Source organism: Mangrovibacterium lignilyticum (genome assembly GCF_010882175.1).
Taxonomy (GTDB): Bacteria; Bacteroidota; Bacteroidia; order Bacteroidales; family Prolixibacteraceae; genus Mangrovibacterium; species Mangrovibacterium lignilyticum.
Genome location: NZ_WKLH01000003.1, coordinates 230687 through 288357, shown reverse-complemented (window position 1 = coordinate 288357; position 57671 = coordinate 230687). Strand labels below are relative to the sequence as shown.

42 protein-coding genes and 1 tRNA gene (2 of these 43 running past the window's edge) are annotated in these 57671 nt (G+C 43.6%); 9 read left to right on the top strand and 34 right to left on the bottom strand.

From position 1 onward, the window contains the following. From GJV22_RS15485 to GJV22_RS15460, 6 genes are all read right to left on the bottom strand, one after another. On the bottom strand, positions 1-274 hold the beginning of the coding sequence (locus GJV22_RS15485) for a M16 family metallopeptidase (protein WP_163715775.1). It extends 2591 nt beyond the left edge of the window; 274 of the gene's 2865 nt are visible here — the first part of the coding sequence; its start codon is at positions 272-274; its stop codon lies beyond the left edge, outside the window. A 256-nt stretch (positions 275-530) separates the two neighbouring features. Further along, positions 531-1613: a TlpA family protein disulfide reductase gene (locus GJV22_RS15480; protein ID WP_163715772.1), complete on the bottom strand. Its 1083-nt coding sequence runs from the start codon at positions 1611-1613 to the stop codon at positions 531-533. A gap of 264 nt (positions 1614-1877) precedes the next feature. Beyond that, positions 1878-3260, bottom strand: coding sequence for a RagB/SusD family nutrient uptake outer membrane protein (locus GJV22_RS15475; RefSeq protein ID WP_163715770.1), 1383 nt, complete (start codon positions 3258-3260; stop codon positions 1878-1880). Positions 3261-3297: 37 nt separating this feature from the next. Then, positions 3298-6651: a TonB-dependent receptor gene (locus GJV22_RS15470; protein WP_163715767.1), complete on the bottom strand. Its 3354-nt coding sequence runs from the start codon at positions 6649-6651 to the stop codon at positions 3298-3300. 209 nt (positions 6652-6860) lie between these two features. Continuing rightward, positions 6861-8072, bottom strand: coding sequence for a FecR family protein (locus tag GJV22_RS15465; protein WP_163715764.1), 1212 nt, complete (start codon positions 8070-8072; stop codon positions 6861-6863). A gap of 174 nt (positions 8073-8246) precedes the next feature. Next, positions 8247-8840 (bottom strand): RNA polymerase sigma-70 factor, encoded by a 594-nt coding sequence (locus tag GJV22_RS15460; protein ID WP_163715763.1) that lies wholly within the window; start codon positions 8838-8840, stop codon positions 8247-8249. Between the two features lie 549 nt (positions 8841-9389). Here GJV22_RS15460 and GJV22_RS22435 point away from each other — a divergent pair. After that, positions 9390-9554, top strand: coding sequence for a transposase (locus GJV22_RS22435; protein WP_394367553.1), 165 nt, complete (start codon positions 9390-9392; stop codon positions 9552-9554). Positions 9555-9701: 147 nt separating this feature from the next. Here GJV22_RS22435 and GJV22_RS15450 read toward each other — a convergent pair. The 4 genes from GJV22_RS15450 to ileS form a co-directional block, all read right to left on the bottom strand. Then, positions 9702-9775 (bottom strand) — tRNA-Ile (locus GJV22_RS15450). Positions 9776-9884: 109 nt separating this feature from the next. Beyond that, positions 9885-10550 (bottom strand): lipoprotein signal peptidase, encoded by a 666-nt coding sequence (locus tag GJV22_RS15445; RefSeq protein ID WP_163716976.1) that lies wholly within the window; start codon positions 10548-10550, stop codon positions 9885-9887. 72 nt (positions 10551-10622) lie between these two features. Further along, positions 10623-11000 carry a TraR/DksA family transcriptional regulator gene (locus GJV22_RS15440; RefSeq protein WP_163715757.1) on the bottom strand — a complete coding sequence of 126 codons (378 nt, stop codon included), beginning with the start codon at positions 10998-11000 and terminating at the stop codon, positions 10623-10625. A 110-nt stretch (positions 11001-11110) separates the two neighbouring features. Next, positions 11111-14563, bottom strand: a complete 3453-nt coding sequence (gene ileS / locus GJV22_RS15435) for an isoleucine--tRNA ligase (RefSeq protein WP_163715754.1) — start codon at positions 14561-14563, stop codon at positions 11111-11113. Positions 14564-15116: 553 nt separating this feature from the next. Here ileS and GJV22_RS15430 point away from each other — a divergent pair. Then, positions 15117-15812 (top strand): ComF family protein, encoded by a 696-nt coding sequence (locus tag GJV22_RS15430; RefSeq protein WP_163715751.1) that lies wholly within the window; start codon positions 15117-15119, stop codon positions 15810-15812. A 181-nt stretch (positions 15813-15993) separates the two neighbouring features. Here the strand turns inward: GJV22_RS15430 and GJV22_RS15425 are convergent, their stop codons facing one another. From GJV22_RS15425 to GJV22_RS15400, 6 genes are all read right to left on the bottom strand, one after another. Continuing rightward, entirely contained in the window at positions 15994-16677 is a 684-nt protein-coding gene (locus GJV22_RS15425; protein WP_163715748.1) for an SIR2 family NAD-dependent protein deacylase, read from the bottom strand. Between the two features lie 87 nt (positions 16678-16764). Continuing rightward, positions 16765-17025, bottom strand: a complete 261-nt coding sequence (locus tag GJV22_RS15420) for a putative signal transducing protein (RefSeq protein ID WP_163715745.1) — start codon at positions 17023-17025, stop codon at positions 16765-16767. Positions 17026-17268: 243 nt separating this feature from the next. After that, the gene (locus tag GJV22_RS15415; RefSeq protein WP_163715743.1) at positions 17269-17727 is read right to left on the bottom strand and encodes a GNAT family N-acetyltransferase; all 459 of its coding nucleotides are present in this window, start codon (positions 17725-17727) and stop codon (positions 17269-17271) included. Positions 17728-17814: 87 nt separating this feature from the next. Further along, positions 17815-18186 (bottom strand): hypothetical protein, encoded by a 372-nt coding sequence (locus GJV22_RS15410; protein ID WP_163715740.1) that lies wholly within the window; start codon positions 18184-18186, stop codon positions 17815-17817. Between the two features lie 162 nt (positions 18187-18348). Beyond that, a complete protein-coding gene (locus GJV22_RS15405; protein WP_163715737.1) occupies positions 18349-20370 on the bottom strand; it encodes a DUF3857 and transglutaminase domain-containing protein in 2022 nt (673 codons plus the stop codon). Between the two features lie 4 nt (positions 20371-20374). After that, a complete protein-coding gene (locus tag GJV22_RS15400; RefSeq protein WP_163715734.1) occupies positions 20375-22228 on the bottom strand; it encodes a DUF3857 domain-containing protein in 1854 nt (617 codons plus the stop codon). Between the two features lie 358 nt (positions 22229-22586). Between GJV22_RS15400 and GJV22_RS15395 the strand changes: the two genes are divergently transcribed. Next, complete coding sequence (locus GJV22_RS15395; RefSeq protein WP_163715731.1) at positions 22587-23423, top strand: RNA polymerase sigma factor; 837 nt, start codon at positions 22587-22589, stop codon at positions 23421-23423. Next, a complete protein-coding gene (locus GJV22_RS15390) occupies positions 23323-24063 on the top strand; it encodes a RagB/SusD family nutrient uptake outer membrane protein (RefSeq protein WP_163715728.1) in 741 nt (246 codons plus the stop codon). The genes GJV22_RS15395 and GJV22_RS15390 overlap by 101 nt, the downstream gene beginning before the upstream one ends. Positions 24064-24214: 151 nt before the next feature. On the opposite strand, the gene GJV22_RS15385 is transcribed toward GJV22_RS15390, so the two are convergent. From GJV22_RS15385 to GJV22_RS15355, 7 genes are all read right to left on the bottom strand, one after another. Further along, positions 24215-25423, bottom strand: coding sequence for a cation:proton antiporter (locus GJV22_RS15385; RefSeq protein ID WP_163715725.1), 1209 nt, complete (start codon positions 25421-25423; stop codon positions 24215-24217). Between the two features lie 237 nt (positions 25424-25660). Further along, positions 25661-26674, bottom strand: a complete 1014-nt coding sequence (locus GJV22_RS15380) for a branched-chain amino acid aminotransferase (RefSeq protein WP_163715722.1) — start codon at positions 26672-26674, stop codon at positions 25661-25663. A 192-nt stretch (positions 26675-26866) separates the two neighbouring features. Further along, a complete protein-coding gene (locus GJV22_RS15375) occupies positions 26867-27670 on the bottom strand; it encodes a DUF2797 domain-containing protein (RefSeq protein WP_163716973.1) in 804 nt (267 codons plus the stop codon). Positions 27671-27701: 31 nt separating this feature from the next. Further along, positions 27702-28412, bottom strand: a complete 711-nt coding sequence (locus GJV22_RS15370; protein WP_163715719.1) for an HAD family hydrolase — start codon at positions 28410-28412, stop codon at positions 27702-27704. A gap of 150 nt (positions 28413-28562) precedes the next feature. Beyond that, positions 28563-28907: a hypothetical protein gene (locus GJV22_RS15365; protein WP_163715716.1), complete on the bottom strand. Its 345-nt coding sequence runs from the start codon at positions 28905-28907 to the stop codon at positions 28563-28565. Between the two features lie 13 nt (positions 28908-28920). After that, complete coding sequence (locus GJV22_RS15360) at positions 28921-29553, bottom strand: thioredoxin domain-containing protein (protein ID WP_163715714.1); 633 nt, start codon at positions 29551-29553, stop codon at positions 28921-28923. 7 nt (positions 29554-29560) lie between these two features. Beyond that, entirely contained in the window at positions 29561-32560 is a 3000-nt protein-coding gene (locus GJV22_RS15355; RefSeq protein WP_163715711.1) for an AsmA family protein, read from the bottom strand. A 388-nt stretch (positions 32561-32948) separates the two neighbouring features. On the opposite strand from GJV22_RS15355, the gene GJV22_RS15350 reads away from it, so the two are divergent. Continuing rightward, positions 32949-34199: an Nramp family divalent metal transporter gene (locus tag GJV22_RS15350; protein ID WP_163715709.1), complete on the top strand. Its 1251-nt coding sequence runs from the start codon at positions 32949-32951 to the stop codon at positions 34197-34199. Between the two features lie 479 nt (positions 34200-34678). Then, the gene (locus tag GJV22_RS15345) at positions 34679-35095 is read left to right on the top strand and encodes a hypothetical protein (protein ID WP_163715706.1); all 417 of its coding nucleotides are present in this window, start codon (positions 34679-34681) and stop codon (positions 35093-35095) included. Positions 35096-35154: 59 nt separating this feature from the next. Here GJV22_RS15345 and GJV22_RS15340 read toward each other — a convergent pair whose 3' ends face one another. Next, entirely contained in the window at positions 35155-37653 is a 2499-nt protein-coding gene (locus tag GJV22_RS15340) for a glycoside hydrolase family 2 protein (RefSeq protein WP_205461903.1), read from the bottom strand. Between the two features lie 307 nt (positions 37654-37960). Here GJV22_RS15340 and GJV22_RS15335 point away from each other — a divergent pair, with 307 nt between their 5' ends. Further along, positions 37961-39175, top strand: coding sequence for a multidrug effflux MFS transporter (locus GJV22_RS15335; protein ID WP_163715704.1), 1215 nt, complete (start codon positions 37961-37963; stop codon positions 39173-39175). Positions 39176-39597: 422 nt separating this feature from the next. On the opposite strand, the gene cyoD is transcribed toward GJV22_RS15335, so the two are convergent. The 10 genes from cyoD to GJV22_RS15285 form a co-directional block, all read right to left on the bottom strand. Continuing rightward, positions 39598-39927, bottom strand: a complete 330-nt coding sequence (gene cyoD, locus GJV22_RS15330) for a cytochrome o ubiquinol oxidase subunit IV (RefSeq protein ID WP_163715701.1) — start codon at positions 39925-39927, stop codon at positions 39598-39600. Positions 39928-39960: 33 nt separating this feature from the next. Next, positions 39961-40572: a cytochrome o ubiquinol oxidase subunit III gene (cyoC, locus tag GJV22_RS15325; RefSeq protein WP_163715698.1), complete on the bottom strand. Its 612-nt coding sequence runs from the start codon at positions 40570-40572 to the stop codon at positions 39961-39963. Then, entirely contained in the window at positions 40547-42592 is a 2046-nt protein-coding gene (gene cyoB, locus GJV22_RS15320; RefSeq protein ID WP_163715695.1) for a cytochrome o ubiquinol oxidase subunit I, read from the bottom strand. Before cyoB ends, cyoC begins: the two co-directional genes overlap by 26 nt. A gap of 31 nt (positions 42593-42623) precedes the next feature. Beyond that, the gene (gene cyoA, locus GJV22_RS15315) at positions 42624-43580 is read right to left on the bottom strand and encodes a ubiquinol oxidase subunit II (RefSeq protein ID WP_163715692.1); all 957 of its coding nucleotides are present in this window, start codon (positions 43578-43580) and stop codon (positions 42624-42626) included. An 880-nt stretch (positions 43581-44460) separates the two neighbouring features. After that, positions 44461-46650: an endo-1,4-beta-xylanase gene (locus GJV22_RS15310; protein ID WP_163715689.1), complete on the bottom strand. Its 2190-nt coding sequence runs from the start codon at positions 46648-46650 to the stop codon at positions 44461-44463. A gap of 19 nt (positions 46651-46669) precedes the next feature. Beyond that, a complete protein-coding gene (locus tag GJV22_RS15305; protein WP_163715686.1) occupies positions 46670-48055 on the bottom strand; it encodes a glycan-binding surface protein in 1386 nt (461 codons plus the stop codon). A 41-nt stretch (positions 48056-48096) separates the two neighbouring features. Then, a complete protein-coding gene (locus GJV22_RS15300; protein ID WP_163715683.1) occupies positions 48097-49725 on the bottom strand; it encodes a RagB/SusD family nutrient uptake outer membrane protein in 1629 nt (542 codons plus the stop codon). A 19-nt stretch (positions 49726-49744) separates the two neighbouring features. Beyond that, positions 49745-53152 (bottom strand): TonB-dependent receptor, encoded by a 3408-nt coding sequence (locus GJV22_RS15295; RefSeq protein ID WP_163715679.1) that lies wholly within the window; start codon positions 53150-53152, stop codon positions 49745-49747. Positions 53153-53295: 143 nt separating this feature from the next. Then, the gene (locus GJV22_RS15290; RefSeq protein ID WP_163715676.1) at positions 53296-54462 is read right to left on the bottom strand and encodes a FecR family protein; all 1167 of its coding nucleotides are present in this window, start codon (positions 54460-54462) and stop codon (positions 53296-53298) included. 52 nt (positions 54463-54514) lie between these two features. Then, positions 54515-55069, bottom strand: a complete 555-nt coding sequence (locus tag GJV22_RS15285) for an RNA polymerase sigma-70 factor (RefSeq protein ID WP_163715673.1) — start codon at positions 55067-55069, stop codon at positions 54515-54517. A gap of 250 nt (positions 55070-55319) precedes the next feature. Between GJV22_RS15285 and asnS the strand changes: the two genes are divergently transcribed. Further along, complete coding sequence (asnS, locus tag GJV22_RS15280) at positions 55320-56756, top strand: asparagine--tRNA ligase (protein WP_163715670.1); 1437 nt, start codon at positions 55320-55322, stop codon at positions 56754-56756. 191 nt (positions 56757-56947) lie between these two features. Next, positions 56948-57671: the beginning of a DUF5723 family protein gene (locus GJV22_RS15275; protein ID WP_163715667.1), read on the top strand. 743 nt of this gene lie beyond the right edge of the window; only the first 724 of its 1467 coding nucleotides appear in the window; the start codon lies at positions 56948-56950; its stop codon lies beyond the right edge, outside the window.

Below are 57671 nucleotides of genomic sequence, written 5' to 3'. Positions count from 1 at the left end.
GAGCCAGGCCTTGCTGATCGTCATTCTCCTGAATCGAGCCAACTTTAATAACCAAGCGTAGCTCCACTTTCTTTTCCGGCTTCGAATTGGGTTTGATATAATAAATCAGGCCATTAGCCAGCTTGCCCATGGTCACGGTTGAATCAGGCGGCATCGTCTGGTTGAGATCTAATGTTTGTGCATGCACAATTGCAATGCTCGCTAATATCATGGCAGCTACCATGCGAGCTTTGTTGAAAAAGTTTCTGAACATTTCCTTTGTTTGTTTAATCATTAATTTTTGAATTTTTATTACAAAAACTCATCGTTATCCGTACTTAGGAATTACCCTAAAGGTCTTTGGACAAGGAAGCGTTTCTGCTCAAGCCGGCAACGTCCTGGCATGGTCAGACGAAAAAACGTCCGTGACCTGAACGAACCGATAAATATTATTTTGAGACGATTTCGATATGCTTTATATGTTCATTGATTAAAATGCAGCTTTAAGTCTTATCCTAATTTTCAGAATTTGGCGACTTGCTATCAGCATTTTACTTTGTCAATCGAAGATATTTATCCTTATATGCATCCGATTTTTCACTATCCCCCATTTTGGCGTATGAAACTGCATACAGTCGAAGAACATCAGGATTATCCGCTCCAAGTTTTCGGGCTGCCTCACTTGCACATTTTAGGGCAAGCTCGTAATCAGGCTTGTAAAGGCTATCAGCCGTAATAACATAACATATATAATTTCCCATGTAGATTTGATCCTTGGAACTCAGTTGCTTCAGGCGCTCTTCGCCATATGCTCTCCCTGCCATGGAATCTACCCGGCAAAGCAACTCGTATTTTTTATTTTCCAAGTCGTTTTGATCTGAAGGAAATAACGGAAGCATTTGATTGATACTCGCCAAAGCAGACTTATAATCATGTGCTTTTTTCGCATCCATCATTTCGTGATTGAGCGAGTCATAAAGCGCAACTTTCTGTTTTCTTAACTCTTCTATTCGGACGCTGTTTTCTTCGTCATAGGTTTTGTTTACCACAGCATCCAGCACATCGTCAACATAATCCGGGTGCCCCTGCCATGCAAGCTTTCCTTGCTGATCGATTACAAATATTTCAGGAATTCCCCGTACACCAGTGGCGTCAAGCCAATTTCGCGACATGCTCTCGTCTTCCGTATCCATTGCAACGGTATAGTCCATCCGATCTCCCGCCCGTTTTACAAATGCTTCTACTCTGCCGAGAATATCACCTTTTCCTTTTTCCCATACATTAAAACTAAGCACCTCCACTTTGCCTTGGTACTTCTGCGCCAAGTGCGAGAGATGCGGCATAGCAGCCTGGCACGCCACACACCAGGTCGCCCAAAATTCGACCAGGTAAACCGTCCCCGGTTTGAAAGAGGAAACCGGATTTCCTTTGATCCATTTACGCACGACTATCGGTGGAGCAGGATCGCCGATTTTCACTGTATTAATTGTAAGAGAATCCACTTTCTCCTCGCCACTAGCAGAACTGATAAACTGCCGTTCAACACCATCTACCAGCAATTTTGTTTCTGCCGGTTTGGTAATCCCCATTACCAAAGTTGGCATTAGTAAAAACAATACCCCAATCTTTTTCATAGCATTTAAATTTTGCCTTATTAACATACAATTCAACACAAAGTCAATATCGTTTATTGACCTCCGCATTACCAGTAATCGTAAGATTTTCAGAACAATTAAATCCCCCAGAGCTATTTCAGAACAAAATCACTCACACACCTATTTAAATAGGTCCCCCCCCGAGTGATACCGGTAAAGTTGTTCCCTTCCACACTAAGCAGTAGAAATTGAAAAGGAACAAACTTTACTGATTTATCACATGTAATATGATCTACCCACCTACTATTTAAGGTTGGGATTGTTGTTTGTTGCAGCTTCAGGAAGTATAAAGTCGATTGCATCAGAAGACCAGGACGGTTTAACTGCCGATAAGACTTCGTCAGCGCGTCCTGTACGTTTCAAATCAAACCAACGATGTCCCATTTCACAAAAGAACTCGTGCCGTCTTTCAGTTGCAATAGCATCCAGGACTTCAGCCTTACTCGTTCCTCCGGAATAGTCTGCCAGTCCTGCCCGGTTTCTAACTTCATTCAAATCTGAAATCGCAGCACCAGTCTCTCCCAATTGTGTGTTGGCTTCAGCTCGTATCAGAAATTGCTCGGCAAGTCTCAGTATAACGGGAAATTCCTGGCTATCGGCTGTAGCATCGTAATAGTATTGCAACGTATACTTGTATGGATAGAAATTCTCTGTTTCCTTATATTGTTTAATCCAGTTTGCCAAACGGAGATCTTGCGCCTCGAAACTATCAAAAAGACTTTCTGTTACTGCAAAACTCGGAGCTGAATACAGTGGCACCAATTGATAAGCATCATCCGCGACACCATAAGTATCTTTACTTGAAGTATTCAACTCAAATATCACATCGTGTGCATAGGCCTTAAATACTTGATTAAGATCCTGCAATGTTTCACCATTTATGGCAGAGCTTGCATAATCAGCCGCATCAGTCCAGTTTTCCCGATATAAGTATACCCGGGCTAACAAAGCTTCAACCGCCTGAAGATTTACCTGAGTTTTATCCTCATCGTACTCCAAAGCATCAGCGGCATCCTGTAAATCTGTCAGAATTTGTTCATAAACGTTATCGGAAGCCGTGCGTGGTGCTAGCGCTGTCACGTCAACTGAGGTCGTTGTAATCAGAGGTACATCTCCAAAAAGGTTAACTAAGTAAAAATGAGAAAATGCGCGTATGAATTTTGCTTCTCCGACCAGCTTCGTCTTCAATGAACTTGTAACAGATTCATTATCCTCCAGGTTTTCAATTATACTATTGGCTTGATAGATGTAACTGTAAAAACTATTCCACATACCAAGTAGAATTGTGTTTTTCGGCTCGCCCGCTAAAGCATTATTATAAAAAGGGGCGTAGCCAACCCCCGAGAAATACCAGCCGTTATTTACACCTTCCAAATCATCGGCATAAAGTGCACAGGCAATATTGAAGCGTCCATTCAACGTATTGTTGGAACCAAAAGCCATGCTGCTATATAGCCCGACCATAGCCTGCTCAGCAGTTTTATCATTCTCAAATACAGAACTCGTTGCAACCATGGATCTCGGAACACCGGTATCAAGAAAACCTTCACAACTGTTCAACAGAGCCAAGAGTCCCATGAAGAATCCAACTTTTGTATATAGAAGATGTGTTTTAATATTTTTCATGATTCGTAATCGTTTCATTATTTCTACAATCTTTTAGTTAAAAACTTAGTTGAGCACCAAGAATTATCATTCTTACAGGAGGTGTTGTAAACGATCCTGTCTGCGGATCAGCACCACTATAGTTGGTTATCGTAAAAAGATTCTGTCCTTGCACGAAAAACTTACCGGATTGTCCGCCTGCTTTGTGAATCAACCATGTCGGTAACCGGTAGGAAAGGCTTACATTTTGTAATCGAATATAAGAAGCGTCTTCCATCACATCATTGGAGTATTGATAGTTCAGGAAGGCAACATAAGCGCCATAGCTACTCCACAGACTGGTAATCAGCAGATTGTTAAAATCTTCTTCATTATCATATAAACCTTTGAACTTTTTGATCGCTTCTTTCGAGAAATTGCTCATGCCTCCCAGGTAGTCTGAACCTCCTGCAACACCCTTCATTTTAACACCCTGACTGAAGGTGAAATAAAAGTCGAGCTGAAGATTCTTGTAACGCAGGGTATTCGAAAAACCACCAATAAAATCGGGCAGGGAATTACCGATTTTCACAAAATCTCCCGGTTGATTATTGGCATAAAGATTCGTTGAATAGTAACCGTCGCCATTCAAATCTTTTACCGCCGGAAGTTTCGTGTCGGGATCAATGCCATCATAGGCAAATCCGTATATAGTACTTACCGATTCGCCAACGATATATTTATTCACGTACGGGCTTTCTTCAATCCCATCATACTTCAGCAGTTTATTCCTGGTTGTACTGATATTCAAATCCGTAGACCAACTAAAATCTTTCGTTCTGACATTCGCCGAATGGAGTGTAAATTCAAACCCTGTATTTTGGATCGTGGCGGGCAGGTTTCGTTGGTAGTAATTAAAACCGGTTTGGCCGCTCACCGGGTATGCCACCAATTGATTATCTGACCGGTTACGAAACCAGGCAACCGATGTGGACAGGCGGTCCTTAAAAAAAGTAGACTCTAAGGCAAATTCCAACTTCTTAGTCCGCTCCCACTGGTAATCCTGATTGACCAGCCGACTCGGGATTAAGCCGGTTAAGTTGTCCGTGCCGTAACCATAGCCGTAGTCAGATACTCCATACAACGAAATATAAGCATAGGCTGCGGCATTATCATTTCCAACCACACCGTAGCTTCCCCTTAACTTCCCGTAACTAAGCCAGGACAAGTTTTTAAATAGTTCTTCTTCTGAAAAGAGCCAGGCGGCACCAACAGCGCCGAAATTACCATATCGGTTATTCTCACCAAACAAAGAAGAGCCATCTCTTCTAAAATTGAGGTTCACAATGTAACGCGAATCGAAAATGTATCTTATCTGTCCAAAGGTCGATTGATAGCGGTACTCGCTACCCGTAGACGATACTCTGTAAGTTCCGGCTGCCGCAAAGTTATCCAACAAGACATCAGAGTCATATTGATCCGCATAGATCACCACAGGAGTTTCGCTTTTGTTTTGCTGCCAGTTACCTCCCAGTAAGAAGTTTAAACTACTTTTCCCAAACGTCAGGCTATAGTTGAGTTGAGGCTCGATCAAAACACTTTCCGAGATATTCTCCGAAAACTGCGTATGCGGATACATTTGGCTGTACCTCCGTTGAGGATCAATAGACCGGCTATATACTTTTTGGTTGGTCTGGTTGTCAATCCGGGAATAACCGATATTGGACTTCAGGAACAATCTGGGGAGAATTTCATACTGCAAACTCCAACTGCCAATCATACTGTTTGTTGAACTTATATAGGATGTATAAGCATAAGTCAATGGATTAACAATATTATAATCAGCAGATGTATAATTAATCCCTCCGTCTTCCTTATACAAGGGATAATTCGGAGGAAGCGTAAATACGTAACCATAATAATCGGCGGAGGGCAACTTATTTTCTATCGAAGAATAGATGATGGACATGTTCGTGGAGAACTTATCATTCGTCGATGTGTGACCAAGATTGACATTAAAAGCAGCTTTCTCTGATCCGAAACGATCCGACAAAACGGTCGTTCTTTTGTCATACGTTCCAGATAACAGGAAATTGGTCCGTTCATTCCCCCCGGAAATCGACGTTGTAACAACGTTGCTTCTGGCCGTATTTCCAAGCAAGATTTTTTGAAAATTGTTATTTGTATTTTGATCCCAGACTAAAAGGTCAGGATCATCACTTGCCGTAGGTGTGTCTCCGTTCGCTTCAAAAGCTTGCTGCCGCAGGGCAAGGTATTCCGGCGTATCCAACACTGAAATCTGTTTGCCGATCTTACTCCATCCTGTTCTGGCGTCAACATTAACCGACGTCTTTCCTTCTCTTCCCTTTTTGGTCGTGATGAGGATTACTCCGTTAGCTCCCCGGGAACCGTATAATGCCGTTGCATCAGCATCTTTTAATATTGTCACATCTTCGATATCCGCCGCATTTATGAAATTCAGGGGACTTTCGCCATCACCGGCCGGATTTACGATTGATTCTTTGTTTTCACCCAGAGTAATCGGATCTCCGTTGAAAGGCACTCCGTTTATCACATACAACGGTGTAGCTGATCCATTCAGCGTATTAACCCCGCGTATATGCACTTTCACGCCTGCTCCGGGTAAGCCCGACTCGGGTTGAATAACCAAACCGGGAACCTTCCCTTGCAGTGCCTCAAGAGGATTACTAACAGTCTGAATATCTATATCTTTCGACGTGATCCGGGTCATACTCCCGGTGTTCTCTTTCTCCTTGACCGTATAGTATCCCCCATTGATGGTTACCTCACCAATCTGGGCAATATCTTCTTTCATTTTGACATGGAAGGCCGTTCTGCCGGATAGGGGCACTTCCTGCTTTTTCATCCCCAGAAACGAGAAAACAAGAATTTTATCTTCTAAAGTCGCTTTTATGCTGAAGCTTCCCTGAGAGTCCGTAATCACTCCACGATAAGTTCCTTTAAACGTTACGGTTACACCAACCAGCGGCTCACCGTCCTCATCAGTCACCAAACCTGTCACTTCAAAATATTTCGAAGGGTCGTCGCCTTTGTCCTCGTCTTCCTTTTCCGCTTTTCGAATCACCACCATCCCGTCTTGAATCTCCCAGGAACAGCCCTTTCCGGCTAAACAGAGCCTGAGTACCTGCTCCAACGGTTCATTTTGCACCTCAATCGTCACGCGGTCATTATCGGTGAAATACGACTCTTTGTAAATAATCGAGAGGCCGGTTTGTCGCGAAAGTTGTTTCAACACAGTTTTGATAGGGGTGTTCTTCACCGAGAGCGTCACCTCCTGGCTTAATTCGCTGGCGAAACCACTCAGCGAAAAAAACACCACCATAAAGACAGTCAATTGCACCACTCGCGAAAATTTGACCGACAGTAAAAGTTTTTTACTTTTGAGAAGCATAATTTTAAAAGGTTTTGGGACATTCATCCATTTAATTCATAAAATATATGATACCCGAAACGCCACCGGGTCTTGCTGCACACAAGGCCCGGTAACTTTTTATCGAAGTACCTGTGTTTATATTTACTCTTATTTCTTTCGCTGGCAGAAAACATGTTTAAGACTAAGATCTGGCAACCACCTGTGGTGCATTTTCCCAATAGCTATATCTAACGCCCTTTTGTTTCCTGTGTTATAGTCAACGTGCCGTCTTCAAGGACTGCGCCTACTCCATTAGCTCTTAGCAAGGTCAATATATTGTCAAGGTCTAGATCTCGACTAATACGTCCGCCAAACTTGACATTGGTCGGCTCACCTTCAAAACGGATATCCACATCATACCATCGTCCAATTTGCCTCATAACTGCTGGCAAAGGTGTATCTTCAAATTCAAAGAAACCGGACTGCCAGGCCATTACGGTCTCCAGTTCTGGATTTTCGACAATGATTCCACCTTCATTCTTTTCAACTATTGCCTGTTCACCTGGAATTAAGACCACAGAGGTCTGACCATCACTATTTACCGATGAATAAGCATCTCCTGTAGATACTTTTACAGACCCTTCCAGCAACGTTGTCTTGATTTCCTGCTCATCATCGTAAGCATTTATATTAAAATGGGTACCAAGCACTTTCACATCAATCCCGTTAACCTTTACCCGGAAGGGCTTTGCCGGATTATGCTTAACCTCAAAATAAGCTTCTCCCTTCAGTTCAACAATTCGCTCCTTCCCGACAAATGCAATCGGATAAGTCAGCTTAGACTCACAATTCAGCCAAACACGGGTTCCGTCCGAAAGTACCAGTTTATATTCTCCTCCCCGGGGCGTAATCAGCGAATTGTAGGCTTCCTGCTCAACTTTTCCGCCCTTGACATCCGGGTATTGCAACCCCATCACGGAGTCATTCGCAATATGAACACCGGCAACAGAATCAACTAGTTCCGATCCGTAACCGGCCAGGGTCAGCACTTTGCCGCTTGTTGTTATCAATTGCGCTTTATTCGAAGTATGCGCCAGCGTGCTGGATTCTACTTCAGTCGGGATTTTTCCAGTCGTCAACTGGTAGGTAAACCATGCTCCTCCGAGCAATAGTAAAGGCAACACAATTGAAGCAGCAACGCGCAGGTTCCGGTACATGATTCTCAATTTCGTCCGTCTTTTCAGATTAACAAGGAACTGCGACGTTGTATCCGGAACAAGAGCCGGATCCAATTCTTCGATCTCTTTTTCGTAATACTCTTCAGCCTTCTCGAAATAGTCCCTGTTCCCGGAGGCAGCATTTAGCCAACTCTGCAACTTCTGCTCTTCACCTTCCGAAATCTCTCCCTTGAGTTTTCGATGAATGATATCCCATTCGATGGTTTGCTTACGCCTTTTCATACTTGCATGCCGTTTTGAATACTTTTTGCTCTAAAGACGGCCATTTTACAAGAAGGTTAACAGGGAAAAGTATTTTTTTTCAAAAGAACATAAAAAAAGGGGGGGGGCGTCCGGAATAAAACCGATAAATACCAAAGAGAAGATTGAAAAAATGGGGCTATTGAATTGCCGACCTTATTTTTTCCAACGCAGGTTAACGGAACGGAAGAAAGAAAACAAAGACAAGCTCTCTCGCAAACCACCCAGGTTTTCTTTCAGGTATTTGCGCGCTCTAAACATCTGAACCTTTACGGCACTGACAGATATATTCAACTCGCTTGCGATATCCTGGTATTTCAGATCCTGGAAAACAGCCAACTGATATACCTGCTTGCATTGCTCCGGCAATTCTTCGATTGTTTTTTTGATCAAGGCTTCGCTTTTAGCATCTAAAACCACATCCGTAGCATCTGAAACAGACTGTGCCTCAAACAACTTCCGTTTATTTTTATCTTCGATTTGAAGGGACCGAAGATGATCGATACAGCGGTTTTTGACCATGAGGAATAGGTAGGATTTCAGCGATCGGTCAATATTCACCTGCGGCATTTCCCAAAGCTTTATAAAAACTTCCTGAATAACATCTTCAGTTTCCTGCGGATCAAACAGGTAAGTCTCGGCAAAACGAAACAGGCTGGCATGATAACAGGCAAACAGCTGCCCAAAGACTAGACTATTCTTATCCTGAAGCCCTTTGATGAATATTTTTTCCTGTTTATCCCGATCCATTTTCCCCTTTCAAACGATGCTGAACCCAAACAGCGTTCGATATTACAAAAAAATGAAGAAAACATGAATCAACAAGTAACGATTCTTGCATAAAAAATAACAATCCAGAACAATTCATTAACACAAAGCTTCGTTTTCTAACCGACTGACATAAAATGAAGTACCCATCCCTCCTGCCTTGCTGCTGAACCGCACTTTAATCGGGACAGAGAGCAGAGTTGATTAACGATTGTCGAGTGATTCTTGCACCCCAACTCAGATTGCCACGTTCCGATGCGCTTCATTCGCAAGGACGGAGCACAATTCAACCCCAGCAAACGCAAAGGGGCTTGATGCTTTGCAAAATACAGTAGAAACTGGCAGCATTAACCCCATTATTTAACTCTTGGTTCATTGGGATGAACGAAACGACAAAAGTATACGCCGGAGGGAGCAAAGCATTGTAAAACAATGGCTTTATTGCACTCCACCCCAGGGAAAGTGCCCCTTCTGATTCTGCGGTGTTCCTCGAAAATCTTTTCGAATGATCCATGAATCCGAATTTAAGACATTCAATACATCGCTGCAAGCGTACACATGAATGCCTCTGAGATCCTGAACTTTTTTGATAACCGAAATACCAACGCTTCGATGGAATCTCTCAATACCAAATCAGAAGACTTCAGGGCGTCACAAAGAGGAGTGAATGATAACACTTTCTCCTATATCGGGTAGCTAAGAGTTGTGCCTATAAATGAAAATCCCACAAGTTTTTGAAGCGATCCCAACTTTTCCGATTGGTCCAAAATATTCTCAGTGCAAATTGAGTGCAAACAAAAAAGAGCTACAAGCAAAATCTGCTGTAACTCTTTGATAATTAAGTGGGCCCACCTGGGCTTGAACCAGGGACTCCCTGATTATGAGTCAGGTGCTCTAACCAACTGAGCTATAGGCCCTAAAAATTGTATCGGGTATGATAGATAATCCCTAATTTTCGGATTGCAAGTTTACGATATTCAGACTAAAAACACAAGCAAAAAATCAAAATTCAAATTGTCTCGTTGATTATGCTTCTCCGCCAACTTCTGAGGCTTCCTCATTGTTACCTTTTTTCTTCTCCTGATCCAGGCGGCTGAAAAGGCGCCAGTAAAAGATAATCACGCTGAAAATACCAACAGTGATGGCTGAATCGGCTACATTAAACACGGGACGGAAGAACAAAAAGTCCTGACCTCCAATACCGGGGATCCATGATGGATATCTACCGGAAAGAAGCGGGAAATAGAACATATCAACGACTTTTCCGTGGAGGAACGACGCATAGCCGCCGCCATCGGGAAAAAGCTGTGCTACCTTTCCATAACTGTCGCTAAAAATCACCCCGTAAAAAGCACTGTCGATTATATTGCCGACGGCACCGGCAAATATTAGTGCAACACAAGCAATAAATCCCATCGGGATATCATCCCGCTTGGCTAATTTCAGCATGTACCACGCAATACCGACTACCGCAATAATGCGAAATAAACTGAGGAAGATCTTCCCGTATTCTCCGGCAAATTCGAAACCGAAAGCCATTCCGTTATTTTCAACAAAATGGATTATAAACCAATTTCCGATGACAGAAAATTCCTGCCCTAGGAACATATTAGTCTTGATCCAGAACTTTAAAACCTGGTCAATTACAAGCACCGAAACGATGATCAGAACCGACTTTTGAAGTTTTGACATGATACTTACATTCATAAAAAAAAGATTGGGAGTTAATTTCTCCCAATCGTATGCTTTTACTGCCTCGCAGAATTACTTCTGACTGTTTTTGGCATCGATACTCAAAGTTGCATGAGGTACAGCTCTCAGTCGTTCTTTCGAGATCAATTTTCCGGTTTCCCGGCAAACGCCATAAGTCTTGTTTTCAATTCGAATTAATGCAGCCTGCAGGTGCTGTATAAATTTCAATTGGCGTTGAGCGAGTTTCCCTGCTTCTTCTTTTGACAATGTAGCAGCTCCTTCTTCCAACACCTTAAAGGTTGGTGAGGTGTCTTGCGTGTCATTGCCGTCGCTGTGTGTAATGGAATTTTTATACAACTCATAATCTTTTTGAGCTTTTGCAAGCTTCCCTAAGATGAGCTCTTTAAATTCCAAAAGTTCAGCATCCGAATATCTTGTCTTTTCAGCCATACCAAAAATTTTTAGTTCGTTAGTTCGTACCAAATGATCTCTCATTCGGTTCCTAAATTATAAAATATATTTGATATCCGACTGCCCTGCAAGCTTGCCAAACAGCCGATTTATCCCTTTTTTTCAACAAAAACACGCGCTTCAACATTCTGATCAATTTCAACCAACTGGCCCATACCATTTTCCATCGAATCAACCAAGGTCAAATCAGCCGACAGTGTTTGACTACTTATGTAATCTTTGTAGTTTGAAACCGCTTGATTATAAAAATCATTTTTTTCAATTTTCAATGAAATACGGTCGGTCACTTCAAAATTACTGTCCTTACGGATGTTTTGGATCTTATTGATAAACTCGCGTGCAATTCCTTCCTGCTTCAGCTCTTCACTGATATTAATGTCCAGTGCAATGGTCAACTCTCCTTCCGAAGAAACCAACCAGCCCGGAATATCTTCCGTTGTAATTTCAACATCAGCCGTCGTCAACTCAACCTCCTGATCATTTACAGTCAACTTAAAGCTGTCGCTTTTTTCAAGGGTTGAAATATCGGCTTGCGAAAATTGAGCAACAGAAGCAGCAATTTGCTTCATGATCTTCCCGTACTTTGGACCGAGGGTCTTAAAGTTCGGTTTGATTTTCTTTTTAATAATACCCGCAGTGTCAGTCAGGTATTCCACCTCTTTCACATTTACTTCGGACAGAATGATTCCTTCTACTGCTTCAAACTGTTCTTTAAAACGGCCGTTCAGCACCGGAACCATAATTTTGGCCAGCGGCTGACGCACTTTCAGTTTCTCCTTGCGGCGTAATCCCAAAATCATCGACGAAGCCCGCTGGGCAATGTCCATCTTCTGTTCCAGATCTTTATCAATCAAGCTTTCGTCTGCTGTTGGGAATTCGGCCAGGTGCACACTTTGATCGGTTTCTTTACCGGTCAACTTATTTAGGTCGGTAAACAACAAATCGGAATAGAAAGGCGCCAATGGGGCTGACAACTTGGCCACCGTTACCAAACAGGTATACAAGGTTTGGTAAGCTGAAATCTTATCAGCATCGTATTCGCCACCCCAGTAACGTTTGCGGCTCAAACGAACGAACCAGTTACTTAGGTTTTCATTCACAAACTCAGAAATGGCGCGTCCGGCGCGTGTTGGCTCATAATTCTCCAGACTCTCACCCACTTCTTTAATCAAGGAGTTTAGTAACGAAATCACCCAACGATCAATCTCCGGACGTCCTTCAACCGGGATCTCCTCTTCCTTGTAACAGAAGCCATCGACATTGGCGTACAGTGCAAAGAAGTTATAGGTATTATATAATGTTCCGAAGAATTTACGACGTACTTCATCCACCCCACCCTCGTCAAACTTCAAGTTATCCCAGGGTTGAGAATTCGTGAGCATGTACCAGCGTAACGGATCGGAACCATATTTCTCGATGGTTTCGAACGGATCGACAGCGTTGCCGAGACGTTTCGACATTTTATTGCCGTTTTTGTCAAGCACCAGACCATTCGAAATGATGTTTCGGAAAGCTACCGAGTCATCAATCATGGTGGCAATAGCGTGCAAGGTGAAGAACCAACCACGGGTTTGGTCAACCCCTTCAGCAATAAAGTCGGCCGGGAATACTCCGCGTCCTTTCTCCGGTTGATATTTAGCTTTGTTCTCGAACGGATAATGGTTTTGCGCGTAAGGCATGGCACCTGAGTCGAACCAAACATCAATCAGATCCGGCTCACGGAACATTTTCTCGCCATTATCAGCCACCAACACAATGTCGTCAACATACGGACGGTGCAGGTCTATTTTATCGTAATTTGAATCTTCAAACTCACCGGGAACAAATCCTTCATAGGGATTTTTAGTCATGAATCCGGCTGCTACGGCTTTTTCGATTTCGCCATACAAATCCTCAACCGAACCAAAACATTTTGTTTGTGTGCCGTCTTCTGTTCGCCAGATTGGTAACGGAGTTCCCCAAAACCGTGAACGGCTAAGGTTCCAGTCAACCAGATTTTCCAACCAGTTACCAAAACGTCCAACACCTGTTGATTGCGGTTTCCAGTTGATGGTATTATTCAGAGCAATCAATTTATCTTTCACAGCCGTTGTGCGCACAAACCAGCTATCGAGCGGATAGTACAACACCGGCTTGTCAGTCCGCCAGCAATGCGGATAACTGTGGACATGCTTTTCTACTTTGAAAGCTTTGCTCTCCTTCTTCAACATCACCGAGATATCCACATCTACCGTGTTGTCGTCATCCGTCAAACCCTCATCGTAGGCATTTTTCACAAAGCGACCACTGAACTCAGCATAGCTTGCTGTGTTAACGTTGCTTGCGACAAAGGCATCATCCATTTTTTCAATTTGGAAGAAACGCCCGGTCTTGTCAACCAATGGCTGATTCTTACCGTCCTTGTCGATCACCAACAAAGGAGCAATACCGCTTTGCTTAGCTACCCGGTCATCATCGGCACCAAACGTAGGCGCAATGTGAACAATACCGGTACCATCTTCAGTGGTTACAAAATCACCTGTGATTACACGGAACGCATCGCCATCCGGTTTCACCCAGCCGATAAGCTGCTCGTAGTTTACACCAGTCAATTCTTCACCGGTGTATTCAGCCAGTACTTCGTAGGGTATTTTCTTGTCACCGGCTTTGTAATCTTCAAAATCCAGCTCTGTATTTTTAGGGTCGAAATGACTGTACAATAAGTCACGTGCCAAAATCACTGTCATTGGTTCGCCGGTGTACGGGTTGAATGACTTCACCTTCACATAGGTGATTTTTGGTCCAACACAAAGCGCCGTGTTTGATGGCAAAGTCCAGGGCGTGGTCGTCCAGGCCATGAAATAAAGCGGACTGTCAACACCATCATACAAAAACTCAGACTTCTCGTCGCGGATAACCGAAAACTGAGCAACAGCTGTAGTGTCTTTTACATCGCGGTAACAACCCGGTTGGTTCAACTCGTGCGAGCTCAATCCTGTTCCGGCCGCCGGAGAGTAGGGCTGAATCGTGTATCCTTTGTACAACAATCCTTTGTCGAACAACTGTTTCAACAACCACCAAACCGACTCAATGTAACGGTTATCGTAAGTGATGTACGGATTATCCATATTCACCCAATATCCCATTTGGCGAGTCAGCTGCTCCCACTCTTTGGTGTATTTCATCACCTCGCGGCGACAAGCAGCATTATATTCCTCAACGGTTATCTTCGAACCAATATCTTCTTTGGTAATGCCGAGCGATTTTTCAACACTCAGCTCAACAGGCAAACCATGGGTGTCCCATCCGGCTTTGCGGTGAACACGAAAACCTTTCATGGTTTTGTAACGGCAAAATGTATCCTTGATAGCACGGGCCATCACGTGGTGAATCCCCGGCATTCCGTTCGCGGAGGGCGGACCTTCATAAAAAACAAAAGTCGGGTTTCCTTCCCGAGTTGAAATACTTTTATGAAATGTATCTTCTTCTTCCCAACTCTTTAGTACATCTTTATTGATTTGGGAAAGATCTAATTGCTTGTATTCGCGGAATTTATCGCTCATCAGAATCCTATTTTGGCCTATTTTTAAAAAGTTTACAAATATATGAATTTTTTAAGTACAGCAGCCTGATTATATGAATGGATGAATGCATTTAACGCTGGGGAAAACTTCACCCAAATCACAAGTATTGCCCAGACTAAAAATCTACCAAACAAATAAAAAAGGTTGCCGGGAAAAGCAACCTTTCGGGAATAATTCGTTACGGGAAAGGGTGAAGGAAAAACGAATAAACCTGCAGACAGGCAGACCTACTCATCTGGGTGTTCAACAAGGTTGATAAATTCCTATGAATAAAAAAACATGCTCAATTGTGATTACTTAAAAACGTTACCAACTTGTTGACGAGATAAATTTAAACACAATACCTGAGGATCGTCTTATCTTTAAATTATGAGACTATCAACCATTTGTTAATTATCCGGGGTCCAATATTAGCTGACTTTTAAGGACAAACAAATGCAAGCGACAGAAAGCTGACCTAATGCGCAGATACCAAGAAACCGCTTGTCCTATGAATTTTTTTCGTAACTTATGGTTAACAAAACCAAGGACGATGTTCCCAATCAAAGAAGGCGTTCAACAATTCATCGAGCTTGTCTTTCCTCGTAGTTGCGTGGTCTGTAAACAAAAACTGATTCAAAGCGAACGGTATATTTGTCTCAGGTGCCTGCTTCACATGCCCAAAACAAACCACTACAAGCTTATCGACAACCCGATGGAACGCCTGTTTTACGGACGTGTACAAATTGAACGGGCTTGTGCCTTTTTCGAGTTCAAAAAAGGAAGTAACTACCAGCAGATCTTGCACGAACTAAAGTACCGCGGACAAAAAGAACTGGGAGAATATTTCGGGAAACAATTTGGTACAAGCCTGCTCAAAGACGAACAAGTCAGCTCGGCGGACTACCTTTGTCCTGTTCCGCTTCACCCTCAAAAAGAACGCAAACGGGGCTATAACCAAAGTTATCACCTGGCACTTGGATTGTCGCAATCGCTGAATATTTCGGTTGAAAGTAGCAACCTGTACCGAAGCCGTTTCACATCGACACAAACCCTAAAGTCACGTTGGGAACGTTGGCAAAATGTCGAAGGAATTTTCGATCTGGCAGATCCCGCAATCTTCGAAAACAAACATGTGATATTGGTTGACGATGTCGTGACAACCGGCGCCACACTTGAAGCCTGTGCTGCAACCATTCAAAGCAAATGCAACGCGAAAATTAGCGTGGTAACTTTAGCGATTGCCTGACCCTTCTACTCTTCGTCCTCTTCATAAATAACTGATCCGCGCGAAACAGATTGAACGGAGAAATACCCTAAGCACCATTGACAAAATCGGAATATCCCGAGGTTATTGCTCATGAGAATAAAAGCCATGGTAAGGTTTTCTGAATCAATGTCAATTTTAGCTTGTTTTCATATTCTCTGTTTTATAGACTGCCAAGCAACTCTTTCAGTCGAAGCATTCCGGCGCCTGCTTTCTCTTCAATAAACGTTACCCCTCGCATCGAAAGCGGCGGACGCTCGGGATCAATGACAAAAACCGGACAATTGGAAGCCGTATAATGCACCAGACCGGCTGCCGGATAAACATTAAGGGAAGTACCGATCACGACAAAAATATCAGCTGTCGAAGCAATCTCAGCCGCCTCATCCATGGCAGGAACTGCTTCACCAAACCATACGATGTGCGGTCTCAACTGACTACCTTTCGGACAGGTATCACCCAGCTTCAATTCCCAGCCATCCAAATCAAAAATTAACTCCGGATCAACAGAGCTCCGGACTTTTTTCAATTCGCCATGTAAATGCAGAACCTTCGAACTTCCAGCTCGTTCGTGCAGGTCGTCCACATTCTGCGTAATTATATGAACATCGAAATCATTCTCCAGATCAGCCAGTAAGCGATGTCCCTGATTGGGTTCACAATCTACTAACTGCCGTCTTCGATCGTTGTAAAAACGATTCACCAATTCCGGATTTCTTTGCCAGGCTTCGGGGGTGGCCACATCCATTACATCGTACTCTTCCCACAATCCGCCCATATCGCGGAAAGTTCGCAAGCCACTCTCCTGGCTCATACCGGCACCTGACAAAACAACGATCTTTTTCATGCTTCCTTTTTGACCAAAGTTAAACAGACAAGGCCGGAAATCCGGCCTTGTTCTTATCTTTTTCAAAAAAAATTTATCTTTAAAAATCTAATTCTCCTGCAAATTCTTTCTGAATTTCTCCACAATATCACGCGCCTCGTCTAAATCTCTGTTAGCAACAATAACCTTTACCGCACCGACACCCCCCGGGTCAGTCCACCAAGGGTTCAAAGTCCCCATAATATCATCTTTAAGAAAGGAGTAAATCTGGGCATCATCTAGCATACTTTTCAACATGGAAGCTTGAAGATTTGTACCAGCAAAGACTTCTACGGGCAAAATTTCCCGATCAGGATGTTTTGGTTTCATAGTTCTTCGGATTAAATTCAGTAATTGCCTTCAATTTATAATAATTCAAACATAAGTTGAATTACTTATGCTCTATAAAATACTGCTTTTGAGCATCTCTCGATGCAACATTCGACTAGCAAAAAAAAGTCAGGATCCGAACAGTTAGTTCATTTTTAAATAACTAAACCATTATAAGAAGCAGATCATAATTGTTTTAAGATGCATGCCGACTACAGCTTTCTCACCCGAAATAACGAAGAACTATATCGAAGAAAATTCTTTTTTGAAACAATGACTGTGCGGAAGACCAACATAGGGACCATAGTTCGGAATTGAAATGTAACCGCTTTTTTGGTACAGCCCAATTGCCTCTCTTTGCAATTCTCCGGTTTCAAGAACTGCTGCTGAGTAGCCTAATTCGGCCGCCCATTTTTCGAGCTCTGCCAAAACCATTTTAGAAATACCTTTCCCCCTGAATTCGCGCAAAACAAACATGCGCTTTAACTCGACAATAGTCGGACTGAAAAATTTGAAACACCCGCAACCGACAGGCTTTTGACCATCAAACGCAACAACGACGTTCGCAATATTATCAACAATATTGTACTGGTTATAGATATCCTGGTCGAATTCGTAGTTTCCCCGCAATTCCCGATCGAGCTCTGGAATCAATTGCCGAAATGCCGGACTGGAACTATCTGTTCGGTCAATGCTAATCATTTGAATGAAAATTTTTCTGTGAAATAATGCATTAGAACCGGGAGTTCATCGAATCTCCCCGGAAAATAACGATGAAATTTGTAGACATCAAGACAGAATCCATTCCAATGCTGCTTCAACCGTACTGAAAGGTTTTGACATATAGCCATTATCTCTCGTTTCAACTAACATCGGAATTACGATATCCCTTGGATTCGTAGAAATGATCGCAATTTTAGTTCCTCCAAAGACTTCAACATGTTCCCAATAAAAATCAGCGATAGCTTCATAACTATCTACCTTCACCTGTAATGAGGCTTCCCGGTAATCCAAAACAAACCCCACCGTTTCTTTTGGTATTAAATTGTTTGCAATAGCATACTCCCACGAAGACCTAATATCTTCCAGCGTAATATTACCCGCGTATAACTTAAATACTGTTTTGCGTGAACTATCCCAATGGTATTTAAATTTATTCATGCCTAAGTTCTGTTTTGCAGTTCGTTAGTTTTCGCTTTACATTGAATCACTCTAAGCAAGATATGGATAAATATGGAATTGCCAATTATAATATTTGCAGCAATCAACCGCCCACCAATCTGTTCGTAGAATGCCTTCAATGAACACATTGCCATGATTTGACTATTGAACATCTTTGGTCTCAGTGGTAGAAGCGGAAGCCTTGGCACCTCCTGGAACAAGCACAATCTTATCCTTGCCTTTTTTCACGATCTCATTAAAATACATTTTCAACCGAGAATAGTCCTTCGCTTCGTAGACCGGCTTTTTAAACCCGTAACTAAAATTGATCGTTAACTGATTTTCCTGCCGCAAAACCTGATAACTCAGGCTGAATAATTCATTGTTTATATTTTTCTCTTCAGGAAGATATTCCGGCTCATAGCCCTCCGGCAGGTTAAAAGTCGTTTTATACAATTTCAATTTCGGGAAAATCATATCAATCGGGTAGCTACGGGATTTCTGTTTCAGCGGATTGTCTGAAATCGTTTGGCCAAGAAACGGATTAAGATAGATTTTACCGTTGATGACCTCCATCTTGCCCAATTGCTTACACTCCACAATGAATGGCTTTTTCTTATTCGTTAAGTTTTCAATTTTTATACTCGATGGGTCAAACTCAAACGACTCCAAACCGAATGCCTTTTCTATTTCGTCATTATCTTCGCCAAATGCTTTTCGGTTTTGCAAGGCATCGTACTCTGTTGATGATTGTTTGAGGTGAGCCACCAGGTTAAAATCGTCGCCCGCTGACAGTGTATATTCATTGCTGGTCATCGAAGGAACATTATTTTCAAGCCCTATCCAACGAATTTTTTCACTATCAATCACCAAACCTCTATCATTTATGCAGCGAACCGGAATTCGGCTATTGAGGCACAAAGGATCTGTTGCATCCGTTAAAAATATTTTCCCGTCAACCCGCACCAAAATCAAAACATAGTTGAAAAAACTGCTGAACGGGTAGTCTGTCTTAATTTTTCCGTGATTGCGCGTACTCGTAATTACCGGGTAAGCCTCAATCCCTACCGCCCGAAGAAAGCCGACAGTCAATAGGTTCAAATCCGCACAATTCCCCAATTTCTCATCTACCACTTTCGATGGAGACTTTGATGCATATTTATCAAAATGCCTGTTCCAACCAAAATTCAACTTCACATAATCTATCACAGCATCCATTCGGACGCTCTCATTCTTTTGCGCCAATTCCTTCACAGGAAGTATTTTAGCGGCCACCTTTTCACTTTTATCAATATACTTCCCAAAATCCGTGTGTTTACCCAACTCCTTGACCAATTCCTCCCATGTGGTCATGATCTTTTGTTGTCCTCCGGTTGCCAGATTTACTTGTGACAGTTGAAAATCGAGTTTGATAATGTAATCATCAACCGAAGTAATAAACTCCTCATCATTAAACGCCGGGACATTCTCCATTCCAAATTTGTAGACAAGATCGCTATAGGTAGCCGTGCCAAAAGCAGATGCCCACGGAAGATTGTGCTTGTTCTTATAATCTTCGTATGAATCGAAAATATCAAACCGACTCGCTCCCTGTAATAAATAAGTGTACGTGTAGAAAGGAATCATTCTGGCAATGTACTCACTGTAGATGACTGGAATTTTCCACTGAAACTCCCAGTCTCTCAGATTGAATTTGTATTGCGATTCAAGCTTGTAGCGATATTCAACAATGGAGCCCGGCTTTACATTGGGCATCGCGAATTTCTTTACTGTCCAATAGTCGTTTATTGCCTCGTTATAAGTGTTCGAAAGATCCAAAGCCGTCCGCGTCAACACCCCGTTTTCAAGATTATAAGTGTATGCTTCCAAATCGTAAATACGCTCGTAGATCCCCTCATACTGGTAAAATGGAATTTCGAATTCGGCCCATTTCACACCAGCTTCATTCAGTACTTTTACTCTTGTTGACCGTTCAAAGATGACGTTAAAACGGTGATCTGACTCCTGAAAGTACGATTTACCGAAATCAAACATGACCACAGCTTCAGCATCTTTATCCTCAGAATAAACATTCATCTCGAGGTCGTCTTTACCAACAATACCAAATTCACGGGAATACGTTTGAGCAAAAGCGGCGTACCCGGCACTGAAAATTAGGAGCAGTAAAAAGATAAAATTTTTCATTCGCTTAGGCTTTTTTAGTCAATATGAGCAACGGGGAGTTTTCAACTGTCTTCACCTCCTTTATAAAGGAATAAAATGCAGGGTATGCCTCCAGTGAATGAGTCCCCGGGTAGATTGTCAGTTGTTTACAAACAACAACCTGATTACCTGACTTATCAAACTGAATTGTGTAAGTACCAAATGTTGTCTCAAGCACCTTCACTTCAGGCAATGCATCTACTTGATAGCCTTCCCCTATAGCATAAGTCACGGTGTCGTATCTACAAACCGGATCATCAATCTGAACAGGAAATTGTCGTTCTTCCGGTTTCTCAAAGTCGGGAACATTGATTGGGATATTACTGACCAGAATTTCGTTCCCGTAGGTTTTATATAAATGATGGTTAACGGTTTCATATTCCACCTCGATCCGGCAGGTATCCCTGCCCAAATTGCGTATGGAATAATCCTGCAACTCAAAACCATCTTCCAATAAATAATTTCGGAAAATACGATCTTGATCTGCCTGGCTGTATGAACTGTCCAACTGCCTGAACTTTTCGAACAAATCTCCTTTATAATTTCCTGAAAAACTGACAGCGGAACTACCCTTCTCCGGAAACCCCACACAAATAGTCCGGCTTTCAGCAACATCGGCAAGTTGCATCGCGGGAGTTTTTTCAAAGTGACTATTCCCCTGCTCAACCACAAATGCATAACGGTTCTGGGTAAAAGTTCCCAGATAATTGAACGGACCATCGCTCGTACAATCCAACCAAAGCGTATCTTTTTCCAAAGGAACCATCAAAATAACATGATTGAATTGTTGCGAAGGGAAAGACTGATCAATCGGACGGCAAGGATTGCCTGCGTAAATTTTCACATAATAGGATTTGATACCAATCACGTCCAAAACCGACTTGAAATAATTGCTCAGCGCCTTGCAGTCGCCATATTTATTTTCGGCTACATAGCTCGCGGGATGAGGTTTCATTCCTCCTGTTTCAATTGAAATATTAACGTACCGTGTGGCATCCTGCATATCATGATAAAGAACTTTCACCTTTTGACGCTCGTCGGTGATTCCATCCGTTAAGCGATGAATATGCTGTTTCTCCCACTCCGGCAACTCATTCAATTGCTTTAGTATATCGACTTGCCAATCTCCGTATTCCACCCAACTCTCAAAAGATCCTCTTTTTTGAAAATTGAATTCTTTCGGAACGACTTTCAGACAAGGTACAATTTGTGAAAGATCAGGGGCAAAATTCTCCGCCTCAGCCAAGACATTATAAGTCGCTTTCCAGATGTATTGCGTCGTTTTTCCTGAAGACTCTATTTCCGGCTCCTCTATATCATGAGCACTATATTTCAGCTTATAATCAATCGGTATATTGACAGTCAGTGTCGCTTCATGCGTTGGAATCTGCATATCGAGAACCGGAATCCAATAATCCAGAAAAAGAAATTCAGTTACTTTCCGTTCGTAGGAATACTCAACAATATAAGGATAACGATTATGCTTTAGCGTAAATTCCGTAACACGGTTGTCATCATAAAAAGAAATATCTGAAATCGCACTGTGTTCTTTGATTTCCGCATTGCTCAGTTTTCGGATTACCTGTCCGGAAATCGTTTCCAGATGTGCTTCAAGCTTACTAATCTTACTAATATCGGAATGTTCAATCCGAATCCTGCCGTATTTTTCACCGGCCCGGTTATTAATTTGAATCCGATATGTAGATGTTTTTATCAACTTGCTACCAAACACCTCCACAACATCGTGTTGACTTATCAACTCAGCGTCAGAGCCTTTAGCATCGAAACGATTTAACATCAGTACACAAAGCACAAACAAAGTTAGTTTTAAGCCAGTCATTCTCGGGTTATTTTTTATCTCCTTTTCCGATCTCTCAAAACATAATTCAAATTCACGAATTGCACACATTCCGGAATCAGTCGAAACATATTTTACACCGTCCATTCCACAAATCCTCATTTCCGGTTCCAAAAAATACAAAACTTTACTTAATTATTATCCTTTTAGCTATAATTTGTACTGATTATAAAAAAGCCGACAAAAAATCAGCTTGATCGGTTTATCAACTCTTGAATTACGCCAGGATGCAAAAGAATTGTAATCAAAACTTCGTCGCTATTTAATGCTTTTGCAGGGACTTTGGAACAGGCGATTTCTACATCTACAACTCAGTAATGTCAATTCACTACTTGCAGTTTTGAGCCCAGAAAAGAAACTTGAACTAATTAACTTGATCCGGCAAAACAACAGCAAGGCGTTAAATCAACTGGTGGATTCGAGCTGGGAAAAATTGTATGCCTACGCCTTCAAACTAACCTCAGACCGGGAACTGTCCCAATCTATCATCCAAACCATTTTCATCGATTTATGGGACAAACGCCAAAAACTGGAAATCGCCATTCAAAGTAATTATATAGACACGCTGATTACCGGTGTGGAAGCGATCATCCCCGATTTAGCAGCTCTGAGTGAGAACTCAACCTACAATGGACGCTTTACCAAGGAAGCCGCCTATGCCATCCTGTCCGAGATGTACATGAACCGTGCAGTCTTCCTGAATCGTTACAACGATTCTTCAGACTTCAATTTTACAGAAGCATCGGTAAACAATAGCAGCAAAACCGATATGGATATGGTTATTGAATATACATCGATGCTGATAAGCTCTCCGAAATTTGAGCTGGCACCACAGTTCTTTGATAACTTTGGGATTGACAACAACGATGGCCCTGAATTGATTTTTGTTGCACCGCAAAATGTTAACGACGGCTCGGTGACCGGTCAAAACGATTTTGTTTACATGCCAATGGAACGTGCGCAACATGAATCGGAATCAGGAATGCGGGGAACAAATGCGACTTGTACGACCCCTGAATATTATGCCACCTGGAGTGAAAACACCGACGATCCCCGCTTCGAACAAAAGTATCAATATGCCGACGGAACCTGGTTTTACAACAACCAAGCACAGGACATTGCCGAGTACCCTCGACGCCGTTCCTGGAACAGATGGTTTGCCGTGGTTCCACTTTAACCGTGGTTTCCAGGTGGGGCAACAATTCGGCCCAACCTACGATACCAGCAACAAATTTGTTCGCGAAACCATCGCCGGCGTAACCTACATCAAAGTGACAGCACTCGAAACCGACAAAAACGATCACATGTTGGAATTCACGCCCGAGCTGGACTTTTCATCCGGAACGATTCTCCCTCAGGATAAAGTTCATCAAGGTGTCCGTATTTTCAAATTTGAGTTCGACCCGATTAACGGGAGCAACGGTACTTCCCGTGTCGATATTCCAATTTTCCGTCTGGGATATATGTACACGCTTCGGGCAGAAGCCTATTTCAGAAGCGGGGAAACAACCAACGCTTTGGCCGATATCAACATCATTCGCACCAGCCGTAACCGGATACAACCCGCCGACGAAGGTGGCAATATCTCCGGTCAAGCAATTTCGCTTAGCGACTTGACAGAAACTAGACTTTACAATGAAATATCGTATGAGAACTACTGGGAGATGAAACGACGTCCACAGATGATCCGATTTGGAACATTTGAGGACGCTTATGCCGGTAAAGCACAATCAGAAGTTTACCGCCGTATTTATCCGATCGCTCAGAATGTGATTGATGTTAGTGGTGACATCTTCATCCAAAATAAGGATTATTAAGCAGGTGGTTGAATCACGGAGACAGAAATTCATTGACTTCAATAATGATTAGGACTAAGAGGCTGCCCCCAAAGCAGTCTCTTTTTTGTAGGCAATAGTCCGTTCAGGAACGACTTTACGCTTGCAAAATCCAGGCAGTTCCAAAGCTTTGTCAAATTTCACCCGCCTTCTTTAAAGACAATCGCGACATAACCGGACCAATGATTTCATGAATCAGCGCAGCTCCGATCACAACGCCAATAATTAGGGACGAAATATCTTTAAAAGCCGGGTCCTTAGCCTGCAGCAGTGCCAGCCCAATTACAATTCCGCCTTGAGGAATCAAACCGCCGGCAGCGTATCGTTTCACTTTCGGATCGGCCTTAAATTGAACAGCCCCCGCAAATATCCCCAGGAACTTACCCGCGGCCCTTGCCAGAATATAAATCAGAATAAGTAGAAAACTACCGGACAAAGCCGATAATTGTAAATGTAGACCAGACAGGGAAAAGAAAACCACAAAAATAAGTTCATCGGTATAGCGCTCTATCAACTGAAATATCTTGTCGGCCAGCGAGTTATAATTGACTACGATGACACCCAATGACATAGTCGCCAACAAAGCTTCGAATCCAAAATAGTCAGATAACCCATAGGTCAAAAGCACCATTCCGAAAGTAATGACGATCAGACTACCGTCAGACTCCTTTCGAAATAATTTCACCAAAAAATTGAAAAGCAGGCCGCCCAAACCTCCCAATAAAACGGCACCTCCAATTCCCTTTCCGAGTCCTGTAACAATCTGAACAAAGGTAGCGGATGACTCTCCCATCAGGTAAGCTGCTCCAGCGGATGCCAGGGTAAAAATAGTAATCCCAATCACATCGTCGAAAGCTGCAATCTCCAACATCGATGAGCTGACTGCACCTTTGGCATCATACTCGTGAATGACTGCCAATGTCGCCGAGGGGTCGGTTGGAGATGCTAAAGACGCAAGCACCAAACTCAGCGCTAAGATTACCGGAAGGGAATAAAGCGTGGACATGAAAAAGTACAGGGTGACAGACATGCAAAGCAATACAAGAAAGAAGGCGAACAATGCTTCATAAAGGGTCAGCAAAAGAATGGTGCGCCCCGTAGCTTTGATTTTCGATAAACTCAACGAACCACCGATCGAAAAGGTAATCACCGACAATGATATGGTAAGCAGAGGATCAGTATGATCAACGAACTCAGGAGACATGATTCCCAACAAATCCGGATTCAACAAGATACCCGCTAAAATATAGCCCGAGATCTTCGGTAATTTGGCCTTTTTAGCCAATTCCCCCAAAATGAAACCAACAAATATTAAAACCCCGACACTTAAGACGATATTCATATTTCGCTATTTTAGGGTAGTAGACCCCAATATTGGAACTTGATTGAAATCAAACATTCAGGTTGTTGACATCGTGTACTTACGAAGGAAGCACGTCTACTGAAACAAATTTACAAGATCTCGCGGTTTCTGATCAAAATTGGCTCGCTTTTTAAACATGGAAAAAAATCGGACCGGAAGGAAATTGATAAAAAAGCCTCATCCGGGAAAGATGAGGCTTCAATATATTGTTTCAAATTATTCGATGATGGTTGTCCACCCATGATGATCAGGCTCATCGCCATACTGAATACCCTGCAGCTTTTGATAAAGCTTGGTACTCCATGGTCCGGGATCGTAACCGTACAAATATTCCTTGTCCATATCTTCGTCGTAAATTCGCTTAATGGGCGAGATAACGGCAGCCGTTCCACAGGCGCCAACTTCCTGGAATGTTTCCAACTCCTCAACCGGCACTTTTCTTCGCTCAACTTTCAATCCCAAATCTTCTGCCAGTTGCATCAGACTCATATTCGTGATCGATGGTAAAATAGAATCGGAAAGTGGTGTGATGTAGGTATCGTCTTTTATAGCGAAAAAGTTTGCCGGACCACACTCGTCAATATATTTCTTTTCGCGGGCATCCAGATACAGAACAGCTGAATAATGACCTTCCTTCGCTTTTTTTCCGGCCACCAAACTGGCAGCATAGTTACCGCCAACTTTGTATTTTCCGGTTCCCTGCGGAGCTGCTCGATCGTATTTGCGCATGATCACCAACTCTGTCGGTTTAAATCCTTCGGGGAAATAAGGTCCAACAGGCATTACAAAAACCATGAACAGGTATTCAGCAGACGGCTTAACCCCTATTTCAGGTCCGGTACCAATGAGCACCGGGCGAACATATAAAGATGCTCCCGATCCGTAAGGAGGAACAAAATTCAAATTCTTTTTTATCGCCAGTTTCACAGCGTCTGTAAACAAGTCGGTTGGCACGTGCGGCATGAGAATACCGTCGCTTGACGACTGCATACGGCGAGCGTTATCTTCCATCCGGAAAACACGCACTTTGCCGTCTTGACCGGTAAAGGCTTTTAATCCTTCAAAGGCTTCTTGTCCGTAGTGCAAACAGGTGGCAGCAATGTGCAAATTCAAAAATTCTGAATCACTAACTTCCAATGGTCCCCATTGACCATCTTTGTACCAACAGCGAATGTTGAAGTTGGTTTTGCGATAACCAAAACCTATATTTTTCCAATCGAGATTTCCCATAGTTAATATAATATTAAACTGCCCATAATCAGCAATCAAATAAACGAAAAAAAAAGCGGACAATAAAAGGCCAAAGTCTTTATTCAGTTGAAATTTTAATGTTCTACAAAACGATTCAAACACAGCAAATTATAAAAATATTACAGGTCGAATCAATTCCTGTTCAGCATAAATTTTCAACTCATTCCCGAATTATGAATCAAAAGAAAGTCTTAAAAAGTATCCGTTGTGCTTCCGAACATTCAGTACACGCCCCTGATCCAGCAGCAGATACTGACCTTTAATCCCCTTTAGCTCGCCTTCAATCACAGCCTCCTTATCAAACGAAACGCTTTTCAGTTTTGTGGGGTATTCAAGCACCGGATAGTGCAAATTGACCACCTCGTCGTTCGTGCATCGATACTGTCGCAACTCGGCCGGAAGTAATTGTAAGAGATTCTCCTTCTCCGCCTGAAGATCAAAGTTTTCAGCGACATTATTCTTCAGCATGTCGCGCCAATTTGTTTTGTCGGTAAAATACTTTTTCAGGAAAACCTCCATCACTCCGGCGATATGTCGGTTTGGCGTTTGCGCCACCCGGATAGCATAAGCTGCCCCCTGATCAATCCATCGGGTTGGAACCTGGTGAATCCGCGTCACTCCAACTTTCAGTTCGCTGGACACAGCCAGGTAGACAATATGGTCAATCAGATCATGTTTCTCAGCCCATTCCATATCGCGGGCAATGCCAAATTGCGATTTTGACAATTCGGGACGCATCACTGTTTCGCTGGCTTCAGGTGCTGTCTGCAAACAATTGTAGCAAAAGCCTTGGCTGAACGACGTTTTGGTTCTCTTCCCACAGGAAATACAATTAATTTGTCCGTCAAATTGCATTCGGATTTGCTTGCCTATTAATGCATTCATGTCGACTTCCTGGTTGCCGATTTTAAAAAAGTAGCGAATTGGCTCGTCCAGTTCCGACCGCATTTTTAAGATATTTCCCTGGTATTCCATTTCTTCAGTTTCAAGTTTCGAGTTCAAAGTTTCAAGTTGTTGCCCGACCGAACAAGTCCAAAACATCATGAATTTCTTTCAGTTCAAAGAAACGGTCGCTTTTAATATCATTCGGGTCCATTTGCTCAAAGATCCAGGTCGTGTAATACGGCACGTGAGCGGCATAACCACCCAATTCAATCACCGGCAACACATCCGACTTCAGCGAATTTCCCACCATCAAAAACTCGTCCACCTGAATATCGAGGTGCTTGAGCAACTCCTGGTAGTTTCCGTGTTTCTTGTGCGTCATTATTTCGATATGGTGAAAATATTTTAGCAATCCGGACTTTTTCAATTTCCGTTCCTGATCAAGTAGATCGCCTTTGGTTGCCACCACTAAACGGTACTTCCCATAAAGCTTATCCAACAAGTCGACAATCCCATCCAGTAAAATCACCTCTTTGTCCAGCATGCTTTTGCCAATGCCTACAATGGCGTCAATCTGCTCGGGTCTAACCTTTTTATCCGAGATGATAAGGGAGGTCTCAATCAGCGACAAAATGAACGCTTTGATACCGTAACCATATATTTCCAGGTTCTGAACTTCGACCCTGAACAATTCGGTCATCAAATTTTCATAGGTCTCATATTCGGCCATCACCCGGCAAAATTCCTTCTCGGCATCCCGAAAGAAATTTTCATTCTCCCACAAGGTATCATCCGCATCAAAGGCAATCACTTTTATGTCTTTCACACTCATATCGAATATTTCCTTCCGCTTATTTAATCGTCAAAAGTACAAAGTTCACAATGAATGAAACAGTTTAGCCCGCGAAAGTTTCATACAAAAAAATCCCGATCAACCACAAAAACGATTCTTCGGGATTTTACAACCGGATCCTGACATTCGCTATTCGCAACCGGCAGCCGCGCGGGCCTGAATCATCAAACGAGATGAAATTTCCGACATCCGGCTCCGCATTTGTACAATACCTTCGTCGTTAATCAGGGCCGAACTTCCAGCATTACAGGTTGTAGAAATAAGGCTTGCTAATTCCTCATAGGTGTATTTTGTACCATCAATCAGGTAATAAACGTCTTCACCATCGCTGCAGGTTGTCGCATCAATGGTAATTGACGAATCGTTTGAGCAAGCTTGTGAAGCGTCCGTGCACTGTTCTTCCGCTTCCGGTTCACCGCATGCTGCGAGCAAAAACAGAACACATGCAGCCAAGGAAATTTGTATTGTTTTCATATAGAAATAGTTATTAATTAAATTCAAACTCATTGATCATGATAGACTCCAGTCGATCGAAGGACCGATATCCGGTATAAATGTTCGTATTCAGAATAAAAGCCGGGGTTCCGGGGATTTCGTTTTCACTAAACTCACGGAGGTTCGATTTCAGATATTCATAGTTGTTGTTGTTCACGATGCACTCCGCAATAAATTGGTTTCGCTGCATAATATCACCAAGTAATTCCTCGAACTCGGGAGTATAAACAACAGCCGGGTTGAAGTTTAGCAACTCATGAAACTTCTCGTACACACCAAAGCGGCTAATGCAACTCGCTGCCTGAAGAGCATTCAGCATTTCCGGACGCTCCCCGAAGTCGAGCCATTTAACTACTAACTTTACTTTTCCCGTATCTAAATATTTCTCTCTCAACTCCGGATAGGTCGTTGCAAAAAACTTACGGCAAAACTTACAGTCGTAGCTCGAATACATGATGATTTCTTGCGGCGCCTTTACATCTCCAAACACAACATCTTCCTCCCGATCTGTAACATTAACTATTTTCCCGCTCGGCTTGCCCGTCTTGTCAGCATTTGTACACGCACCAGCCGCAAACAACAACAGAAAAGCGGTTACCAGGGGCAGAAACGTCTGCTTTGTCAAAATTGGCTTATTCTGTCTCATAAGTCACAAACAACGGATGAAACTTAAACTTCAAAGCACCCTCCTGCATCTTTACTTTGGCGACCATATTCGTTCGGTCCTTCCGATTATCGAACCAGGCTTTTTCCTTGCCGTTCTCCTTCTTCGAAACCAGGTAAATCGACGTCCGCCCTTTCGTAATATCATCGCTCTGGTCCTCTTCAAATCCATCATCCTGCGATTGTTTTCGCAAGTTAGCCTTCGACTTACTCGAAAGCACTTCGCCTAAAAACATCCGAATATGGTAGGCGTAGTCTTCGCCAAAACTATACATTCCTAAAAACATGGCATCGAAAGAACTACTACGAATTTCGGTTTGCGGGATGTACAGCTTATTATTGAACAAGAAAATACTGCTTTTTAGTGTGCTGAAATACAGTTTATCCATATTCTTGAGTCCGACAGCGGGGATTTTTTCAACCTCCATTACCGGCTTTACATTAATCAATGCCCCGTTAGCAATATCCAGATCTCCTTTTAACATCAATGAATTGTAGACGGGTTCAAAGTTTTTATCCAGCACAATCTTTCCATCCATTCGAGTCGAAATCGTCCCTTTAACATTATCTGCGGTGAAATCGTCCATGGTGATGTAATCTTCAAGACCTTTCGCCATCTCCGAAACATTCATTTGCCCAACATTGGTTTTAAAGAAAAGGTCCATCTCACCTTCGGGCTTCATTTCGACTTTAATTGACGACAAGGCCTTGCCCTGATAGGCTTCCATACTTAAACTGTCGAGTACATAGTAGCTGTCTTTCACCAAAAATTTCGTCGCTACATTTTCAAAAACATTGGGTCCGTACTTTAGCTCATTGGCTTCAAATCTCCCGTTCACTTTATAGGTGAAATTCATCGGCGAAGTTTCCTCTGAATCCTGAACATTCGACGAATCCACAGAATCCTTGGGGAGGAAACTTTCAATCCAGGCATAATCAAGACTATCAACGCTAAAGTTGCCGTGCACTAACAATTCTTTGGGTTTATTTTGAATAGCAGCCGAATAAACATTTGCGATAGTCGTTGCCCGTGCTCCGAAATTCAGTCCCTGATACCCACCTTCCAGCTGGTCGATCCAGACAGTATCAGCCTGATATTTCACATCGCCTGATAACTTTTGAACACACATCAGCGAATCTGGCATGTCCAACGAGACATTCCGAAAATTAACTGCAAAATCACCTTGGGTGAATAACACATCCTGAATCTGATCGCTAATAGAATCGAGATTAATTTTGGCCGCCGAATGGAGATTTACTGAAACATTGCCCGACAAACCGGAGACCAACGAGTCGGGTAACATCGAATAAACTTCAGCCAGGTTCAGCTTCAGTTTTCCATTAAGATTGTAATCCGGAGCCATTGGATTTTTCAGTGATCCGTCAAAGCTGGCGGTGCAACTGTCCGTTTCCAATTCCAACTTATTAATTGTAAAATCCAAGCTTTCAGGTCTGATCAATTCTCCGGAAAAGGCTGTATTTAAATCCAACTTTCTCAGACTTAATTTATAAGCAGGAACCTCGGCCGTGAATCCCTCAACCGTCAACTGATTGGGATTGTATTGCAGCTCACCGTTCAATTTTATAACCGACAATAAACTATCGAGTTCGACATTCACCTCCGTAGCATTTAGATGTAATGTTGTATTTGCTGCCACCGAATTGATGAAGTGATCGGTCATTGAATCAGGAAAAATACCCTTGGTTGATATATCTGCCTTTATGCGTCCATTAATTCTCTTCAAAATGCTATCAGGAATGAACGGATTCACATCATTCAAATCAACATCAACACTGGAATTGAGGGCATATGTCAGTTGATCCAAATTTTCAACAGTTCCCTTTAAACTGCCCAGACTGTTCGCAACAAAAAAGCTGAGAGAATCGACTTCCAGTTTCGATGTTCGATTGTTACTTTCCGCTCCGTTAGTCGCTTTAGCCTGCAAAACTATTCGGCTAATTTCAGGATAATCGAGATATTTTATACTCCCGTTTGAAAGATCAACAGTGGCATCAATGTGTGGCAGTGCCGTTGAATCATTCAAATAGCCCGACACGGTTGCATTCACGTTAACGGTTCCGTCAAGCTTGTGAACACCGTAATTTTCGAACCAATTTGCAGGCATATATTCGGCTAGACCAGCTACATCAAGTTGCCCGGCCTGAAGCTTGAGATCAGCCATTAACTTGTCGCTAAAAATAAGATAGCCTTTCACCGCCAAATTGGCCTTATCATCAATCGCGATATCCGTTTGTTGAATGCTGAGCAACTGATCTTTGTAGTCAAGATTAAACTTGAGCGTAGCTTTTCCCATTTTACCCAACTGAATTTCCGGGAAATTACAATCGGTTACATAAGCCTCTCCTTCAACATTCCCGTAATACTGGCTATTGTCAATTAGGCCAGACAAATCAACCTCTTCGAGCACCAATTTTGCTTGCGCGTTCAATTTCTGATCGTCATAGTGACAAGTCACATGATTGAGCTCAAATGTTTTTACATCGAGGTAAATCGAATTTGATGCGGTATCAATTGGCTGGCTCTGCTTCGTGTCCATCAGAAAGTCGTAGTTCGTTTTCCCGAGACTATCAACCTCATAAAAAACATCCGCATCAGCGATTTCAACTTTTCTGACCTCAAAAATCCCTTTTAGCAATGGCTTCGCTTGAACGGACACATAAAGCCTACCCACATAAAGCAAGGTGTCTTTTGCCGAATTCGATTGCCTAAGTGAATCAGGTGAACTGATCAATAGATCCCGGCAGTCCAGCGTAGCCATCGGAAAGTTGCGAATCAGAGAAAAGTCAATCTCTCCAGTCTCTATCGGAATATTTGTTGTTTCACTAACCTGCTCAAGTGCCAGTTTCACGATTTTGTCCTGCATTAATGACGCCACAACCGCCAGTATGACCAACAGCGACAGAACGGAAAGCATCAGATATAGAACAAATTTACCTGCCTTTTTCATAATCGAATAAGGTTTTTAAATGTATTTGTTGTCCACAAAAATAGTCAACCACCATGGTGTTTTCAAACTGAAAAACCGATAACATCAGCGCGCTTTAAATATTTCAGTCCAATGAAAAACACTCCTGATGAAGCCCTGTTTTAGAAAATTTCACGCTTGTTATGCAAAAGTAAAGAATTAATCATAGCCATTTTCTGATTAAATAGCTAAAATCAAGTTATCCCGCCCGCCGTTGCCTCAGGATTGATCCAAACAATAAACAAATCCGAATCTACTACAGAACGGACTTCACATTAAACGACTTGAAAAACAGTCGCTCGTCATTTCCATAGGCTGCAAAGAAAAATTTTACCCATTTTTGCAACAGTCAAAAGAGGAATAGAAACTTATGCAAAAAAACTTCTGGAAAGCTTTGGGCCCGGGAATTATCTGGGCTGCCGCTGCGATTGGCGTATCACATCTGGTGCAGAGCACACGGGCCGGAGCCGACTATGGATTTCAACTGGCCGGTGTGGTTATTTTAGCGAATGCACTTAAATATCCCTTTTTCCAATACGGTTCACGCTACGCCATTGCAACCGGCGAAAGCTTGATTGACGGCTACCACCGCATGGGCAAATGGGTTGTAGCGCTTTTTTTATTCCTCACAGTTAGCACGATGTTTACCATTCAAGCAGCGGTAACTTCAGTAACAGTCGGACTGATCAGCTCTGTCATTCAGCCACCTTTAAGTTACGTGCAAATTACGACCTTACTGCTCCTACTTTGTGCGGTGATTGTCCTAATCGGTCATTTCAAAACACTTGACCGCCTGATCAAATTTGTTGTCGTCATTTTGTCGGTATCAACTCTTACCGCCCTGATTGCTGCCTTTATCAAAAGCGATATCCAAACGGTTGTGCAAAACCAGCAGCCATTCGAATTCACCCTCGGTAACGTGGCCTTCCTAATCGCGTTGGTGGGATGGATGCCAAGTGCGATTGACATTTCGGTATGGAGCTCCCTGTGGACGATTGCAAAGATTGAAGTAACGGGATACCGCCCAAGTTTGAAGGAGTCGCTCATGGACTTCAACATCGGATACATCGGAACAACAGTGCTCTCATTGGCCTTTCTGGGATTAGGAGCGATGGTCATGTTTCATTCAGGAGAAAGCTTTGCAAACGGTGGCATCCAGTTCTCAAACCAACTCTTAGCGCTGTACACTCGCTCAATTGGCGAATGGTCCTACCCAATTTTGGTAATTGCAGCCATTGCAACCATGTTTAGCACGACCTTAACAGTACTCGATGCTTTTCCACGCGTGCTTACACCCGTTCTGGAAGTTTTTACAAGGAAAATTGAAAGCCGGAAGAGCCAGCAAGGACTGCAACTTCTGTGGATTAGCCTGATCACGATCGGGGCCGTATTGCTCATTTCAGTTTTTGCCAATCAAATGAAATTGCTGGTTGATATTGCAACAACCCTTTCGTTTATAACAGCCCCGATGCTGGCCGTGCTGAATTTAAAAGCAGTAACCGCATCTCATGTATCACCGGAATTTCAACCAAGCCGGGTTCTTCGTATTTTCTCGTGGTTTGGCATCTTGGTGCTATCGTCTTTTGCCTGCTATTTTATCTGGCTTAAACTTATCGGTTGATTTTTCGAACATTCGAATTTCAGCTCCCAACACGGTTCCTTAAATAGAAGCTTCCCTGTTCTCACCTGGAATGTTTGATAGATAATGACAGTTGCATTCAAAATTTGTCAGGAAACAGCTTGCTGTCAATAGAATATCAACATCAAAAAGCTTGATATCAGACATAATTGAAAATATCAATAAAAAATAAGCCCGATGCGAATGCTTTCCTTTTCATTTTATTATTAGGGTGTTCGCACTCTCACCCAAGGTTGAAAAATATAACTTCTACTCTTTAAAAACAGTAGAAAACGATTCGAACATTTAGGCTCCTACCTTCCGTCAACCAATGGAGCAGCCACACTTTTCGAGGACAACTACTATGAACAATAATATTTTCAACTTATATTTACATGCAAAACTGAATTCACAGACAATCAACAACCAAGAGACGCAACCTGATTGAGCATCGCGCATCTTATAAACAAAAGCATCACCTCATGACTAAAATAATACGAACAAGTTCTTCCCTGTGCTTGATCTTCATCATTCTGGCTTGTACCACCACTGAAAAGACAGAAACATTGAAACTGCAAGGAATCTACACGGGAATTTTCTCTGTGGAATATACAAACGGAGAGGTCTATTCGAACCCGGTTACGATGACATTTAATGGTCAAAGCTTCACCTGTAGTTCTGGTTCTGACTGGATTCCCGCTGGTGGAAGCGGCACCTTCCACATTGACGGCTCAAAAATCATTTTTACGGATGAAAATATGTGGACCGCCAATTTTGACTGGAACCTGATTTTAACCGGTGACTATGATTTACATTTCAACCATGATGAGATCGAAATTTCGGCGATGAAAAACAACATTGGGCTTTACCAGTACAAATTGAAAAAGAAAACCAACTAAAAAGGGGAACACCTTGCTAAACAAACAAGGCACTCCCCTTCAACCTGCTATAATCGTTTTTAGAAAGTCTGATCCAAGGTTTGGATGGTCAGGACTTCGTCTAGTTTTTCTTTTGAAATCTTCGTTTTCAAGTTGATTTTCACTTCTTCACCAGGCAGCAAATCAAAATAGTTATCCGAGAAGAAACCATCTTCGTCGCCAATTGTCAGAAACAGGTTTTTTGCCAGTTCGTCTGACTTCAATGTTATTTCAAACCCGCCATCCACAACTTGAACTGAAGACACCACCGCAGGCTTGGGTAAGTTCAACTCCTTCACCGGACGGAAATAGAAGACATTGGAAGACAAACGTTGATCTCCCTCATACAACTCCGTCACCAACAATTGATTTTTACTGTCCTTCCCTTTCAGAAATTCAGCTTCGTTCACATCGTAAAAAATTGTTGAAGAGTTCGCGTCAACCGTTACCGATTTCGTTTCTTCCCAAATCACTTTCCCGCTGAAATCAATCACTTTCAATTTCAGATCAGCCGGAATATCACGTAATTCATCGTTCACAACCGCCACTTTCAGTTGACCTTCCTCGGTAAAAGGCGACACCAAAATTGGCTCAAAACCTTTCTTCACGTAATACTGCAAAGCTTTCCAGCGCTGGTAGTAGTCCGTTGAACTCCATGAAGCAACCGGCCAGCAATCGTTGATCTGCCAGTACAAGCTACCCATACAATAAGGCATGGCACGGCGATGACCTTCCAAGGCAAACTTAATTCCTTCGGCCTGCAACACATGATTTACATACAGGAACGACTCAAAGTCTTTGGGCTTTTTGTAATCCTGCAACAGGTAATATTCAATGGTCTCGTTACCAATTGATGACCGTTGATGCGATTTCATAACCTCCGAGAGAATATCGTAATCTTCGGGAGTGGCATATTGTTTCACTGTTTTCAACTCGGGAAACGATTGAAAACCATATTCGCTCATAAACCGGGCGATGTGTGTGGCATAATTTTTAAACGGGTCTTTCCCCCACCAAACACCCCAATAATGCTCATCGCCGTTCACTAAATCGGCAGGGATACCGGTTCCTGACGAAGGACTTGAACTCCAATAGGCCCGTTGAGGATCATATTTTTCAACGGCAGCAGGTAGTATCTCATGGAAAATATCCTGGTAAGCTTTGAAAATCTTGTCGGCGTTTTCCTGGCTTTTGGCTTCTTCGTCTTTTTTCCAGCCCCAATCGTACCAAGCAGCTAAAATCTCGTTGTTACCACACCACAGGCCAATGCTCGGGTGGTTGCGTAAGCGTTTCACATTGTCTTCAGCCTCCGCTTTTACATTATCCAGAAACTCCTGATCGCCGGGGAACATGGCACATGCAAACATGAAATCCTGCCAAATAAGGATTCCCGCTTCATCACACAAATCGTAAAATTCATCATTCTCATAAATACCACCTCCCCAAACCCGCAACATATTCATGTTCGATGTTTTGGCCGTGTTCACCACATTTTTGTACATCTCGTGGCTCACGCGTGACGGAAAGATATCGTTGGGAATATAATTGGCACCTTTCATGAAAACCGGCACTCCATTCAGCTTAAAATAAAACGATGTTCCTTTTTCGTCTTTATCGCGCACCAACTCCAGCGTGCGGATACCAATGCGGTGGCTCAGTTCTGTTGTTTGGTCGTCAATATCGAGCTTAGCGGTAATATTGTATAAAGGTTGCTCGCCGAGCCCATTTGTCCACCACAATTTAGGGTTGGCGATTTCGAACGCCAACTTATAAAGCGAAGTACCAGGCACAAGTTGAAAATCAGATTTAGCCAACTCTTCGCCCTCATTCATAATCGAGATCACGGCAGACTTCTCCTGCTCGACGTCGATCTCAACAACGGCCGAGAAGGTAGCTTTTTCCTTTTCAACCTGGTGTTGTACAATTTGAAGGTCGTTGATCCGGGCTTCGTCCCAGGCTTTCAGGAAAACAGGTCGCCAGATTCCGCTGGTCACCAAACGAGGGCCCCAGTCCCAGCCGAAATGATAGCCGGCTTTCCGGGTAAACACGCTCACGCGTTTAGCACCTTCAACTTCGCCAATTTCAGCCAGATCGTTACCGGAAGCCGGTACTTCGTAGGGATAAGCATCGTACTTTTTCACCCCTTCGTTGATGGGAGAACGAAACGTAATCTCCAACTCATTGTCACCCTCTTTCAAAAAAGGCTTTACATCGACCAGATACTCGCGGAACATGTTATCGGTCGAAATCACCGGCTGCCCGTTAATGCTCACATCGGCATAAGTATCCAGCCCTTTGAAGTCGAGAGCAATGCGATCACGTTTCAGCAAATCAGCATCGGCCGAAAGTGTCGTTTTGTAGGTCCAGTCCTTTTTATCGATCCACTGCAGCTTGCGCTCATTGAGCCGGTAAAAAGGATCTTCAATTTTGTCGTTGGCCAGCAAATCGGTGTGCACACATCCAGGCACTGTTGCAGCGAGCCAGTCGGTGGTTCCGGCTTCCGTAAATTGCCAGCCACTGTTTAATTCTTGTTTGATCATCAGATCGGATTTTTTCGGAGAACAAGACATGAATAAGCATGCCACCCCGATTAGGAGAAGAGATAAGTGTTGGTTCATTGGGTAAATTTTAAAATTCATTCAAATGTCGTAAATGGTTTGGTATTTGCCTAATTTTGCAGCATCGCCTTCCAAAAAAACTTCGTTCTTCACAGCTGCAAACCAAAGGTTCCAATCTAGTCAAAAAAGGCATAACCTACAAGCAAACCCAACAATGTGTTATAATAACATTTAGCTAAAATTCAATTCATATAATTGACCTATTTTTGCCACACAGAAAACAGACTACATGACAAAAAGATTCTTGGTTTCGCGGGATAACCGCTTTTTCATTGCACAAATAACCTTCCTACTAGCCTTATTAACGTCCCTTTCACCGTTTGCAACCGATACTTATATTCCGGCCTTGCCAACCATGGCCGAGTTTTTCGGACAACCGATTAACATGATTGAGGTATCGCTGACGGTTTATTTTATCGGCGTGGCTGTGGGACAGTTCTTTGGCGGTCCGCTATCGGACTCATTTGGCCGGAAAACCATAGCCCTGACCGGTGTACTACTATTCTCGGTGAGCAGTTTGCTAGCCGTTTTTATAAGCGATGTTCGTGTACTTTGGATCTTACGCTTCTTTCAGGCAGTTGGCGGTGGCGGCGCGTCAGTCGTCAACATGGCTTTTGTCCGCGACTGGTTCGAAGGGAAAGAAGTGGCCCGGATTTCATCGCTAATCGGTATGATTATGATGCTGGCACCGCTGGTCGCTCCGGTTATTGGCTCCTTCCTGTTGATTAGCCTGGGATGGAAATCGATCTTTATTTTTATGTCGGCCGTGGCAATGCTGACCTTTTTCCTGTTTACCTTTTTGATGCCAGAATCGCGGCATCCGCAACATATTACCCGTAAGCTGACAGCCAGACAACTGGTTGGTTCGTACCGGAAAATATTCAGCTCTCCGAAAGCCGTCTTTCTGGTTTTGGCGAACAGTTTTGCGGTATCGGGCATGTTCGTTTTCCTAACCGGATCGTCGTTCCTGTACATCGAATTCTTCAAGGTCGATGTCAGCCTGTTCCCCATCTATTTCGGGGCGAACATCGTGATGAACGTGGCGCTTACTTTTCTGAACTTCCGCCTGGTCAAGCACATCGAACCAGCTAAAATTCTGCATGTCGGCCTGGTAATTCAGCTCATTTCGGGGGTATGCCTGTGGTTTGCTGTTCGCGAAGCGGAACCAAGTCTGGCCATTGTTTTCGCGTTGATGGTTACCTTCATTGGTAGCCTGGGACTGATTTTTGCCAACACCGTTGCCCTCATATTAAACCAATTTCCTGACATTTCGGGTTCGGCCAATGCCGTTATCGGCGTTATTCGCTTTGCTTTTAGCGGGGCGGTCGGCTCGTTGCTGGCTGTTTTTCACAGCGGCGACCTGGTACCTATGGGCACCATTATGGCTGTGTGTACGGTGTTTGCTTACTTGTTTTTCACCGGCTCGCGCTTTGTAAAACATTAACCGCGGGCAATCCTGCCCCTGTCATCGGCCTGCAGCTGCTTGTCTTCTAAGGTAGAACGGCGAAGAGATTGCTGTGATCCGGATAGAAACCTCGTGACCTGTTGACTGAAACCCAGTGAGCCTAGAGAACTTTAATACGTATCAAAATAAAATCTAATACCTGTTAAAAATATTTTTAATACGTATCAAAAACATTTTTAACAGGTATTAAATATCCCAAACATCGTTAGACTTTCACCCAGAGCACGTTACATTCGCACCCGAACATGCTGATCGTTCACCCTTACGAACGGCATAAAACGACCGGCATGCGGCGTTAATTTCAGCCTAAAACAAGAAAGGCAATGTCGGAGGGGCGGAATAGCTATTTCCGTGAACCACCAACATTGCCTTGAAGCAACGAATACGATATTCTTATGTTACTACATCATGCGTGAGTTCAGGGTCATCATGACCCAGATGGTGCCGCCCACAAAAATGAAGACCAGCACGCCGGTGAATGCAATAAAAACGACATTCCAGCGCTGTTCTCTCGACGTGTCGAGATGCAGGAAATAACGCAGGTGCACCAGCATTTGCATCAAGGCGGCAATGGACAGGCCGATAAAAGCGACCTTGCGCGGCACTTGTTCCAGCGCAATACAGGCAAATGAAATAAGGGTGAATACGACCGCCAGCACAAAGCCAACCAGGTACGATTTGACGCTCGAATGAGAGCCTTCGACAGCCCCTTTATGTGTGTGATTTGACATATCTTTCAATTTAAAAATGAACGAAACGCTTGGTTAAACCAGCCCAAACAGGTAAACAAAAGTGAACACGCCAACCCAAACAATGTCGAGGAAGTGCCAGAAAAGGCTCAAGCGTGCCAGGCGTGATTCGACACCCGATGTCAGCCCGACTTTCACAATCTGGATGATCATGACAGTCAGCCAAACGATACCAAATGTAACGTGAAGACCGTGGAAACCCACTAGGGTAAAGAAAGCTGAAAGGAATCCGCTGCGATCGGGACCGGCGCCTTCGCCAATCATGTGGGCAAATTCGTAAAGCTCCATTCCGAGGAATCCGAGTCCCAGTAAGCCGGTCACCACCAGGTAAGTCAGCATTTGTTTTTGTTTGCCTTGCTGCTGCGCAATTACCGCAAAACCGAAGGTTACACTACTCACCAGCAGCAACATGGTTTCGACAAACAGGAAGGGCAATTCGAACAGTTCTTTTGCTCCGGGCCCGCCGGCATAGTTTTTCGCCAGCACAGCGAAAGTGGCAAAAAAGGTGGAGAATAAAATCAGGTCGGTCATCAGGTAAACCCAAAAGCCGAAGGTCTTTATTTCCGCCTGGTGCTGGGCATGATGATCATCATGCGCGATATCAGTTGTTTTTGTCGCTGTACTCATAAACTTCTTCTTTGCTTAATTTTTCTACCTCTTCTTCTTTTTCCTTTTTAGCCTGAGCCATCCGGTCGAAACGCAAATCTTCGATCCGTTTCACTTCCGATGCCGGAATCAAGTAACCGTCGTTATCGTTCGAACCGGAAATGATGATTGTGGCAATAATTCCGATCAAACTGGCAATTGCCAGCCACCAGATGTACCAAATCATGGCAAAGCCCAAGCCCAGCGCCAAACCACCGATGATCACCCCGTAAGGTTGATTCTTCGGCATATGAATGTCGGCATAAACCGGATAGTGCCTGAAAGCTGTACCTTGTTCTTTCATCTCCCAGAAGGCATCCAAATCGCCTACCACCGGAACAACCGCAAAGTTATACTCTGGCGGAGGTGAAGCTGTCGCCCATTCGAGGGTACGGCCGTCCCACGCGTCGCCGGTCGCATCTTCCAGCTCTTCGCGTTTGCGGAAACTAACCACCAACTGAATCACCTGGCAAGCGATACCCAATCCAACAATGGCGGTACCAATCGCAGCAGTAATCATATAAGGCTGCCAGCTGAGGTCGTCGTAGTGGGCTGCCCGTCGCGGCATCCCCATAAATCCAACGGCATACAAGGGCATAAAAGCAACCAGGAAACCGATCATCCAGCCCCAGAACGCCCGTTTTCCCCACTTCTCATCGAGTTTGAAACCGAACATTTTCGGGAACCAGTAACTGAATCCGGCGAAGTAGCCAAACAGCGCACCGGGAATCAACATGTTGTGGTAGTGAGCCACGAGGAACACCGAGTTATGCACCACATAGTCGGCACCCGGAATCGCCATCAGCACACCGGTCATACCACCAATCACAAAGGCAGTCAGGAAGCCGAGCATCCAGTACATCGGGCTGGTAAAACGAATCCGTCCGCGATACATGGTGAACAGCCAGTCGTAGACCTTTACCCCTGTCGGGATGGCAATCAGCATGGTTGTAATTCCGAAGAACACATTCACATTCACCGTATTCCCCATCGTAAAGAAGTGGTGTAACCATACGGTGAACGACAAAATCATAATAACTGCGGTCGCCCAAACGAGCGATTTATAGGCAAAAAGACGTTTGCTGGAGAAGGTCGATACCACTTCGGAGAAAATACCGAAGGCAGGCAGAATAACGATGTAAACTTCGGGGTGACCCCACATCCAGAACAGGTTGTTCCACATCATCATATTACCACCCATATCGTTGGTGAAGAAGTGCATGCCCAGGTAGCGGTCGAGCGTTAACAGGGTCAACGCACCTGTGATTACCGGGAACGAGAAAATAATCAATACACTTGACGTTAAAGAGGTCCAGGTAAACAGCGGCATCTTCATCAGGCTCATACCCGGAGCGCGCATTTTCAGAATGGTCACCACAAAGTTAATCCCTCCGAGTAAGGTTCCCATCCCGGAAAGCTGAAAAGCCCAGGCCCAGTAGTCGACACCGACTCCCGGGTTAAATTCTTTTTCGAACAGTGGCGCGAGGCCCGTCCATCCGGTATTCGAGAATTCGCCAACACCCAATGAGATCATCATCAGTCCGGCACCGGCAACGGTCAAAAAGAAACTCACCGAGTTCATGACCGGGAAAGCGACATCGCGTGCACCAATCTGCAAGGGAATGATGATGTTCATCAATCCAATAATGAAAGGCATCGCCACGAAAATAATCATGATGGTTCCGTGCGCACCAAACACCTGGTCGAAGTGGTGAGCAGTTAGATAACCCTCATTTCCTCCGGCAGCAATGGCCTGTTGTGCCCGCATCATCACAGCATCAGCGAAACCACGCAACAACATCACGCCTGCAAGAATGATGTACATGATTCCAATTTTCTTGTGATCGACTGTCGTCAGCCATTCGGTCCACAAGTAACCCCATTTTTTGTAATAAGTCATTAAGCCGAGAATGACCACCGCACCAATCGTTGAGCTGCCAATAGCGCCCATAACAATTGGATCGTGAAATGGTATATCCGACAAACTTAATTTTCCAAACATATATTTATTCCTCCAAAATTTTTCAGCGTTATTAATGCATCGAACCGTGTCCGTGCATCATGTGCATGGATCCTTTTGGCTCGTCGCCGTATTTTTCCTCCATTTCACTATGCTCAGGCATCCCCATCCAGTGCATATTCTCCATCACAACCTTGTTGAACAAGTCGGGTTCAACAGCTGAGAAACTGGTTACAGGATGGTTCATATTGAACATCGAATTGATGTCTTTAAAGCGGTCAACGCTTAGACTGTCGGTTGATTCTTTCACACCTTTCAGCCAGTTTTCAAAACCTTCCTGTGTTGTTGAAATGGCATTGAAATTCATCCCAGCATAACCATTGCCACTGTATTCCATATTGTGTCCGCGAAAAACGCCAACTTCATTCGCCATCAGGTGCAGCTTCGTTTGCATTCCGGCCATGGCATACATCTGGCTACCTAGAGCCGGGATAAAGAACGAAGTCATCACAGACCCCGAAGTCAGGCGGAAATTCAATGGCGTGTTAACCGGGAATACCATTTGGTTGACGATCGCAACGCCGTATTCCGGATAAACAAAAAGCCAATCGCTATCGGTTGAAATCACATCAATTTCAATCGCCTTGTTGTCCGATTCCAACGGTTTATATGGATTCAACTCGTGTGTACTTTCCCAGGTTATGTAGCCCAGTACAATAATAATGGCAACGGGTACTCCCCACACTACCGCCTCAACAGCATTGGAGTGTGTCCATTTTGGTTTGAAAGTTGCTTTGGTATTCGATGCCCGGTACCGGATTGAAAACCAGATAACCATGACAAATACCGGTAGCACTACGATTAGCATTAACAGGAATGCTATCTTAATTAAAAATGCCTGCTCAACTCCGACAGCACCTTTCGATTCGAGTACAACCATCTTTTTGCACCCTCCAGCGAAAATAGCCATCAAAACCAGCAAGGTCCCTTTTAAAAACTTAATCCCCTTCTTTTTAACTGACGAACTCATATTTCTTTTTAAAGTCTATATAATTTCAAAATCAACTAAGAAACCGTTTTCCATGCTCAACTAAATTGGCAAAAGCTTTCTTAAGCCAAAGATTTACACTTCAACCAATCAGTTTACCAATTCAAGCAACTGCTTTGCTTAATTAGTTTGTTTAGTTAGCTCTGTTACCGTGATTTTAAGTCCTGTTTCTGAATCATTCCACCAGAGTAAGGATGGCAACAACAGGTACAAAGAACAAACGTAAATTTGAAAAGTTAAACCCTATTAAGAAGATTTAAGAATCTTTTGATATTCAGTTTAACTTGAAAAACCCAAACTCATTCTTTATCAATTTATTACACATGCTCTACAACATTACCTCTTTTTGAAAAAAAATTCTGTAAATAGGCTTCCAATACTCACTGAAGCGAATCCCGAAAAAATTATGCAAAAAGCCAAAGGATTAATCCGTCGGATAGTCCATTAAAATAAACCATACGTTCACGAAAAAGGGAAACACCGCCGCCAATGTTCTGAACACCAAGAAGGGGATGGATGGATAAACGCGAACAAGCAATTTAACCCAGGCAACGACCAACTCGGGCAGAACATGCTCGTGCCCCCAGCTACCATGTCTTTATTGACATAGCCGTACAAATCTATAAGCCAAGGCCTGATTTACACCAAATCAAAAAAAGGTCTTCCATAAACCAGAAACCGAGCTTCTTTCTTTCGTAATAATGAAAATTCGTAAGTCTGTTGGGCATAGACCTGAATACAAAAAAGAACCAAAAAATACCGAATCGTAGTCTGAAAGATTCCATGTGTTTCTCAATTCGGATTTCCGGTAAAAGCAGAAGCAGCCCGAAAGCTACCTCTGCTTAATTGGGAAGATGAAGGGTTAATATTGTAATTCGCCGGAGAAATCTTCGCTCACATCTTTTCCGGCCAGACCATCCGCCGCTCCTTTGTATGCATGCTTGCGGTTGTAATTCGCATCCCACAAGTTTGGCGACTCATCCGGCAACCAATACTCGTGTTCCTGCTCGTTATCCGAAATTCCCCAAATTGTAATTCCGTATTGCTGGGCAATTGGAATAATCTCCCGATACTGATCGATGACATATTGATACATATCGGACTGAGCGGTTAGTTGCTCGGCAGTTGGCGATGCTGTACCCAAGCGGACATCCAGTTCTGAAATTTTAATGAGCTTACCAGAAGCGGCCAGCCTTTGGAACATTTGCACAATCATGTCTTTATCGGTGCTTGAAGAAATATGCATCTGTGTTCCAATTCCATCAACAGTTGCTCCCATATCTTCAATATATTGAACATAAGCAATCAAGCCGTCACATTTAGTCAAGTTTGACTCCAGGTTATAATCGTTGATAAATAGTTTATCGTCCAAATTTCCGTTCTGACGAGCTAAATTGAAAGCGGTTACCGCATAGTCTTTACCCAGGTATTTTAACCAGTAGAATTCATCGTCAGCCAGATCGGTCACGTCACCATCACGAACTTCCCCGTTTTCACGCATTGGCTCGTTCACCACATCCCAAGCATGAATATCTGTTTTGTAATGACTAACCATTCCGGAAATCCAGCTTTCCATCGCATCACCAATGATCTGAGCCTTTTCCTCATCGGTTTTCTCAATGATTGTCGGGCCGGATGGCGAACCACCACCTTCAGCTTTTGCAAACACAATATCGTCGATGTGATACGTACAGGCTGTTTCGCCAAAGTCGAAAATAAACTTGATCCGATCAGCAGTCGTAGGGGTAATGGTTTTTTGCACTTGCATCCAACTGGTGCCCACAGCAATCCCGCCATAATAATTGGCACTATAATCGGCACTTTGAATTTCAACCTGAAGGTTTGCAGCAACATCAGCCTTGACCATGAAAGTACAAGTGTAGTCAACGCCTTGTTCCAACGCAGCTGCGAAGGTGTAAACTTGTTGTGCCTGGTAGTTGCTGGCTGCTGTTGGGTTTGTTAAGACCATCGCGTAACCGGTGTCGCCATAGCCTTCACCGGTAGCCGAAACTGCTCGACTCGATCCATTTCCCCAGCCTCCCCAGCCATCCAGGGTTCCGCTTTCAAAATCACCATTTGTAATCAAATTCACAATTGTAGGTTCGGCATCCAAATCAATCACCATGATATTATCAACATCAATGAAATAATTCACATCGGGCAGGTAGCCCAGGTCGAAAGCAATTTTAAATGATGATGCTGCGAAATCACTTATCGTAATTTTCACTTGTTGCCATTCCGAAGTTGTTTCAAAAGCCTCAGTCCAGGAACCACCGGTATTAAACCAGTCTTTCCAGGGGTAGTTGTTTTCCAATCCATCGAATGAAAGACGGCCTTTACCTGCCTGATCTGACTTTATGTAGAAAGACACTTCATAAGTATGTCCACTAACAATCGTAATATCCGGGGTAATCAGTTGCAGGTTATAAGCCGCGTTTGAGCTCGATGAAGCAATCATTTTCACAGCTTGTGAACTGCTTGACAATCCGGATCCGTCTTCAACCGAAATACCAGCCCCATTGTTCCATGCACCCCAGCCTGAAAGCGAACCATCTTTCAAACCCGACAAATCCAGTGAATTGCTTCCTGCCGGAGCCGGAATCACTGTTGGCGCGATCAAGCCATTCAGGTAACTGGCATTTTGGTTTTGATGCCATAGCAGCGTGTGTCCAAAAGTACTTAATCCTGCTTCTTTGGTTTTGGCAATAAAAGCATCCACCGCATCAAACTTCAAGCTACCGTCGGAGGCAACCATCGGCCCGTGCTTCATACCGTAGCCAACTGTTACCTCATCGAAGTTGGCATTCGTAATGTTCCGGTAAGTTTCATCATTCATATACAAATCCAAACCGATGCCTGCTCCCAGGGTAAAGTCTGTATAAGTATTCAATGCCTCGTAGCGCTCTATTTTTTCAGCCAACTCCAAAGGAAGTTCCGAGGCTGTTATTTCACCATGTGATGGATCTGTGTACCAATCCATGATCTGATCATCGCAAGAGGTCAGCAAGAGTGACGACAGCGCAATGAAAGGAATTATATTTTTATAGTTCATATTTCTCTAGGTTTAGGGTTTATTCTTCAACATCGGGGAAATCGCTGTAAACAGGTGTTGCTAACGATACAATCCGCCAATTATCGGTGTATACATCTACAGAGGTTTCAGCCGAAGGAAATTCAGTTTCGCTATCAGCATCATTCCCGGTAATATTCTGAAGGGTGAAGTCAGAGTTCTCGAAGTAAAAACCGAAGTTTTTGTAGCTGGATGTTTCGCGGGTTGTTAATACATCCTCAAACGTAAAGTCACCATCGGTGAAAGCATATAACATATTCAGCGGAACGGTAACCGTTGTCCAACCTTCTGTTTCGAAGGGAACAACTTCACCGTCGATTACCCACGGCACGTAATTGTAGCAGTTGCCGGACCATTCACCTCCATTAAAACCATTGACCAGACAGATCTTCAGGAATCCAGATCCGGACCAGGCCTGAGGAACAAAAATATCGAACTGGAAAGCCACTTCATCCAACGGTGTCGAAGCCGGAATGTATGGCGTCAATTGTCCACGCCAGTCGTCCACATCGTTTCCGGCAGTCCACACTTCTGACAGGCGGTTTTTAGCAGCCCCAAACGAAGCAATGCGTGCCGGGCGATGAGCCACATACGTTCCTTGCGAAACATTGCCGGTACCAACTGAAGCTGACTCCAGGTCATCCGGTTTAATCATACTGGTTGAGCTTCCCCAATAGCCCTGGGCTCCCATACCATCAAAATCCAGAATAACGCCGTTTTTAAAGTTGAAATAAGCCGGTGAATACGCTCCACCATTGGAACATTCAATCATCAACGAACCGCCTTCTTCTGAAACCCCATCCGGAACAGTTACGATAAAGAACTCACCATCGGTATCTGAAGTAATTCCGTCAGTCACTTCAACATCGCCAGGAAACACAACTTTACTCACCTCAACCAATCCCGAACCGTAAATAGTGATTGTTTCGCCGGCCAACGGCAGTGTGTTCGAAATACTGGTGATGCCTGGAGCGGACGAACGGATCTCGAATGGAAAAACGATATCGTACGAATCATTCATGAATTGAATGGTGTTTCTCACTTCCGCGTCAGCTTCAACAGTCGGTGTGTTTTTCGAAACACTCACCAACATTGAATTGTCGGAAACATAAACCGGGTTGAAATAACTGGAATAGCCATTAATGTATACTTTCTTCAGACCCGTAAATCCAGATCCTTCAATGCGTAGCAATTGTCCCAGCCGCGCAAACGACACTTCCCTGTCCGGTACGGATGATGAAGCATCTTCCAAAAATACTTTGGTGATCGTAATTGGGCCATTAGCGAATTCATCATCTTCACAAGCCGAAAACAGCATGGTGAAAACCAGCAATCCCAGGAAAGCTATGGATGCCCAACGATTTTTATTTGAGAATATATTTTTCATATCAATCGGTGTTTTTTAATTCTAATTCAATTGTCCACGGATTAGAATAAGTCCGCTATCCGCTCTTCAATAAACTCATAAGGAACGGGATCTTCTTTCAACAAGGGGTTTTGTACCACTTCTGATTCCGGCAGGGGTAGCAGAAAAATGCTTTCATCAATCTGACCGATTGCACGAGAACCTCGGTCACGGCTGGTATCTTCCGTTACGGTGTTCGTTGACGTATCATACAAAATCGGGAAAATAGTTCCTCGGTCCTGTGCCGTGATGTAGTTGATCGTTTCCTGCTGTTTGTAATACGAACGACGAACCAGATCATACCAGTATTGCCCTTCCATACAGAGCTCCACTCTTCTTTCATGAATAAGATCGTCATAAGTAAGCGTTGCTTTGTCATCCAATCCGGCGCGTTCCCGAAGCATATTAACATACATCAATGCAGTTGCATCCGAGGTGCTTTCGGAGTTTCCCAAAACGGCTTCAGCATAATTGAGATATACTTCCGCCAAACGCATCATGTAGGTATTCAAGGCTGAATTCATTCGCGAAATACTGGCGTTGTCCTTGGTCGATCCGACCACACCTTTTTTCACATTCAACGCTTCTTGAGTCTTTTCATAGGTATAACCACCGGCGGCTTTACTGATCTCTGGATAGAAGTCGCCATATCCCATCCAGGTTGCTTTTCGGCGAAGGTCGGCTGATTCATATTCCTGCAGCACATCAACTGATGCTCTGGTCCAATAACCCCAGGCAGCATCGTCGCCGGTAATTTCGGAACCTGCAGCAAAGTAGGCTTGCTGTGTATTATTCACCCCATAATCGCCATTAGGAACCCATTGCAGGGCAAACAGAGATTCGGAATTGTTGTTATTTTCAATTTTGAAAAGCTCTGCGTAGTTTTCCATTAACTCGTAGGGACCATTATTGATAACCATTTCTGCTGCCTTTTTAGCCATATCAAGGTATTCCTGATCGCGTGTACCACTATTGGGATTATCGCTCAACCCAGCGTATGAAAGATAAATCCGCGACAACATTCCAAACGCGCTGTATTTGGTCAACCGACCGGATTGTGCAGCTTGCTCAGGCAAATATTTGGCGGCATACTCCAAATCACGCATCACAAACTCGTACACATCCGCACGTGGATTGGTATTCACAATCGGGTTACTAACCAATTCATTTGGATTTTCAGAAATAATAACATCACCCCACAAAGAAACCAGATACCAATAAGCGGCACCGCGCATAAAACGGGCTTCGGCGATGTATTGGTTTTTCACTGATTCATTAACACTACTTCCGGTGATGCCGATAATAACCTTATTGGATTGTTGAATAACATTGTAAAACGATTGCCAGGCCGACACCAAAGGTCCCGTTAATCCGGTCTCTGTCAAATCGCTGAACGGATAAATGTAATCCGAGTAGGGCGCATATAAATTATAAGCGCGACCATCGCCCAAACCGTAATAAAATTTGTCGTTAAAGTCGAACCAAACCTTATTGTAAAGCGGAGCAGTTGCTGCTTTAAAGTCCTCCTCAGTTTGATAGAAGTTCTCTCCGGTAATCCGGTCGTCAGGCGTCGATTCCAGAAAAGTGTCGCAACCGGTCCAAGCCAGGGAAAACACAATTGCCAGCGTATAGATGATTTTATTTGTTTTCATATTCTGTTCTTATTATCGGTTAGAAAGTAAGATTTAGTCCAAACGTGTAGATGCGTGGCGAAGGATAACGAGCGTTATCAATACCAGTCATTAAGGCATCCTGGTTTGTCGATCCTATTTCAGGGTCATACCCCGAATATTTTGTAAAAGTGTACACGTTTTGTAAGTTGGTGTACAATTTCAAATTCTGAACACCAATTTTGCTTGTCCATTTCTTCGGGAAATTATACCCCAACGAAATACTCTGAATGCGCAGGTATGAACCGTCTTCCACAAACTTGTCGCTGAAACGGAAGTTTGATGTTGAAGAAGCTGAAGACGCTCCGATACGCGGCATATCGGGATCACCACTAACGATCTCAACATTGCGGTAATCATTCGGACCCTCCGGGTTAATCAAATCCAGGTGTGCGTAATTGATCGCCTTATGCAACAGGTTTGTGTTTTCACGCGGATTTTCCAACCAACGACGCTGATAGTTCACCACCTCGTTTCCGTACGAGCCGGTGAGGTAAACATTCAGGTCGAAACCTTTCCATGTAAATGTATTCCCAATACCGAAGATGAAATCGGCCTCGGGATTACCAATGAAAGTACGGTCTTCCTCGTTAATCACACCATCATCATTCACATCTTCGAAGATGTAGTCACCAATCCATATTCCGTTTTCACCAATCGACATATCTTCCGGTAAAGCTGTTGGCATAACCTCTCCAACACTATTTTTATAGTAAAAGTCTGTCGCTTTTTCGAAACGACCGATCACTTTGTAACCATAGTACTGCCCAATTGCTTCACCAACCGCCGTGCGGGTTATAACTGTAATATCGGAGCCTTCCTGAATCGTTTTATTGATGATACTGGTTTCCGTATCCAGCGAACGTACTTTATTGCGGTTCATCGAGAACACCAGATTTGTGCGCCATTGAAAGTCGCCTTTATCGATGTTCACCGTATTCAGTGTCAACTCAATCCCTTTGTTCTCAAGTGAACCGATATTCACCCAGGGAGCTGATGTTGAGCCTTGACCGGATGTTCCAACATAAGCAGGAAGCGGTAATTGGAGCAATAAATTCTTGGTTTTCTTATAATATACATCGGCGATAAATTCGATGCGGTTCTCGAAAAGGTTCAAGTCTAAACCGATGTTGCTGGAATAAGTTGTTTCCCATTGCAAGTCCTGATTTGGCGTGTTGCTTGCCAACAGACCAGTTCCCCAGTTGGTTGCCACTGAGGCATAAGTTGATGTGTATGCGTAGTTGGCCACATTTTGGTTACCAACAGTTCCCCAGCCTACGCGAAGTTTTAAGTTATTAATCACCGTGTTGTCTTCCAGAAAAGCTTCATTTGAAACTTTCCAGGCAACTGCTGCTGATGGGAACCATCCCCAACGGTTGTCACCGTAAAACTTGGAAGACCCATCGTAACGCAAGGTTGTTGTCAACAAATATTTGTCGTTGAAAGAATAGAACAGACGTCCAAAGAACGAACTGATGGAGCTTGTTCCGCTGCTGTTTGAGTTCTTTGCCGTTGTCGCATCGCCCGCGTCCAAATCAGTCGCACCATTTGTCAGGTAGCCCGACCGATATCCGTAGAGGTATTCCCAGCGCGATTCCTGCATCTCCTGACCCAACATCAGGTTGATGTTGTGCAGATCAAATTCCCGGTTGAAAGTCAGAATATTTCGCCAGCTCCAGAATTTGCTGAACGACTTTGAGCGAGACCCCTCACGCACTTCATTGGTGATCGCGCCGAATGTGTACGACGGGTTGAACGTGTAGGTATTCGTAATTCCGTAATCAAGAGACAACTCGGTTTTGTAAGTCAAACCTTTCACCAAAGTAGCTTCAACATAGGTATTGGCACGAATACCAGCCTTTTCGTTCCGGTTATCTTTAATCATCGCCAAACCCACCGGATTATTCTGAACGTATTCATCCGTATCCGGACCATCATAAGTTCCGTCGGCATTTCTCACCGCTACGTTCGGTGTTTGTTTCAGTGCCGTCTTAATCAGCGAATCGTCATTTACGGTTGTCTTTTGCTTGGAGTTACTGAAGGCAAAATTCATCCCTACTTTGAGGTAATCTTTCACTTGTGAATCGAAACTACCGCGCAGGTTCAAACGCTTGAAGCCCGAACCAATGGCGATACCATCCTGATCAAGATAACCGACTCCCAAGGCGTAAGTACTTTTTTCAGCACCACCGGTTACCGACAGGTTATGACTGTTCATCATCGCCTGAGTAAATAGCTCATCCTGCCAGTCTGTTCCTTCTCCGAGCAAATCCGGCCGGACAAAATTATCGTCAAACTGAACGATGCCCATGGCAGCGCGCTCGTTTTTATGAATGGCATATTCCTGCAGGTTAAGCAAATCTAGTTTATTAGGCATTTCCTGCCAACCCATATAGCCGTCGTAGGTAATCGAAGCTTCACCTTTTTTCCCGCGTTTAGTCGTAATAATGATGACCCCGTTTGCCGCCCGGGAACCGTAAATCGCTGTTGCCGACGCATCTTTCAACACATCCATTGACACAATATCAGATGGGTTAATGGAAGCCAGTGCATTATCATTTCCCGAGCCGGTTGAGCCATCAATAATCACACCGTCAATTACAAAGATGGGTTCGTTCGAGGCATTCAGCGAGTTGATACCGCGAATACGGATGGAAGAACTGGATCCCGGAGCACCACTGTTTTGTTGTACCTGCACACCGGCAGCACGCCCTTGTAATACCTGATCAATCGAAGTAGTCACTGTTTTGGAAATCGCGTCGCTCGACACCGAGACCACTGCCCCGGTCAGGTCGCTACGGCGCATTTGACCATAACCAACCACAACAACTTCATCAATATCCACCAGCGATTCCTTCATTACCAGGTCGAACATGCTTTGTCCATCCACCGAAACTTCCAAAGGATCCATTCCCATAAAGCTTAACTGAAGAATAGCGTCTTCAGGAACTTCTAAACTAAACCGACCATCGAAATCGGTAATCACTCCGTTGGTCGTTCCTTTAACAACAACCGAAACACCCGGAAGCGGCGAGCCGGCATTATCTTTTACTGTACCAATAATCTTCTTGTCTTGCTGAACGGCATTTGGCCGGGAATTTGATCCGTCCCCTTTTTTAATGACCACAATGCGATCGTCTATTTCGTAGGTAAAACCGTAAGGATGAAGAATTTTATCCAGAACTTGTTCCACTTTCGCATTACTGAGGTCGATATTTACCGCAGGAATTTCCTTCAACATATCAGAGCGATACAAAAAGTAATAATTGCTCTGATCCTCGATACTTTTCAGTACGTCCTCAACTTTCGCGTTCCCCATTTTAACGTTTAGGTTCGTTTGCTGGGAATAAGCGTTTGCCGAGACTTGCACCAATCCCAAAACGAGGAAAAATAATGTTAATCTCATCATAAGGAAGAGTTTTTGCCACCCGCTCCGAAAAGCAGGAATACATCGATTTTTTTTCATAAATTTGAGCTGTTTGAATCCAACATTTAGTGTTAGCACTGAGTGTTCAACGGACGGGAGATGGTGCGAACATTTCCCGTTTTTTCTTACTCAATGCTGATACGATTTTCGTTTACATTTATTCTGATTTCGTTTGTTTTAGCGATTTTGTTCAATACTTTGTCAATCTTATCGTAGCGTTTCAATGTTCCGGTAAATCGAATGTGTTTTGTTTTCTCCGAAGCAAAAACCACATCAAAATCATACCAGCGTCCCAAGGTCTTCATGATCTCACCCAGTTCTTCATTTTCAAACACCAAACGACCATTTCGCCACGAGACAAAAGGCAGGGTTTCAACGACCCGTTTATTTAAACTGTTATCTGTTTTGTTGAAGGTACATTGCTCATTGGGCGCTAAGGTTTCCTGAACCTCAGGATCATTCTTCAAACGAATGCGAACACTTCCCCGAACAAGAGTTGTCGTTATGGTTTCATCATTTTGGTATGCTTTCAGGTCGAACTGTGTCCCCAACACCTGAATTTGTTGATTACCCGACCAAACCAGGAAAGGCTTCTCTTCGTTGTGAGCAACCTCAAAAAAGGCTTGTCCCTGAATCTCAACTCTGCGTTCGTTCTCTCCAAACTTAATCGGGTAACGAATGGAACTTTCGGAGTTCATCCACACGTGGGTTCCATCGGGTAAGGTGAGCGCATACTCTCCGCCACGCGGAACACGCAAAATGTTGTAACGGGTGCCAGCCAACGCATTCTCCCCGGCAACATAAGCCAATCCATTCTTAGTATTACTGATGGCTACCCCATCTTCCTGAAGTTGCAGTTTACCGGAATTTGTGAGTTCATAGGTACGTCCGTCATCAAAAAACAAAGTGGCTTTTCCGCTCCCCGGTTCAATCAGACTGAGCTGGCCCGGCGCGACTAGTGCCGGTTGATTGTTGAATTGCCAATATAAAATTGAAGTTGTTGCCGCTACCAAAATTAAGATTGAAGCAGCAACAGCCAATTTCCGGAAAATTAACCTGCGACGCATCAATCGCTCGCGATTCGCGAAAGATTGCCAGGCCCGATCCATTTCGGCTTTCGAATTGGAAAAAGAAGTTCCTTTTTGGTAATATCTTTTGGCCTGAAGGTAATAACTGCGGTGCGACGAATCTTCGTTCAACCAATTCTGCAGCAGCTTTTGCTCTTCAACCGTCAACTGCCCATGGATTGATTTCCAAATGATTTTAATATCGATCGTGTACTTGGGTGCCATTTAAGCGTTGTTTTCCCTTGTGACACGGGCATTCCGAAAATGGGTGACAAGCTTAAAGGAAAAAAATCAAAGACGTGTTGTCCGACAGTTTTCTGCGCAGTTTTTCCTTCGCCCGGAGTAAATGGGTTTTCACCGTATTCTCTGATATTCCTTTCTGCTCTGCAATTTCTTTGGTTCGCTTACCATCTCTGTATTTCAGCAAAAATAGTTCCCGCATCTGCTCAGACAACGACTCAATTGCTTCTTCCACCTCGCGGCTCAAATCCACATCTTTCGTAAAATCCGGATCATCGCAGTCCAAACTGGCCTCAACAAAAAGGAGTTTGTGTTTATCTTCCACCTGCAGATCACGCAGGTAATTCAGACAGCGATTGCGTACCGATTGATAAAAATAGGATTTCAGGGACCGTTGAATGTCCATTCCCTGGGCATGTTCCCAAAAATACAGGAAGAGGGTTTGAACAAGGTCTTCGCAAACTGCCGAATCGAAAACAAAGTTTTCTGCAAAACGCACTAACCCCGGATAGTATTCGTAAAACAACGCTTCGAAAACCTTTCGGTTCCCCTGCTTGATTTCATTGAATAGTATACGGTCCTCGATCCTCATGCCGCTGGAGTAGTTGTTGGTTGAGGGATAAAATAAGCCAGAATTTATCAATAAAACAATCGTATCATACTAAAACAAAGTAATGTGACCGCTAATCTTCCAATTTTAAGCGACTGATTTCTATCCCAGGTTAATTGACTGTAACTGATTAAACATTTCGACAGGCTCAGCCATGTTTTTCAACAGAAAAATGTACTTTTGCTTTTCATTAAAAAAAATCAAGCTTAACCTGCAAAACAGAGAATACAGCATGAAACGACTGAAGATTAAAGAAGTATTGACTGGCGGACAAGTAGGCCAGCAAGTGTTGGTAAAAGGATGGGTACGAACCAAGCGAGGAAGTAAGAACGTGAATTTTATCGCGTTGAATGACGGCTCGACCATCAATAATTTGCAGGTTGTTGCCGAGGTTGAAAAATTCGGTGAAGAATTACTGAAAGATATCAATACCAGTGCATCGCTGGCAATTACCGGCGAGTTGGTTGAATCGCAAGGAAGCGGACAAGCAGTGGAGCTGAACGCTACCGAAATCATCATTTACGGTAAAGCTGATCCTGAAAAATATCCGATTCAACCCAAGAAACACAGTTTGGAGTTTTTGCGCGAAAATGCACACTTGCGTTTCCGTACAGCTACTTTCAGTGCTGTTTTCCGCCTTCGCCATGCCATGGCTTTTGCCATCCACAATTATTTCAACAGCAAAGGATTTGTATACCTGCACACGCCTATTATAACTGCATCGGATGCTGAGGGTGCCGGACAAATGTTCCGTGTTTCAACACTTCCCCCGGTAAATCCACCTATGACTGAAGAGGGTGAGATTGATTACGCACAGGATTTCTTTGGCCGACCAACCAACCTTACTGTTTCCGGACAGCTGGAAGGAGAGTTGGGAGCAACAGCGTTAGGTGAAGTTTACACCTTTGGCCCTACGTTCCGTGCCGAGAACTCGAACACCACCCGCCATTTGGCAGAATTCTGGATGATTGAGCCGGAAATGGCTTTCTTCGACCTGACCGACAATATGGATTTGGCAGAGGAATTCTTGAAATACCTGATTAAATACGCCCTGGAGAATTGCATGGACGATCTGAAATTCCTAAGCAACCGTCTGGAACAGGAAGAAAAAAATAAGCCTGCTGATCAACGGTCGATGGAATTGATTGAAAAATTGCAGTTTGTTTTGGAGAACGATTTCATTCGCTGTACATATACCGAGGCCATCGATATTTTGAAAAACTCGAAGCCATACAAGAAAAATAAATTCCAATTCCCTGTTGAATGGGGTGTTGACCTGCAAAGTGAACACGAACGCTACCTGGTTGAAAAGCATTTCCAAAAGCCGGTAATTCTGATCGACTACCCGAAAGATATCAAAGCTTTCTACATGAAGCAAAACGATGATGGCAGAACCGTAGCTGCCATGGATGTGTTGTTCCCGCAGATTGGTGAGATCATTGGTGGTTCGCAGCGTGAAGAGGATTACGACAAACTGGTTAACCGCATGAACGAGATGGATGTTCCATCCGAAGAAATGTGGTGGTATTTGGATACCCGTCGATTCGGAACTGTACCTCATGCAGGATTTGGTTTGGGATTCGAGCGCTTCATCCTGTTTGTAACCGGAATGGGCAACATTCGCGATGTAATTGCCTTCCCGAGAACACCTAAAAATGCTGAATTTTAAGCATCTGTTGGATATTACCAACAAGTTTTAGTTGATAAAAATGAATAGTCTCGTTCAATCAACAGCTATTTGTTATGTATATTTGTTTACCTCTCCGTTATGTTTCATTTTCGAAACCGGAGAGGTAAATTTTTTCAACCCACAATAATCAAATTTCAACTACTGGTAGGCAATCCTCTGAACTGAATGGCATGAAAATCCGAACATCCAAAGTCCGATCCATTTTTTTGCTTACTGCTTTTTCCATTCTAAGCCTGACTTCCTGGGCCCAGTCGAACATTCTTTTTTACCATACTGACGGATTTTATAACGCTCCCAACTACAACCCTGCATCACTGACCAAACAAAAAAATTTCACCTTTAATATTTTCCCAATGGCTGGAGTCGGATACAGCTATAACAACCGGGAAGCCTTCAATATGGTCTCCGATATCCTTTTTTCAGAGGACGTGACCGACGAATCTAAGGAACTGTTCAGAAAACTCATCAAGAAAGACGTTTCGTACAATTACGTGGAAACAAACCTGATTAATCTGGGAATCAATTCTGCATACGGATCTTTCGACTTTCAAATTAAAGAAAAGGCATACGCTTTAATGCGCTATGGTGGAGAGTTCTCCCGGTTTTTAATGGACACAACAGGTCTTGAAACTGCACGTTTGGAACAAATTCAGGAATTTCCGACGGTGGGTCTTCACCTCCGGGAATATTCACTGGGATATGCCAATGAGATTATCCGGAATAAACTGGACATCGGAGTTCGACTAAAACTCTATTACGGAAAATCATTTCTCACATCAACGGTAGAAGGACAAATGATTGATGAGAATAGCACCTACTATGCCAAATCGCAAGGTGATGTTTTCTTTTCAATTCCGGCTGCCGATAACGAACAAAACGGAGTAATTACAAAAA

Bases quoted from the DNA above. Each gene is read 5' to 3' on its own strand.
- GJV22_RS15375 (WP_163716973.1), bottom strand. From the start codon at position 27,670: ATGGAATACCAGGGAAATATCTTAAAAATGCGGTCGGAACTGGACGAG.
- cyoB (WP_163715695.1), bottom strand. From the start codon at position 42,592: ATGTTTGGAAAATTAAGTTTGTCGGATATACCATTTCACGATCCAATT.
- asnS (WP_163715670.1), top strand. From the start codon at position 55,320: ATGAAACGACTGAAGATTAAAGAAGTATTGACTGGCGGACAAGTAGGC.
- GJV22_RS15310 (WP_163715689.1), bottom strand. From the start codon at position 46,650: ATGAACTATAAAAATATAATTCCTTTCATTGCGCTGTCGTCACTCTTG.
- GJV22_RS15460 (WP_163715763.1), bottom strand. From the start codon at position 8,840: ATGGATCGGGATAAACAGGAAAAAATATTCATCAAAGGGCTTCAGGAT.
- GJV22_RS15350 (WP_163715709.1), top strand. From the start codon at position 32,949: ATGCAAAAAAACTTCTGGAAAGCTTTGGGCCCGGGAATTATCTGGGCT.
- ileS (WP_163715754.1), bottom strand. From the start codon at position 14,563: ATGAGCGATAAATTCCGCGAATACAAGCAATTAGATCTTTCCCAAATC.
- GJV22_RS15355 (WP_163715711.1), bottom strand. From the start codon at position 32,560: ATGAAAAAGGCAGGTAAATTTGTTCTATATCTGATGCTTTCCGTTCTG.
- GJV22_RS15475 (WP_163715770.1), bottom strand. From the start codon at position 3,260: ATGAAAAATATTAAAACACATCTTCTATATACAAAAGTTGGATTCTTC.
- GJV22_RS15400 (WP_163715734.1), bottom strand. From the start codon at position 22,228: ATGACTGGCTTAAAACTAACTTTGTTTGTGCTTTGTGTACTGATGTTA.
- GJV22_RS15345 (WP_163715706.1), top strand. From the start codon at position 34,679: ATGACTAAAATAATACGAACAAGTTCTTCCCTGTGCTTGATCTTCATC.
- GJV22_RS15285 (WP_163715673.1), bottom strand. From the start codon at position 55,069: ATGAGGATCGAGGACCGTATACTATTCAATGAAATCAAGCAGGGGAAC.
- GJV22_RS15380 (WP_163715722.1), bottom strand. From the start codon at position 26,674: ATGGGAAATCTCGATTGGAAAAATATAGGTTTTGGTTATCGCAAAACC.
- GJV22_RS15365 (WP_163715716.1), bottom strand. From the start codon at position 28,907: ATGAAAACAATACAAATTTCCTTGGCTGCATGTGTTCTGTTTTTGCTC.
- GJV22_RS15305 (WP_163715686.1), bottom strand. From the start codon at position 48,055: ATGAAAAATATATTCTCAAATAAAAATCGTTGGGCATCCATAGCTTTC.
- GJV22_RS15405 (WP_163715737.1), bottom strand. From the start codon at position 20,370: ATGAAAAATTTTATCTTTTTACTGCTCCTAATTTTCAGTGCCGGGTAC.
- GJV22_RS15410 (WP_163715740.1), bottom strand. From the start codon at position 18,186: ATGAATAAATTTAAATACCATTGGGATAGTTCACGCAAAACAGTATTT.
- GJV22_RS15430 (WP_163715751.1), top strand. From the start codon at position 15,117: ATGTTCCCAATCAAAGAAGGCGTTCAACAATTCATCGAGCTTGTCTTT.
- GJV22_RS15465 (WP_163715764.1), bottom strand. From the start codon at position 8,072: ATGAAAAGGCGTAAGCAAACCATCGAATGGGATATCATTCATCGAAAA.
- GJV22_RS15370 (WP_163715719.1), bottom strand. From the start codon at position 28,412: ATGAGTGTGAAAGACATAAAAGTGATTGCCTTTGATGCGGATGATACC.
- GJV22_RS15420 (WP_163715745.1), bottom strand. From the start codon at position 17,025: ATGAAACCAAAACATCCTGATCGGGAAATTTTGCCCGTAGAAGTCTTT.
- cyoD (WP_163715701.1), bottom strand. From the start codon at position 39,927: ATGTCAAATCACACACATAAAGGGGCTGTCGAAGGCTCTCATTCGAGC.
- cyoA (WP_163715692.1), bottom strand. From the start codon at position 43,580: ATGAGTTCGTCAGTTAAAAAGAAGGGGATTAAGTTTTTAAAAGGGACC.
- GJV22_RS15415 (WP_163715743.1), bottom strand. From the start codon at position 17,727: ATGATTAGCATTGACCGAACAGATAGTTCCAGTCCGGCATTTCGGCAA.
- GJV22_RS15425 (WP_163715748.1), bottom strand. From the start codon at position 16,677: ATGAAAAAGATCGTTGTTTTGTCAGGTGCCGGTATGAGCCAGGAGAGT.
- GJV22_RS15290 (WP_163715676.1), bottom strand. From the start codon at position 54,462: ATGGCACCCAAGTACACGATCGATATTAAAATCATTTGGAAATCAATC.
- GJV22_RS15335 (WP_163715704.1), top strand. From the start codon at position 37,961: ATGACAAAAAGATTCTTGGTTTCGCGGGATAACCGCTTTTTCATTGCA.
- GJV22_RS15295 (WP_163715679.1), bottom strand. From the start codon at position 53,152: ATGATGAGATTAACATTATTTTTCCTCGTTTTGGGATTGGTGCAAGTC.
- GJV22_RS15445 (WP_163716976.1), bottom strand. From the start codon at position 10,550: ATGTCAAAACTTCAAAAGTCGGTTCTGATCATCGTTTCGGTGCTTGTA.
- GJV22_RS15300 (WP_163715683.1), bottom strand. From the start codon at position 49,725: ATGAAAACAAATAAAATCATCTATACGCTGGCAATTGTGTTTTCCCTG.
- cyoC (WP_163715698.1), bottom strand. From the start codon at position 40,572: ATGAGTACAGCGACAAAAACAACTGATATCGCGCATGATGATCATCAT.
- GJV22_RS15390 (WP_163715728.1), top strand. From the start codon at position 23,323: ATGCCGACGGAACCTGGTTTTACAACAACCAAGCACAGGACATTGCCG.
- GJV22_RS15480 (WP_163715772.1), bottom strand. From the start codon at position 1,613: ATGAAAAAGATTGGGGTATTGTTTTTACTAATGCCAACTTTGGTAATG.
- GJV22_RS15340 (WP_205461903.1), bottom strand. From the start codon at position 37,653: ATGATCAAACAAGAATTAAACAGTGGCTGGCAATTTACGGAAGCCGGA.
- GJV22_RS15440 (WP_163715757.1), bottom strand. From the start codon at position 11,000: ATGGCTGAAAAGACAAGATATTCGGATGCTGAACTTTTGGAATTTAAA.
- GJV22_RS15385 (WP_163715725.1), bottom strand. From the start codon at position 25,423: ATGAATATCGTCTTAAGTGTCGGGGTTTTAATATTTGTTGGTTTCATT.
- GJV22_RS15470 (WP_163715767.1), bottom strand. From the start codon at position 6,651: ATGCTTCTCAAAAGTAAAAAACTTTTACTGTCGGTCAAATTTTCGCGA.